This is a genomic window from Acinetobacter sp. Root1280, from assembly GCF_001425285.1.
Classification (GTDB): domain Bacteria; phylum Pseudomonadota; class Gammaproteobacteria; order Pseudomonadales; family Moraxellaceae; genus Acinetobacter; species Acinetobacter guillouiae.
The window spans coordinates 115,344-173,014 of sequence record NZ_LMED01000029.1; the positions used below are offsets into that span (position 1 = coordinate 115,344).

At 38.3% G+C, this 57,671-nt stretch carries 59 protein-coding genes and 1 pseudogene (2 of these 60 cut by a window edge); 34 read left to right on the top strand and 26 right to left on the bottom strand.

The window, feature by feature from the left end; genetic code table 11:
- The 3 genes from ASC84_RS20835 to gltA form a co-directional block, all read right to left on the bottom strand.
- Positions 1–73 carry the beginning of an aminopeptidase P family protein gene (locus ASC84_RS20835; RefSeq protein ID WP_056518116.1) on the bottom strand. It extends 1,730 nt beyond the left edge of the window, so 73 of the gene's 1,803 nt are visible here — the first part of the coding sequence; it begins with the start codon at positions 71–73; its stop codon lies beyond the left edge, outside the window.
- Positions 70–1,638: a peptide MFS transporter gene (locus tag ASC84_RS20840; RefSeq protein WP_056518118.1), complete on the bottom strand. Its 1,569-nt coding sequence runs from the start codon at positions 1,636–1,638 to the stop codon at positions 70–72. Before ASC84_RS20840 ends, ASC84_RS20835 begins: the two co-directional genes overlap by 4 nt.
- Positions 1,639–1,901: 263 nt before the next feature.
- Positions 1,902–3,176 (bottom strand): citrate synthase, encoded by a 1,275-nt coding sequence (gene gltA / locus ASC84_RS20845; protein ID WP_004717293.1) that lies wholly within the window; start codon positions 3,174–3,176, stop codon positions 1,902–1,904.
- 1,070 nt (positions 3,177–4,246) lie between these two features.
- Here gltA and sdhC point away from each other — a divergent pair.
- The 10 genes and pseudogenes from sdhC (at position 4,247) to sucD (ending at position 16,041) form a co-directional block, all read left to right on the top strand.
- Positions 4,247–4,645: a succinate dehydrogenase, cytochrome b556 subunit gene (gene sdhC, locus ASC84_RS20850; protein ID WP_126606943.1), complete on the top strand. Its 399-nt coding sequence runs from the start codon at positions 4,247–4,249 to the stop codon at positions 4,643–4,645.
- Entirely contained in the window at positions 4,645–5,010 is a 366-nt protein-coding gene (gene sdhD, locus ASC84_RS20855; RefSeq protein WP_004717289.1) for a succinate dehydrogenase, hydrophobic membrane anchor protein, read from the top strand. Before sdhC ends, sdhD begins: the two co-directional genes overlap by 1 nt.
- A 12-nt stretch (positions 5,011–5,022) precedes the next feature.
- Positions 5,023–6,921 carry an FAD-dependent oxidoreductase gene (locus tag ASC84_RS20860; RefSeq protein ID WP_004717286.1) on the top strand — a complete coding sequence of 633 codons (1,899 nt, stop codon included), beginning with the start codon at positions 5,023–5,025 and terminating at the stop codon, positions 6,919–6,921.
- Positions 6,922–6,935: 14 nt separating this feature from the next.
- The gene (locus ASC84_RS20865) at positions 6,936–7,646 is read left to right on the top strand and encodes a succinate dehydrogenase iron-sulfur subunit (protein ID WP_004717284.1); all 711 of its coding nucleotides are present in this window, start codon (positions 6,936–6,938) and stop codon (positions 7,644–7,646) included.
- Between the two features lie 370 nt (positions 7,647–8,016).
- Positions 8,017–8,119 (top strand): annotated as a pseudogene (locus tag ASC84_RS23440) (hypothetical protein); the annotation flags it as partial.
- Between the two features lie 138 nt (positions 8,120–8,257).
- The gene (locus tag ASC84_RS20870; protein WP_004717282.1) at positions 8,258–11,095 is read left to right on the top strand and encodes a 2-oxoglutarate dehydrogenase E1 component; all 2,838 of its coding nucleotides are present in this window, start codon (positions 8,258–8,260) and stop codon (positions 11,093–11,095) included.
- Positions 11,095–12,309: a 2-oxoglutarate dehydrogenase complex dihydrolipoyllysine-residue succinyltransferase gene (odhB, locus tag ASC84_RS20875; RefSeq protein ID WP_004717280.1), complete on the top strand. Its 1,215-nt coding sequence runs from the start codon at positions 11,095–11,097 to the stop codon at positions 12,307–12,309. Before ASC84_RS20870 ends, odhB begins: the two co-directional genes overlap by 1 nt.
- Positions 12,310–12,369: 60 nt before the next feature.
- Positions 12,370–13,803 carry a dihydrolipoyl dehydrogenase gene (lpdA, locus tag ASC84_RS20880; protein ID WP_004717278.1) on the top strand — a complete coding sequence of 478 codons (1,434 nt, stop codon included), beginning with the start codon at positions 12,370–12,372 and terminating at the stop codon, positions 13,801–13,803.
- Positions 13,804–13,971: 168 nt separating this feature from the next.
- Positions 13,972–15,138 carry an ADP-forming succinate--CoA ligase subunit beta gene (gene sucC / locus ASC84_RS20885; protein ID WP_004717276.1) on the top strand — a complete coding sequence of 389 codons (1,167 nt, stop codon included), beginning with the start codon at positions 13,972–13,974 and terminating at the stop codon, positions 15,136–15,138.
- A 12-nt stretch (positions 15,139–15,150) separates the two neighbouring features.
- On the top strand, positions 15,151–16,041 hold the full coding sequence (gene sucD / locus ASC84_RS20890) for a succinate--CoA ligase subunit alpha (RefSeq protein ID WP_004717274.1): 891 nt from the start codon (positions 15,151–15,153) through the stop codon (positions 16,039–16,041).
- 154 nt (positions 16,042–16,195) lie between these two features.
- Here sucD and ASC84_RS20895 read toward each other — a convergent pair whose 3' ends face one another.
- Positions 16,196–16,957 (bottom strand): 3-oxoacyl-ACP reductase, encoded by a 762-nt coding sequence (locus ASC84_RS20895; RefSeq protein WP_056518121.1) that lies wholly within the window; start codon positions 16,955–16,957, stop codon positions 16,196–16,198.
- 515 nt (positions 16,958–17,472) lie between these two features.
- Between ASC84_RS20895 and ASC84_RS20900 the strand changes: the two genes are divergently transcribed.
- Positions 17,473–17,952, top strand: coding sequence for a hypothetical protein (locus tag ASC84_RS20900; protein WP_227515186.1), 480 nt, complete (start codon positions 17,473–17,475; stop codon positions 17,950–17,952).
- 138 nt (positions 17,953–18,090) lie between these two features.
- Positions 18,091–18,300, top strand: coding sequence for a hypothetical protein (locus tag ASC84_RS20905; protein ID WP_004717269.1), 210 nt, complete (start codon positions 18,091–18,093; stop codon positions 18,298–18,300).
- Between the two features lie 213 nt (positions 18,301–18,513).
- Here the strand turns inward: ASC84_RS20905 and rsmD are convergent, their stop codons facing one another.
- Positions 18,514–19,062: a 16S rRNA (guanine(966)-N(2))-methyltransferase RsmD gene (rsmD, locus tag ASC84_RS20910; RefSeq protein ID WP_056518213.1), complete on the bottom strand. Its 549-nt coding sequence runs from the start codon at positions 19,060–19,062 to the stop codon at positions 18,514–18,516.
- Between the two features lie 4 nt (positions 19,063–19,066).
- Positions 19,067–21,136, bottom strand: coding sequence for a penicillin-binding protein 2 (gene mrdA / locus ASC84_RS20915; RefSeq protein ID WP_056518124.1), 2,070 nt, complete (start codon positions 21,134–21,136; stop codon positions 19,067–19,069).
- 347 nt (positions 21,137–21,483) lie between these two features.
- On the opposite strand from mrdA, the gene ASC84_RS20920 reads away from it, so the two are divergent.
- The 5 genes from ASC84_RS20920 (at position 21,484) to ASC84_RS20940 (ending at position 24,984) form a co-directional block, all read left to right on the top strand.
- A complete protein-coding gene (locus ASC84_RS20920) occupies positions 21,484–22,023 on the top strand; it encodes a hypothetical protein (RefSeq protein ID WP_004717263.1) in 540 nt (179 codons plus the stop codon).
- Positions 22,024–22,084: 61 nt separating this feature from the next.
- Entirely contained in the window at positions 22,085–23,401 is a 1,317-nt protein-coding gene (locus ASC84_RS20925; protein WP_004717262.1) for a hypothetical protein, read from the top strand.
- A gap of 83 nt (positions 23,402–23,484) precedes the next feature.
- Positions 23,485–24,138: an adenylate kinase gene (gene adk, locus ASC84_RS20930; protein WP_056518126.1), complete on the top strand. Its 654-nt coding sequence runs from the start codon at positions 23,485–23,487 to the stop codon at positions 24,136–24,138.
- 91 nt (positions 24,139–24,229) lie between these two features.
- Positions 24,230–24,445 carry a hypothetical protein gene (locus ASC84_RS20935; protein ID WP_004823188.1) on the top strand — a complete coding sequence of 72 codons (216 nt, stop codon included), beginning with the start codon at positions 24,230–24,232 and terminating at the stop codon, positions 24,443–24,445.
- Between the two features lie 188 nt (positions 24,446–24,633).
- Complete coding sequence (locus tag ASC84_RS20940; protein ID WP_056518216.1) at positions 24,634–24,984, top strand: SH3 domain-containing protein; 351 nt, start codon at positions 24,634–24,636, stop codon at positions 24,982–24,984.
- A gap of 118 nt (positions 24,985–25,102) precedes the next feature.
- Here the strand turns inward: ASC84_RS20940 and nth are convergent, their stop codons facing one another.
- Together nth and ASC84_RS20950 are read right to left on the bottom strand one after the other, a co-directional pair.
- Positions 25,103–25,780, bottom strand: coding sequence for an endonuclease III (gene nth, locus ASC84_RS20945; RefSeq protein ID WP_034612511.1), 678 nt, complete (start codon positions 25,778–25,780; stop codon positions 25,103–25,105).
- Positions 25,777–26,580: an RnfABCDGE type electron transport complex subunit B gene (locus ASC84_RS20950; RefSeq protein ID WP_056518128.1), complete on the bottom strand. Its 804-nt coding sequence runs from the start codon at positions 26,578–26,580 to the stop codon at positions 25,777–25,779. The genes nth and ASC84_RS20950 overlap by 4 nt, the downstream gene beginning before the upstream one ends.
- A gap of 346 nt (positions 26,581–26,926) precedes the next feature.
- Here ASC84_RS20950 and gdhA point away from each other — a divergent pair, with 346 nt between their 5' ends.
- Positions 26,927–28,270 carry an NADP-specific glutamate dehydrogenase gene (gdhA, locus tag ASC84_RS20960; RefSeq protein ID WP_004823182.1) on the top strand — a complete coding sequence of 448 codons (1,344 nt, stop codon included), beginning with the start codon at positions 26,927–26,929 and terminating at the stop codon, positions 28,268–28,270.
- A 72-nt stretch (positions 28,271–28,342) separates the two neighbouring features.
- Here the strand turns inward: gdhA and ASC84_RS20965 are convergent, their stop codons facing one another.
- The 4 genes from ASC84_RS20965 to rlmH all read right to left on the bottom strand — a co-directional run bounded on the left by ASC84_RS20965 (position 28,343) and on the right by rlmH (position 31,361).
- Entirely contained in the window at positions 28,343–28,762 is a 420-nt protein-coding gene (locus tag ASC84_RS20965) for a DUF4377 domain-containing protein (protein ID WP_056518133.1), read from the bottom strand.
- A 276-nt stretch (positions 28,763–29,038) separates the two neighbouring features.
- The gene (locus tag ASC84_RS20970; protein WP_056518135.1) at positions 29,039–29,809 is read right to left on the bottom strand and encodes an META and DUF4377 domain-containing protein; all 771 of its coding nucleotides are present in this window, start codon (positions 29,807–29,809) and stop codon (positions 29,039–29,041) included.
- Positions 29,810–29,975: 166 nt separating this feature from the next.
- Entirely contained in the window at positions 29,976–30,752 is a 777-nt protein-coding gene (locus ASC84_RS20975; protein WP_004717246.1) for a dioxygenase, read from the bottom strand.
- A 126-nt stretch (positions 30,753–30,878) separates the two neighbouring features.
- Complete coding sequence (rlmH, locus tag ASC84_RS20980; protein ID WP_004717243.1) at positions 30,879–31,361, bottom strand: 23S rRNA (pseudouridine(1915)-N(3))-methyltransferase RlmH; 483 nt, start codon at positions 31,359–31,361, stop codon at positions 30,879–30,881.
- A 139-nt stretch (positions 31,362–31,500) separates the two neighbouring features.
- Here rlmH and ASC84_RS20985 point away from each other — a divergent pair, with 139 nt between their 5' ends.
- From ASC84_RS20985 to ASC84_RS20995, 3 genes are all read left to right on the top strand, one after another.
- On the top strand, positions 31,501–32,460 hold the full coding sequence (locus ASC84_RS20985; protein WP_056518137.1) for a M28 family peptidase: 960 nt from the start codon (positions 31,501–31,503) through the stop codon (positions 32,458–32,460).
- 80 nt (positions 32,461–32,540) lie between these two features.
- Positions 32,541–33,440, top strand: coding sequence for a tyrosine recombinase XerC (locus ASC84_RS20990; RefSeq protein ID WP_162242547.1), 900 nt, complete (start codon positions 32,541–32,543; stop codon positions 33,438–33,440).
- A 229-nt stretch (positions 33,441–33,669) separates the two neighbouring features.
- On the top strand, positions 33,670–34,041 hold the full coding sequence (locus ASC84_RS20995) for a hypothetical protein (RefSeq protein ID WP_004717237.1): 372 nt from the start codon (positions 33,670–33,672) through the stop codon (positions 34,039–34,041).
- Between the two features lie 7 nt (positions 34,042–34,048).
- Here the strand turns inward: ASC84_RS20995 and ASC84_RS21000 are convergent, their stop codons facing one another.
- The 3 genes from ASC84_RS21000 to ASC84_RS21010 form a co-directional block, all read right to left on the bottom strand.
- Positions 34,049–34,594: a GNAT family N-acetyltransferase gene (locus ASC84_RS21000; RefSeq protein ID WP_056518140.1), complete on the bottom strand. Its 546-nt coding sequence runs from the start codon at positions 34,592–34,594 to the stop codon at positions 34,049–34,051.
- 153 nt (positions 34,595–34,747) lie between these two features.
- A complete protein-coding gene (locus ASC84_RS21005) occupies positions 34,748–35,302 on the bottom strand; it encodes a GNAT family N-acetyltransferase (RefSeq protein WP_056518142.1) in 555 nt (184 codons plus the stop codon).
- A 24-nt stretch (positions 35,303–35,326) separates the two neighbouring features.
- Entirely contained in the window at positions 35,327–35,821 is a 495-nt protein-coding gene (locus ASC84_RS21010) for an Lrp/AsnC family transcriptional regulator (RefSeq protein ID WP_004717233.1), read from the bottom strand.
- 116 nt (positions 35,822–35,937) lie between these two features.
- On the opposite strand from ASC84_RS21010, the gene ASC84_RS21015 reads away from it, so the two are divergent.
- The 6 genes from ASC84_RS21015 (at position 35,938) to ASC84_RS21040 (ending at position 44,622) form a co-directional block, all read left to right on the top strand.
- The gene (locus ASC84_RS21015; RefSeq protein ID WP_056518144.1) at positions 35,938–36,543 is read left to right on the top strand and encodes a LysE family translocator; all 606 of its coding nucleotides are present in this window, start codon (positions 35,938–35,940) and stop codon (positions 36,541–36,543) included.
- 483 nt (positions 36,544–37,026) lie between these two features.
- Positions 37,027–37,779, top strand: a complete 753-nt coding sequence (locus ASC84_RS21020) for an electron transfer flavoprotein subunit beta/FixA family protein (protein WP_004823176.1) — start codon at positions 37,027–37,029, stop codon at positions 37,777–37,779.
- Between the two features lie 17 nt (positions 37,780–37,796).
- On the top strand, positions 37,797–38,729 hold the full coding sequence (locus tag ASC84_RS21025; protein ID WP_056518146.1) for an FAD-binding protein: 933 nt from the start codon (positions 37,797–37,799) through the stop codon (positions 38,727–38,729).
- Between the two features lie 734 nt (positions 38,730–39,463).
- Positions 39,464–40,282, top strand: a complete 819-nt coding sequence (locus ASC84_RS21030; protein ID WP_224963999.1) for a zinc ribbon domain-containing protein — start codon at positions 39,464–39,466, stop codon at positions 40,280–40,282.
- Positions 40,283–41,088: 806 nt separating this feature from the next.
- Positions 41,089–44,112 (top strand): DNA gyrase subunit A, encoded by a 3,024-nt coding sequence (gene gyrA / locus ASC84_RS21035; protein ID WP_056518148.1) that lies wholly within the window; start codon positions 41,089–41,091, stop codon positions 44,110–44,112.
- A gap of 195 nt (positions 44,113–44,307) precedes the next feature.
- Positions 44,308–44,622 carry a hypothetical protein gene (locus ASC84_RS21040; protein ID WP_056518150.1) on the top strand — a complete coding sequence of 105 codons (315 nt, stop codon included), beginning with the start codon at positions 44,308–44,310 and terminating at the stop codon, positions 44,620–44,622.
- Between the two features lie 56 nt (positions 44,623–44,678).
- On the opposite strand, the gene ASC84_RS21045 is transcribed toward ASC84_RS21040, so the two are convergent.
- The gene (locus tag ASC84_RS21045) at positions 44,679–45,437 is read right to left on the bottom strand and encodes a nitroreductase family protein (protein WP_004717220.1); all 759 of its coding nucleotides are present in this window, start codon (positions 45,435–45,437) and stop codon (positions 44,679–44,681) included.
- A 102-nt stretch (positions 45,438–45,539) separates the two neighbouring features.
- A complete protein-coding gene (locus ASC84_RS21050) occupies positions 45,540–46,340 on the bottom strand; it encodes an enoyl-CoA hydratase (RefSeq protein WP_004717217.1) in 801 nt (266 codons plus the stop codon).
- 101 nt (positions 46,341–46,441) lie between these two features.
- Between ASC84_RS21050 and ASC84_RS21055 the strand changes: the two genes are divergently transcribed.
- Positions 46,442–47,008: a nicotinate-nicotinamide nucleotide adenylyltransferase gene (locus ASC84_RS21055; protein ID WP_034612542.1), complete on the top strand. Its 567-nt coding sequence runs from the start codon at positions 46,442–46,444 to the stop codon at positions 47,006–47,008.
- A gap of 62 nt (positions 47,009–47,070) precedes the next feature.
- Entirely contained in the window at positions 47,071–47,634 is a 564-nt protein-coding gene (locus ASC84_RS21060; RefSeq protein WP_056518152.1) for a YceI family protein, read from the top strand.
- 109 nt (positions 47,635–47,743) lie between these two features.
- Here ASC84_RS21060 and ASC84_RS21065 read toward each other — a convergent pair whose 3' ends face one another.
- Positions 47,744–48,655 (bottom strand): LysR family transcriptional regulator, encoded by a 912-nt coding sequence (locus ASC84_RS21065; protein WP_004717212.1) that lies wholly within the window; start codon positions 48,653–48,655, stop codon positions 47,744–47,746.
- A gap of 97 nt (positions 48,656–48,752) precedes the next feature.
- Between ASC84_RS21065 and gstA the strand changes: the two genes are divergently transcribed.
- The 3 genes from gstA to ASC84_RS21080 are packed head-to-tail and all read left to right on the top strand — an operon-like array spanning position 48,753 to position 50,006.
- A complete protein-coding gene (gene gstA / locus ASC84_RS21070; protein ID WP_056518153.1) occupies positions 48,753–49,358 on the top strand; it encodes a glutathione transferase GstA in 606 nt (201 codons plus the stop codon).
- 11 nt (positions 49,359–49,369) lie between these two features.
- A complete protein-coding gene (locus ASC84_RS21075) occupies positions 49,370–49,570 on the top strand; it encodes a 2-hydroxymuconate tautomerase family protein (protein ID WP_056518156.1) in 201 nt (66 codons plus the stop codon).
- 19 nt (positions 49,571–49,589) lie between these two features.
- A complete protein-coding gene (locus ASC84_RS21080) occupies positions 49,590–50,006 on the top strand; it encodes a nuclear transport factor 2 family protein (RefSeq protein WP_056518158.1) in 417 nt (138 codons plus the stop codon).
- Between the two features lie 125 nt (positions 50,007–50,131).
- On the opposite strand, the gene ASC84_RS21085 is transcribed toward ASC84_RS21080, so the two are convergent.
- Positions 50,132–51,022 carry a LysR family transcriptional regulator ArgP gene (locus ASC84_RS21085; RefSeq protein ID WP_056518160.1) on the bottom strand — a complete coding sequence of 297 codons (891 nt, stop codon included), beginning with the start codon at positions 51,020–51,022 and terminating at the stop codon, positions 50,132–50,134.
- A gap of 181 nt (positions 51,023–51,203) precedes the next feature.
- On the opposite strand from ASC84_RS21085, the gene ASC84_RS21090 reads away from it, so the two are divergent.
- The gene (locus tag ASC84_RS21090; RefSeq protein ID WP_056518161.1) at positions 51,204–51,803 is read left to right on the top strand and encodes a LysE/ArgO family amino acid transporter; all 600 of its coding nucleotides are present in this window, start codon (positions 51,204–51,206) and stop codon (positions 51,801–51,803) included.
- Between the two features lie 154 nt (positions 51,804–51,957).
- On the opposite strand, the gene ASC84_RS21095 is transcribed toward ASC84_RS21090, so the two are convergent.
- The 6 genes from ASC84_RS21095 to dapD form a co-directional block, all read right to left on the bottom strand.
- Positions 51,958–52,419 (bottom strand): peroxiredoxin, encoded by a 462-nt coding sequence (locus ASC84_RS21095; RefSeq protein WP_004823156.1) that lies wholly within the window; start codon positions 52,417–52,419, stop codon positions 51,958–51,960.
- Between the two features lie 9 nt (positions 52,420–52,428).
- A complete protein-coding gene (locus ASC84_RS21100) occupies positions 52,429–53,121 on the bottom strand; it encodes a diphthine--ammonia ligase (protein ID WP_056518164.1) in 693 nt (230 codons plus the stop codon).
- Between the two features lie 65 nt (positions 53,122–53,186).
- On the bottom strand, positions 53,187–53,597 hold the full coding sequence (locus ASC84_RS21105; protein ID WP_056518166.1) for a hypothetical protein: 411 nt from the start codon (positions 53,595–53,597) through the stop codon (positions 53,187–53,189).
- 13 nt (positions 53,598–53,610) lie between these two features.
- On the bottom strand, positions 53,611–54,282 hold the full coding sequence (queC, locus tag ASC84_RS21110) for a 7-cyano-7-deazaguanine synthase QueC (protein ID WP_004717194.1): 672 nt from the start codon (positions 54,280–54,282) through the stop codon (positions 53,611–53,613).
- A 36-nt stretch (positions 54,283–54,318) separates the two neighbouring features.
- Positions 54,319–55,029, bottom strand: coding sequence for a 7-carboxy-7-deazaguanine synthase QueE (gene queE / locus ASC84_RS21115; RefSeq protein ID WP_056518169.1), 711 nt, complete (start codon positions 55,027–55,029; stop codon positions 54,319–54,321).
- Positions 55,030–55,138: 109 nt separating this feature from the next.
- Positions 55,139–55,960, bottom strand: a complete 822-nt coding sequence (dapD, locus tag ASC84_RS21120) for a 2,3,4,5-tetrahydropyridine-2,6-dicarboxylate N-succinyltransferase (protein ID WP_034612558.1) — start codon at positions 55,958–55,960, stop codon at positions 55,139–55,141.
- Between the two features lie 304 nt (positions 55,961–56,264).
- Here dapD and carO point away from each other — a divergent pair, with 304 nt between their 5' ends.
- Positions 56,265–57,011, top strand: a complete 747-nt coding sequence (carO, locus tag ASC84_RS21125) for an ornithine uptake porin CarO (protein WP_056518170.1) — start codon at positions 56,265–56,267, stop codon at positions 57,009–57,011.
- Between the two features lie 93 nt (positions 57,012–57,104).
- Here the strand turns inward: carO and ASC84_RS21130 are convergent, their stop codons facing one another.
- A protein-coding gene (locus ASC84_RS21130; RefSeq protein WP_056518172.1) for an OmpP1/FadL family transporter crosses the window boundary here: on the bottom strand, positions 57,105–57,671 show its 3' end. Its footprint extends 651 nt past the window's final position; 567 of the gene's 1,218 nt are visible here — the last part of the coding sequence; the start codon falls outside the window, past its right edge — the gene reads right to left on this strand; its stop codon occupies positions 57,105–57,107.

Sequence of the window (57,671 nt, forward strand, 5' to 3'; positions counted from 1 at the left end):
AAGCATCCTGCTGATATTTCTTCATAATTGTACGAAGGTTTTCTAATTTGTTGGCAGGTGACAAAGCGTTCATACTTTTTCCAATTGCATATCAAGAGATTTTTGAGAGGGGGTCGATGTTTGATTGAGTAATTTACGAATCGGTTTTCTCATTAACCATAGAACGAGTGCGCCAAGAAGTAAAGCGATGACACATCGCACAAATAGCAAGGGTAATTGGTCAACTTCATGGATAGAAACATGACCACCAATTAATCCTGCCATCAAGTTTCCTAAAGCAGATGCTGTAAACCAAAGCCCCATCACTTGTCCACGAATGATGGTCGGAGCAAGTTTAGTCATGGTTGAAAGACCAACAGGGCTTAAACATAATTCACCTAGTGTTAAAAGCAGGAGGCTTGATGCGATCCACAATGCAGAAACAGTTCCACCATTTTGGGTGATCAAGTAACTGGCAATGCTCATCACGAGGAAACCACCCGCAGCGAGGAGTAAAGCAATAATGAATTTGGTGATATAGCTAGGATCACGATTTTGTTTGCCTAATTTAACCCAAAGCCATGCGATGATCGGTGCGAAAATAATAATGAAAAGCGGGTTAATCGATTGAAACCAAACTGCGGGTATTTCAAAGCCAAAGAATTGGCGATCTGTAAAGTCTTGGGCGAAAAGATTGAAAGATGTTGGCTTTTGTTCAAATGCTGACCAGAAAAGTGCAGCGGTGATGAGTAAAATAAAACAGATGATGATTTGTTTTTTCTCAGTATTATTCAAACCAGCAAAGAACAGTAGATAGCTGAAATATAAGGCAATACAAATACAGATTGTGATTGTGAAATATGTGGCGATCTGAATTGGATTGATGGTAATTATGCCAAGAGAAACTAGACCGATAATCAAGCCAACAACTGCAATAAAACCTATGATCATTTGGGGTGCTTTAGGATTGTAATGTACAGGACGAGCCCAGTTATTTTCATTGCCTTGCACATGATTAAATTGTTTTAATTGAGGCACAGTTATTAACTTAAAAATCAGTAAGGCGATTAACATTCCAACGCCACCGATTCCGAATCCCCAGTGCCAACCATGTTCTTTAACCAATAAACCAGTCAATAGTGGGGCAATCAACGAGCCTAGATTAATTCCCATATAAAAAATGGAAAATCCTGCATCACGCCGTGAATCTTGAGCCTGATATAAAGTGCCAACAATGACGGAAATACAGGTTTTAAATAAACCAGAACCGATCACAATCAAAACTAAACCAAAATAAAAAAAGAAATGTCCAAATAAAGCTGCCAATGCAATGGATAAATGTCCGAGTGCGATGATCAGTGAACCGTACCACACAGCGCGCTCCTGACCGAGATAATTGTCAGCAACCCATCCACCCAATACGGTCATTAAATACATACTGCCTGCAAATAAGCCGACAATTGCTGATGCTGTTGGGCGATCTAAACCGAGACCGCCATCAGCAACTAAAGCCGCCATATAGAGGATTAATAAAGGGCGAATACCATAATAGGAAAAACGTTCCCAAAGCTCGGTAAAAAATAAACCTTTTAATGGTTTAGGGTGACCAAAAAAAGCTTGATCTGGGTCGTGCACTTGTTTGGATAAATGTTGAGGCATCTTCAAGTCCTTTGAAAATGTATTAATAAAAAAATTTTAAACAATATATAAAATAAAGTTATTTGTTGGGTGTTTTTTAAAGTAGTGATTTGTAAGTTTTATAGTAAAAATATAAATTTCAGTTTTCTATGCTTATATTGGCATTATTATATTTTGATTTTAAATGAATTTTAAAATGAATGGATTATACCAGTTGGTATGAATATGTAATAAAAAAACCACCCCAAAGGGTGGTCTCTTGTTCGATCTGAACGCATAACGAATTAACGTTTGATATCGCGTTGAGTTTCGCCAGTATAAAGCTGACGCGGACGACCGATTTTGTACGGACCGCTGTGCATTTCTAACCAGTGGCTGATCCAACCAACTGTACGTGCAAGCGCAAAGATTACCGTAAACATTTCTGTTGGGATACCAATCGCTTTAAGGATGATACCTGAATAGAAGTCTACGTTAGGATAAAGTTTACGTTCGATGAAGTACGGATCGCTTAATGCAATACGTTCAAGTTCCATTGCAAGCGCAAGTTGTGGATCATTGATACCAAGTGCACTTAACACTTCGTCACAAGTCTCTTTCATTACTTTTGCACGTGGATCGAAGTTTTTATAAACTCGGTGACCGAAGCCCATAAGTTTAACTTCTTTAGTTTTTACTTTTTCCATGAACGGTGCAACATTTTCTACAGAGCCGATTTCATCGAGCATCTTAAGAACAGCTTCGTTTGCACCACCATGCGCAGGTCCCCAAAGTGCAGCAATACCCGCAGCGATACATGCATAAGGGTTAGCGCCTGTAGAACCAGCTAAACGTACTGTAGACGTTGATGCATTTTGTTCATGGTCAGCATGAAGCGTAAAGATACGATCCATTGCTTTAGCAAGAATAGGGTTAACTTTGTAATCACGATCTGCTGGAGTAGCAAACATCATGTACAAGAAGTTTTCAGCATAGCTTAAATCGTTACGTGGATATACGAACGGTTGACCGATTGTATATTTGTAAGTCCAAGCAGCTAAAGTAGGAATTTTAGCAACTAAACGAACTGCAGTGATTTCACGGTGGTCTACGTTTTCAACGTCAAAACCGTTGTGATAGAACGCAGATAATGCACCCACTACACCACACATAACCGCCATAGGATGAGCATCACGACGGAAACCATTGAAGAATCGGCTAACTTGATCGTGAACCATTGTGTGGTTGCGGACTTTGTTTTCGAAGTCTGTTTTTTGTTCAGCAGTTGGAAGCTCACCGCTTAACAATAAATAGCAAGTTTCTAAGTAAGAAGCTTGAGTTGCAAGTTGAGCAATCGGATAACCACGGTGTAAAAGAACGCCTTTATCACCATCAATGAAAGTGATTTTAGACTCGCAAGAAGCTGTCGCCATAAAACCAGGATCAAAAGTAAAGTGACCTGAAGCCAACACATCCTTAACGTCGATTACATCTGGGCCCAATGTGCCGCTGTAAATTGGTAATTCAATTTTTTTGCCATCAAGCTCTAGAACGGCTTTCTTGCCAGTTGCTGCAGACATTCAATAGATCTCCTGTCCTGGTGGATATTTTATCTAACTTGCTGAGTCATCTTGTAATGTACAAGTCAGACGGATCAAAAATTGCTATTTAGCTTAGTGAGTACTGAAATTTTGTCAATTATACTTATGGATGAAAAAACAATGTTTTCATCAGTAGTTAGTCTAACTTTAACCAGTAAGATTGATCATTAAATTTCAGAGTCGGTCAGTATAATAAGGTAAATTCTAAAGAAGGTGCAGAAAAATAATTGTGATTGCTAGACAGGAAATGGCATTTTTGACCAATATTTTGTGGCTTTTGTAAGTTGCGAAATGCATTGTTGCTGTTTTAAAACCATCTGAATTTCACGACTTACATAGCTTTTGCCATTATTTTTGTGTGAAAAACATCCAAATGAGTTGATGAAATATTTATTTTCATTTTAATGCTTAATTGATTAAAAAATAGTTTTTATTGAAGCTTTTAAAGGATAAAAAATAATCGAATCAGTATAAAAATAGGCATTTAGTTGCCTTAGGAATAATCAAATACCATAAAATCTTGCAGCTAAATTATGAATTATTCACAAACTAAGTCTTTCTTTCTTATTATAAAGCTTTCAGTCAAATCACTGAATTAAATGGCACCCATTTAAAATAGGAATAAAGGACTATTTAAAAATAACATGTTGGGTATCTACTAAAGCTTAACCAGCTGATGAAAAATAAAACAGCAGGGAGAAATTAACCACAGGACGATTTTGTCCGTAATGTTGTGCTTTAGTCTAAATTTATAAAAATAATATAAGTCGTAATTATGTGTAAAAGTAATATGTTTAAATGTCATAAAAAATAACGAGATAGCCTTGAAAAACAGAGGTGGGGGATCTGCTTTATTTTTCAAATGGGTGTAAATGATTCTTATTTGAGTGATTTTTAAAGAAAAAGCCAATTTCGATGGTTTGTATTTTGACAGTGCACGTTTTATAATTCAGTGTCGTTTAAAGTTCAGGCAATTAAATTTGTCTGACAATGCTAGCTTTCCTTCGAATTAATTCCAACAAACTCCGGATGGAGTTTTTACTTACAGGATGCCCGCTGTGAAAAGCAACAGACCTGTCAATTTGTCCATGGGTCAAGTTTTAGATGTAAACTTAAAATCCCCTGTGGCTATTGCATCAATTCTACACCGTCTATCAGGTGTCATCGTATTTTTACTCGTACCGGTACTTTTGTGGCTTTTAGACAAGTCTTTGTCTTCGCCTGAAGGCTTTGCTCAAGTTCAAGCAATCTTTGGTGGCTTCATTGTACGTTTTATCGTATGGGTATTTGTCGCTGGTTTATTATTCCATTTCATTATGGGTATTAAGCACTTACTTGCTGACCTAGGCTTTGCTGAAGAGTTGCAAAGTGGTCGCGTAGCAGCAACTATTGCATTAATCTTGGCTGCGATATCAGTTATCGCTTCATTTGTATGGATCGTTCTCTAATGAAAAGTGCTACAGGTTTAACGGGTTCAGGTTCTCGTGATTGGTATATCCAACGCGTAAGTGCTGTAGTTCTAGCTGTTTATACTGTTGTGGTATTAGGTTGGATTCTGTGCAATGGCGGATTTAACTATGAGCAATGGTTTGGCTTTATGATGACACTTCCGATGAAGATTTTATCTTTATTGGCAGTCTTATCTCTTGTTGCGCATGCTTGGATTGGTATGTGGCAAGTATTCACTGACTATGTGACTACTCGTCAGATGGGTCCTTCAGCTTCAGGTTTACGCATCGTGTTAACTTCAGCAGTGATTATTGCTGTTATTGCATATGCGATCTGGGCAATCCAGATTTTTTGGGCGAATTGATAGGAAAATGTCATGGGCGCTTTAACCCCTAAAGAAGATTATTCAAATATTCCAAGCCAGTTCTTCGATGCAGTCATCGTTGGTGGTGGTGGTTCAGGTATGCGTGCTTCATATCAACTTGCTCAAGCAGGTTTGAAAGTTGCAGTGCTAACTAAAGTATTCCCAACACGTTCTCACACTGTTGCGGCTCAAGGTGGTATTGGTGCATCGCTTGGTAACATGCAAGACGATAACTGGCACTATCATTTCTATGACACGGTAAAAGGTTCTGACTGGTTAGGTGACCAAGATGCAATCGAATTTATGTGTCGTGAGGCGCCTAAAGTTGTTTATGAGCTTGAACACTTAGGTATGCCATTTGACCGTAATGCTGACGGTACAATTTACCAACGTCCATTTGGTGGCCACTCTGCGAACTATGGTGAAAAACCAGTTCCACGTGCTTGTGCTGCTGCCGACCGTACAGGTCATGCACTTCTTCATACGCTTTATCAAAGTAACGTGAAAATGGGTACTCAATTCTTCGTTGAATGGATTGCATTAGACTTAATCCGTAACGAAGCAGGTGATGTACTCGGTGTAACAGCAATTGACCAAGAAACAGGCAAAATTGCTGTATTCCAAGCCAAAGCAACATTGTTTGCTACAGGTGGTGCTGGTCGTGTTTACCGTGCATCTACCAATGCTTATATCAATACTGGTGATGGTCTTGGTATGGCTGCTCGTGCGGGTATTCCATTACAAGATATGGAATTCTGGCAATTCCACCCAACGGGTGTTGCTGGTGCAGGCGTATTGTTAACAGAAGGTTGTCGTGGTGAAGGTGCAATCCTTCGTAACAAAGATGGCGAACCGTTCATGGAACGTTATGCACCAACTTTGAAAGATTTGGCTCCGCGTGACTTTGTATCACGTTCTATGGACCAAGAAATCAAAGAAGGTCGTGGTTGTGGTCCTAAAGGTGATTATATCCTACTTGATATGACTCACTTGGGCGCGGATACCATCATGAAGCGTTTACCATCTGTATTTGAGATTGGTAAGAAATTCGCAAACGTGGATATCACCAAAGAACCAATTCCAGTTGTACCAACAATCCATTATCAAATGGGTGGTATTCCGACCAATATTCATGGTCAAGTGGTTATTCCTGAAACAGCGAAAAATGCAGCAGATTTCTATGCAGGTTTTGATAAAGCTGCAAATGAATACACAACCAACGGTACAATGAATTATACAGTGCCTGTAAAAGGCTTCTATGCAATTGGTGAGTGTTCTTGCGTGTCTGTACATGGTGCAAACCGTTTAGGTACCAACTCATTACTTGACTTGGTTGTATTTGGTAAAGCTGCTGGTGAACACATCATCGATTACGTGACTAAACATCACGGTGATGAATACCAACCACTTCCAAATGATGTACTTGTGAACACGTTGAAACGTATCAATCATTTAGATGATTCTACTTCTGGTGAAAATGCACAAGAAGTTGCGGATGCGATTCGTGATATCGTTCAAGACCACGCGGGTGTATTCCGTACTCAAGCCTTGCTTGATGAGGGTGTTAAGCAGATTCTTGCGATTGAACCACGTGTACGTAACATTCATTTAAAAGACAAATCTAAAGTATTTAATACTGCACGTATTGAAGCTTTGGAAGTTGAAAACTTATACGAAGTAGCGAAAGCAACATTGATTTCTGCTGCTGCACGTAAAGAATGTCGTGGTGCACATACTGTTGTAGATTATGAATTGCCTGCTGATGATGAGCACTATTCATATGGTCGTCGTGACGATGAGTGGATGAAACATACTTTATGGTATTCAGCGGATAACCATCTTGAATACAAGCCAGTACGTTACAGCCCATTGTCTGTAGACCCAATTGAACCTAAACCACGTACATTCTAATCGGGAGAAATAAGATGAGTAGAGGTACACGTACATTCGAAATCTACCGCTATGATCCTGATAAGGATAAAGCACCGTATATGCAGACTTTTAAACTAGAGTTGACGGATAAGCATCGTATGTTGCTTGATGCGCTTTTAGCATTAAAAGTTCAAGACGAATCATTAACATTCCGTCGTTCTTGCCGTGAAGGTATTTGCGGTTCAGATGGTGTGAATATCAATGGTAAAAATGGTCTTGCGTGTTTATGGAACCTGAACGATTTACCTGAAAAAATCGTCATTCGTCCATTACCTGGTCTGCCAGTAGTGAAAGATTTAGTTGTGGATATGAATCAGTTCTACGATCAGTATGACAAAATTCATCCATTCTTAATCAATAATCAACCTGCACCACCAAAAGAGCGTTTACAATCTCCAGAAGAGCGTGAGCACTTAAATGGTTTGTATGAATGTATTCTTTGTGCATGTTGTTCAACGTCATGCCCATCATTCTGGTGGAACCCGGATAAATTCTTGGGTCCTTCAGCATTGTTGAATGCATACCGTTTCATTATTGATTCTCGTGATACTGCGACACAAGATCGTTTATCACGTCTTGATGACCCATTCTCATTATTCCGTTGTAAAGGGATTATGAACTGTGTGTCTGTATGTCCGAAAGGTTTGAATCCAACAAAAGCGATCGGTCATATCCGTAGCATGTTGCTCGATCAAGCGGGTTAATACGATGTGAAAAAAGGGCGTACATCTTGGGATGTGCGCTCTTTTTTTATTGGATTTTTAATGAGATGGTTGTTTTTTGTTCGAGTGAATGGGATCTAAGCTTTAAGCATTGAAAAAGTATCAACAGACCCGATATAAATGGATGGATAATAATAGATTATTTCTTGTATGTATTTCGCTAATTTATAGGTGGTATGTGTCAAAAAAATCAATTGAAGTGACAGATCATGTTACGATTTAACAAACCACTATATGTGAAAAACACACCATGTTTTTGGTACATTTTTTCTACATAAGTGTGATCCAGATCAGTTTATAAATAATTTTATAAGCTAAGATTAGAACCGCTTTAGAAAAAGCAAAAAAGCCTTTGTTTTTTCTAAGTCGATTTGCAAAAAATTGCTCAGCTTCGGTTGAGTATATAAGTGAGTGATGATGCCATTGAGGGCGTTATGATTCATTGTATGCATTAGTAAAAGCTAATGTTTATAACGCCCCTTGGTCATGAGTATCTGATGGGTGAATGTCAATTTACCGATTTGGCATTATCAATCATGGGAGTGCTTAAAAAGCACCCTCTAATGTTTTTGCAATAGGAAATGGGTCCACAAATGCAAGAAGTTGCTGACGCATTGCGTCTTGATACTGAACTTTCCGCTGATAGTGCAGCGTATATTGAAGAGCTTTACGAACAGTACCTTTCTTCTCCAACCTCAGTAGGTGAGGATTGGCGTCAATATTTCGATAAATTCCCTAAAGGTGACCAACCACACGGAAATATTCGTGAGCAATTCTTATTATTAGGTCGTAATTCAAGTCGTGTTCAGCCTGTTGTGCAAAGTGAAGTAAGTACTGAGCATGAACGTCGTCAAATCGGTGTTTTGCAACTGATTGCAGCATACCGTAACCGTGGTCATCAAAAAGCGAAGCTTGATCCACTAGGTTTGGCTAAACGTGAAGATGTGCCAGATTTAGATCTTGCTGCACATGGTTTAACCAAGTCTGACCTAGATACAGTTTTCAATGCTGGAAATTTGGCGATTGGTAAAACTGAAGCAACTTTAGGTGAGATGGTTAGCGCAATGGAGGCAACATACTGTGCTTCTATTGGTGCTGAATATATGCACATTGTTGACACCAAAGAAAAACGCTGGATTCAACAACGTCTTGAAGGTGCACGCGGTCAGTTCGGTTTCTCGGCAGATCAAAAGAAACACGTACTTGAACGTTTAACTGCTGCTGAAGGCTTAGAAAAATTCCTCGGTAATAAGTATGTTGGTGCGAAGCGTTTTGGTGTAGAGGGTGGTGAATCTTTCATTCCAATGGTAAACGAACTTATTCAACGTGCAGGTTCTGTAGGTTGTAAAGAAGTCGTAATTGGGATGCCACACCGTGGTCGTTTAAACTTACTTGTGAACATCATGGGTAAAAACCCAGCTGATTTGTTTGGTGAGTTTGAAGGTAAAACTTTAGCTAAAAAAGGTTCAGGTGACGTTAAGTATCACCAAGGTTTCTCATCAAATGTGATGACACCTGGTGGTGAAGTTCACTTGGCTTTGGCATTTAACCCATCGCATTTAGAAATTGTTGGTCCTGTGGTTGAAGGTTCAGTTCGTGCACGCCAAGTACGTCGTAAAGACATTGGTGGTGATGACGTATTGCCTGTAATTGTACATGGTGATGCTGCATTTGCTGGTCAAGGTGTCAACCAAGAAACCTTCCAAATGTCACAAACGCGTGGTTATACCGTAGGTGGTACGGTTCATATCGTAGTCAACAACCAAGTTGGTTTTACTACATCTGATCCACGTGATGCACGTTCTACCGAATACTGTACTGACATTGCAAAAATGATTCAGGCGCCAATTTTTCATGTAAATGGTGATGACCCAGAATCTGTATTGTTTGTTGCGCAATTGGCACATGATTTCCGTCATACATTCCGTAAAGATGTTGTGATTGACATGTTCTGTTATCGTCGTCGTGGTCATAACGAAGCAGATGAGCCAGCAGCAACACAACCAATGATGTATCAAGTGATCAATAAAAAAGCGACTACACGTACGCTTTATGCGGATCAATTGGTACAAGAAAAAGTATTAGATCGTTCTGATGCAGATGCTTTAGTTGAAAAATATCGTGAAGATCTTGAAGCAGGTAACCATGTTGCCAATGCTTTAGTGCTTGAACCAAATGATAAAATGTTTGTGGACTGGAAACCGTATCTAGGCCATGAATATACAGATGTTTGGGATACGACTTTCCCAATCGAACGCTTAAAAGAAATTGGTACAAAAATGCGCGAATTACCGGAAGGTTTCGTGATGCAGCGCCAAGTGTCTAAAGTGATCGATGAACGTTTGAAAATGCAAACTGGTGAAATGCCATTAAACTGGGGTGCAGCAGAAACTTTAGCTTATGCTTCTATCCTTGATGATGGTTTCTTGGTGCGTTTGACTGGTGAAGATGTTGGTCGTGGTACATTCTCACACCGTCATGCCAAGCTACATAACCAAGTTGATGGTTCGGTTTATATTCCACTGTGTCATATCAAAGAAAACCAGCCACGTACTGCAATTTATGACTCATTATTGTCAGAAATGGCTGTGCTTGCATTTGAATATGGTTATGCAACAACATTGCCAAAAAGCTTGGTAATCTGGGAAGCTCAGTTCGGTGACTTTGCAAACTGTGCGCAAGTGGTTATTGATCAATTCATCTCATCTGGTGAAACCAAATGGGAACGTGTGTGTGGTTTAACATTACTTCTTCCACATGGTTATGAAGGTCAAGGTCCTGAGCATTCATCTGCACGTCTTGAGCGTTTCTTACAGTTATGTGCTGAAGAAAACATGCAAGTGATTACACCAACGACACCTGCACAGATTTTCCATGCAATGCGTCGTCAGGCAATTCGCCCAATTCGTAAGCCAATGATCGTGACTTCACCGAAGTCATTGCTTCGTCATAAACTTGCAACTTCAACTTTGGAAGAGCTTGCAACTGGTACATTCCAGACTGTGATTGATGAAGTGGATCAAATCAACAAACAAGATGTAACACGTGTTGTACTTTGTGGTGGTAAAGTTTATTACGACTTACTTGAAAAACGTCGTGAAGAAAACTTGAACATTGCGGTGGTACGTGTTGAACAATTGTACCCATACCCAGAAAAACGTCTTGCTGAAGTGCTTGCGACATATCCAAACATAAAAGAACTTGTTTGGTGTCAAGAAGAACCGAAGAACCAAGGCGCATGGTTATTCATTGCTCCTCGTTTATACGAAGGTGTAATGAAGTCTGCTCTACAAGTTCAAATTAGCTATGCAGGACGTGAAGCTTCAGCTGCACCTGCATGTGGCTCACCATATTTGCATGCAAAACAACAAGCTCAGCTCGTGAATGACGCACTTGCGATCGTAGCTGAACAATCAGGAGAATCTAAATAATGGCAACCGAAATTAAAGCACCGGTGTTCCCAGAGTCAGTTGCTGACGGAACAATTGCAACTTGGCACAAACAACCAGGTGAAGCGGTATCACGTGATGAAGTCATCTGTGATATTGAAACGGATAAAGTTGTTTTAGAAGTTGTTGCTCCTGCTGATGGTACTATCTCTGCAATCATCAAAAATGAAGGTGACACAGTTCTTTCTTCTGAAGTTATTGCAACATTTGAAGAAGGTGCTGTTTCTGGCGCTACTCAAACTCAAGCAGTTCAATCTGAAGAGAAAGTAGAACAAGCTGCGGCACAAACTCAAGCGGGTAATGCACCTGTTGTTGAACGTGCTCAAGTACAAGATCAAGCACCTGCAGTGCGTAAAGCTTTAACTGAAACAGGTATTGCTGCTGCGGATGTAGATGGTACTGGTCGTGGTGGTCGTATCACCAAAGAAGATGTTGCAAATCATCAAACTAAACCAGCTGCTGCAGCTGTAACACCATTAAGCGTTGCTGTTGGTGAGCGTATCGAGAAACGTGTTCCAATGACACGTTTACGTAAGCGTGTTGCTGAACGTCTTCTTGCTGCTACACAGCAAACTGCAATGTTGACTACGTTTAACGAAGTCAACATGAAACCTGTGATGGAAATGCGTAAGCAATATAAAGATGCTTTCGAAAAACGTCATGGTGCACGTTTAGGCTTTATGTCATTCTTCGTTAAAGCTGTAACTGAAGCACTTAAACGCTATCCTGCGGTAAATGCTTCAATCGACGGTGATGATATTGTTTATCATGGTTACTATGATATCGGTGTTGCGGTTTCTTCTGATCGTGGTTTAGTGGTTCCAGTATTACGTAATACTGACCGTATGAACTATGCTGAAGTTGAATCAGGTATTGGTGCATATGCTGCAAAAGCACGTGAAGGTAAATTAGCAATTGAAGATATGACTGGTGGTACTTTCACAATTACCAACGGTGGTACTTTCGGTTCACTACTTTCAACACCTATTTTGAACCAACCACAAACTGCTATTTTAGGTATGCACAAAATCCAAGAGCGTCCTATGGCTGTAAATGGTCAAGTTGAAATTCTTCCAATGATGTACTTAGCGCTTTCTTATGACCATCGTATGATTGATGGTAAAGAAGCAGTAGGTTTCTTGGTAACTGTTAAAGAGTTACTTGAAGAGCCAGCTAAACTAATCCTTGACCTTTAATTCTTTAGAATAACAACACGAGTTTAGAGTGATCCTTTAAACTCGTTTTTGGAGATAAGCATGTCTCAGTTTGATTTAGTGGTAATCGGCGGTGGGCCAGGTGGTTATGAAGCGGCAATTCGTGCTGCTCAACTTGGTTTCAAAGTTGCGTGTATCGAAAAACGTGTACACAAAGGTAAGCCATCTTTAGGTGGTACTTGCTTAAACGTAGGTTGTATACCTTCTAAAGCACTTTTGGATTCTTCTCATCACTATGAAGACACTCTTCATGGCTTAGATGTTCACGGTATTACAGTTGAAAATGTCCAACTTGATCTTCAAAAGCTTCTTGCTCGTAAAGACAAAGTTGTAGATAACTTAACTGGCGGTGTTGCTCAATTGCTGAAAGGCAATGGTATCGAGTGGTTACAAGGTACAGGTAAATTACTTGCTGGTAAAAAAGTTGAATTCACACCATTAGAAGGTGGCGATGTTCAAGTTTTAGAACCTAAATTCGTAATTCTTGCAACTGGTTCTGTACCTGTAAATATTCCTGTAGCAAAAGTTGATGAAGACCTTATCGTTGATTCAACAGGTGCATTAGAATTCCAAGAAGTGCCTAAACGTTTAGGTGTAATTGGTGCAGGCGTAATTGGACTAGAACTTGGTTCAGTATGGCGTCGTCTTGGCTCTGAAGTTGTTGTGTTTGAAGCATTAGATGCATTCTTACCAATGGCGGATAAAGCGTTGGCAAAAGATTATCAAAAACTTTTAACAAAACAAGGTTTAGATATTCGTATTGGCGCTAAAGTTTCAGGTACTGAAGTGAATGGTCGTGAAGTGACTGTTCAATATAACCAAGCAGGCGAAGATAAAACTCAAACTTTTGATAAATTAATCGTTTGTGTTGGCCGTAAAGCCTATGCAGAAGGTTTATTGGCTGAAGATTCAGGCATTAAATTAACTGAACGTGGTTTGGTTGAAGTGAACGATTGGTGTGCAACGTCTGTTGACGGTGTATATGCAATTGGTGACTTGGTACGTGGTCCAATGCTTGCGCATAAAGCAATGGAAGAAGGTGTAATGGCAGTTGAGCGTATGCATGGTCATGCTGCTCAAGTGAATTATGACACTATTATTTCAGTGATTTATACACACCCTGAAGCTGCGTGGGTAGGTTTGACTGAAGAGCAAGCTAAAGAGAAAGGTCACGACGTTAAAACCGGTCAATTCCCATTTGCGGTAAATGGTCGTGCTTTAGCTGCCAATGAATCTGCTGGATTTGTGAAGTTTGTTGCAGATGCAAAAACTGATCGTTTATTGGGTATGCATATCATTGGTCCAGGTGCTTCTGATATTGTTCACCAAGGTATGATTGCACTTGAATTTGTATCTTCAGTTGAAGATTTACAATTGATGACTTTCGGTCACCCAACTTATTCTGAAGTCGTTCATGAAGCAGCGCTTGCTGTTGATGGGCGTGCGATTCACGCGATTCAGCGTAAACGTAAATAACACAAAAAAGAGCGGTTTCGACCGCTCTTTTTACTTTTGATGGTTGTTTTTAATTGAATAATCATCTAAAAATAAAAGAACAAACTTTAATAAATGCCGATAGTTATTGCGATGGAAGTCTAATTATTGGTGTGTCATAACAATGTGAAAAGTAGTAAAAGGTAAAACATGAATCTACATGAGTATCAAGCGAAAACGCTGTTAAAAAAATATGGTATGCCAGTTCAAGAAGGCATTTTAATCACTACGCCCGAAGAAGCATCTGCTGCCTTTGAGCAAATTAGTGGCAAATTCGCTGTGATGAAGGCCCAAGTCCATGCAGGTGGTCGTGGTAAAGCGGGTGGCGTAAAAGTTGTTAAGTCAAAAGAAGAAGCAGCTGAATATGCAAAAAGCCTGTTAGGTACTCGTTTAGTCACGTATCAGACGGATGCCAATGGTCAGCCGGTAAATAGTATCCTTGTTTGTGAAGATGTTTATCCTGTAGAACGTGAATTGTATTTAGGTGCAGTGGTTGACCGTTCTAGTCGTCGTGTGACATTCATGGCGTCTACAGAGGGTGGTGTAGAAATTGAAAAAGTTGCTGAAGAAACACCTGAAAAAATTATTAAAGTCGAAGTAGATCCACTGGTTGGTTTATTGCCATTCCAAGCGCGTGATGTTGGCTTCCAATTAGGTTTAAAAGATAAGCAAATCAGCCAATTTGTAACCATCATGACAGGCGCGTACAAAGCATTTGTTGAAAATGACTTTGCACTATTTGAAATTAACCCACTTTCAGTTCGTGAAAATGGCGAAATCTTATGTGTAGATGCTAAAGTCGGTATTGACTCAAATGCACTTTATCGTTTGCCTGAAATTGCAGCGATGCGTGATAAATCTCAAGAAAATGAGCGTGAGTTAAAAGCATCTGAATTTGACCTTAACTATGTTGCTTTAGAAGGTAATATTGGTTGTATGGTGAATGGTGCTGGTCTTGCGATGGCAACAATGGACATCATCAAACTGTATGGTGGTCAGCCAGCAAACTTCCTTGATGTTGGTGGCGGTGCGACTAAAGATCGCGTAATTGAAGCATTTAAAATTATTCTTTCAGATTCATCTGTACAAGGTGTATTGATCAATATTTTTGGTGGTATCGTACGTTGTGACATGATTGCTGAAGCGATTATTGCAGCGGTTCAAGAAGTAAATGTAACCGTACCTGTAGTTGTTCGTTTAGAAGGGAACAATGCAGAATTAGGTGCTAAATTACTTGATGAATCAGGTCTAAAATTAATTTCTGCGAATGGCTTAGCTGATGCCGCAGAAAAAGTTGTTGCTGCTGTGAAAGCGTAAGGAGTATCAATCATGAGCGTATTAGTTAATAAAGACACAAAAGTATTGGTACAAGGCTTTACAGGTAAGAATGGTACATTCCATTCTGAGCAATCAATTGCATACGGTACAAAAGTAGTTGGTGGCGTAACACCGGGTAAAGGTGGTCAAACTCATATTGGTCTACCTGTTTTCAATACAATGCGTGAAGCAGTAAAAGAGACTGGTGCAAATGCAACATCAATTTATGTACCTGCACCATTTGTACTAGATTCTATTGTTGAAGCAGTCGATTCTGGTATTGAGTTAATCGTGGTGATCACCGAAGGTGTTCCAACCTTAGACATGTTAAAAGCGAAACGTTACCTTGAAACTTATGGTAATAATGCACGTTTAATCGGTCCAAACTGTCCAGGTATTATCACACCGGGCGAATGTAAAATTGGGATTATGCCAGGGCATATTCATCAACCAGGTAAAATCGGAATCATTTCTCGTTCTGGTACATTGACTTATGAAGCAGTTGCGCAAACGACTAAGCTTGGTTTAGGTCAGTCTACTTGTATTGGTATCGGTGGTGACCCAATTCCAGGTATGAACCAAATTGACTGCTTAAAACTTTTCCAAGAAGACCCACAAACAGAAGCAATCATCATGATTGGTGAAATTGGTGGTAGTGCGGAAGAAGAAGCTGCTGAATATATTCAATCTAATGTGACTAAACCTGTTGTTGGTTATATTGCGGGTGTAACAGCACCTAAAGGTAAGCGTATGGGTCACGCAGGAGCGATTATCTCTGGCGGTAAAGGTACTGCTGAAGAGAAGTTTGCTGCATTTGAAAAAGCGGGTATGGCATATACGCGTAGCCCAGCTGAACTTGGTTCAACTATGTTTGATGTCTTAAAAAAGAAAGGCTTGGTTTAATTTAAAGTTTAAATTTTTAAGCTAAAAAATGGGAGCCAATCGGCTCCCATTTTTATTGGTTGAAGAGTATTGGTTGTAGCTTCTTGATGGTTAGCGTTTAAGCTTGTGAGCAAGATAGAAAAAAGGGAATTTATATGAGCGTGGTGATCTGTGATTAGCCTTTGACTAAACCACCATCCACAATCAAATTTTGTCCTGTTACAGCGCGTGACCACGGTGATAAAAACACCAGCACGGCATCTGCAAACTGCTCAGGTGTGGTGACTTCTTGTAAGGGCGTAGAAGCAGCGATCAAATCAAACACTTGATCAGGTGTTGCACTGCTGGCATCAGTCTTACGTAATAGACCACCTGAAAGCATATTTACATTAATGCCATATTGACCTAAATCGTGTGAAGTGGTGCGGGTAAAGGCCAAAAGTGCTGCTTTAGCTGCAGTATAATCATGATAAGGAACCACAGGATTCTGCACAAGATTGGTTCCAATATTGATGATTCGACCAAAATGATCTTTTTTCATATCTTCTAGTGCAGCTTGGGTGGTGTTTAAAGCGGCTTTTACTGCGCTGTCCAATTGCTGTTGCATACTGTGCCAGCTCAAGGTTTCAACTTTTGGACGTAGATCACCATCAAATTTAAATGCCAATAGCGCATTATTAATCACTGAGGTGATTGCATGTCCATAATGCAGTTTTGCCTTTTTAAACATCGTGTTGACTTGATTTGCATCAGTTACATCTGCTTTGTAAATAAAAACTTGTTCGGCATGTTCCTTAGCAAGTTGTTGTGCGGATTCTTCACTATTGAAATAATTCACCACAACTCTTGCGCCTTCACGAATCAAAGCATGGGTAATTGCAAGTCCTAGACCACGTGCGCCACCAGTCACTAGAATAATTTGATCTCGTATTTCCATGTTCAAATCAACTCATTTGATATCAATTTAATTTTAGCACTTTTATCGATGAGACTCTTAGATTGAGAGATGAGTTACAAAGTTTATCAATTGTACATACTCAAGATGAAAAATATAAAAACATCTAGAGAAATTTAAGCATCTTAGTGGATTGATTACATATGAATATTCAAATAATTAAACTTTTTAAATCCTATTGATAAAATGATGGCTCAGAATGATAGTTAATTGGTTTAACATATTGATCATATTATTTATAATTAAAACGAAACGCATTTGATATTGGGTGTGCTTCAGCCATTCTGATCTATATGTAGGCTACAATTAGACTGAACATTTAAGTGACGTATAAACAAACAGAGGAGACAACCATCTTGTTTTATGATTGGTATAACTCCGATAAAAATGATGAATTGATTAGGCAAAACATGCGACCTATTTACCCGCTCAATTTAATGGTCATTTTTATATTTTTTATAAATTCAAATGTTTATGCTTTTGATGATCTGGCACTTATGGCAGAAGAGGCACAAAATCAAATTGTGGAATATCAAGATGAATTATTAGGACAACCAGATCAATTGCAAGATGAGCAATTATTTAAAATTGAAAATCAAGAAAATAGCCTAAGTGATACTGAAATAAGCACTGAGCGAAATGATATTTTTTTTGAACAAGATCAATTGCAAAAAAAATTAGCAGAACAGCATGAGCATGAATTGGCAGATTATTCAATTTTAACCAATAAATTTTATGAAAATGAGCGTATTCGTGTATTTAATTATACTGCTTACAATGTACAACAATTAAAGACATCATTACTCAACCCTTCAAATGATAATCCTGCATCAAGTGAGCTTTATCTTTCTTTTGGTTATGGTATTGAATTTAAGATCAATGCTTTAAACAAAGTGGGTTATGAATACATCTCTAGTTTTCCTTATGATCGTGGGCAATTATTGCGTCTGTTTTGGATTAGAACGCTGACCTATTAACCATAAATATTTTATCGATCATTTTTTATTTCCATGAAGAAATCATGGGGGAAATACTACAACTTGAAACATAAGCTTGTTTAGCACTACACATTAACAGACTAACTTAAACAAAATGAGATGAAGAGGTGAGTCATCATGTTAAACAAAGTTATTGTGTTGGGTGTAGTTGCTATTTCATTAACCGGCTGTATTGTTGCACCATTTGATGATGGTCATCGAGGTGGTCATGGTCGTTATGATCAGCGACATGATTCGGATCATCGCTGGGATCAGCGTCGTGATGGTGATCGACATCGTTATGACCGAGATCGCAATGATCGTGACTGGAATTGGAAAGGGCGTTAATTCTTTATCTTAAATATAAAAATGGGCAATGCATGCCCATTTTTTTCTATCTTGTTGTTTGAAAATATATGAATGAAGTAACTCATATATTTTCATAAAAACTAATTTATATCTTTGTAGGGTGGCACTGCCGCATTTTACATTGAAAGTTTAAATATATTTGTGTAGGCAATAGCGTATTTTTTGTAGGGCATGCCACACGAGAACAATACCCTATATTATTTTTTTAAATAAACCTGCTTGTACTACACCAGCTTTGGTTTGTTTCTGTAATTGCCATGTTGAGGGTAAATTCAGTTGATTTAAGCCACGATCTGCTTCTACATAAATCAATGCTTGATCAGATAAGTATTGATCAGCTTTTTGAGCCAATTCATCCCATAAATTTAAACTATAGGGTGGATCTAAAAACATTAAATCAAACTGTTCATTTAAATTGGATAAGGCGTGTTGTGCTGTTTGAATTTTCAGCTGACAGTTTTCAGCTTTAAGCAACTGAATATTGTCTTTTAAAAATTTAGCTTGCGTGGCATTGGGTTCAATCATGATCACGTGCCTTGCACCACGTGAAAGTGCTTCAAATCCTAAAGCACCTGAACCAGCACAAAGATCTAAGACTTTGGCATTTTGAATATCCCACATCAGCCAGTTAAACAATGTTTCACGCACTCGATCAGGGGTAGGACGTAAACCATCGATATCAGCAAAAGGAAGAACTCGACGTTTCCATTCTCCACCAATAATACGTAATTGGTTTTTCATTTTATTATTCACTGATATCAGCCTCAGGTACAGGTGGGGGAGTGGGTTGCGTCGAAGTCGTACTATGACCTTGAGTTGGTATACGGTTTTGGGTAGCCGTATTGGTCTGTGTATTTGGCTTCGGTTTAGGCAAGGCATTTGGATCTGCTGCAAGAGAAACATCACCACTTGGCAGTTCACCCGGTTTGATGCCAGCTGTCATTAAGCCACCACTGACTTGATGGTTAAGCGGTACAATTGGATTCTTTTTGCGAGTCAGCAACCAGTAATCAAACACAGGACGAGCAATCTTGGCAGCAGAACCACCATGCTTACCATTTTCCCAAATCACCGCAATGGCAATTTCAGGGTTTTCAGCAGGTGCAAAACCAACAAATAAACCGTGGTCTAATTGTCTTGATGTCAGTGCGGCTTCGTTATAGCGCTTGCCTTGGGCAATACTCTTCACCTGTGCTGTACCTGTTTTACCTGCGATTTGGTACATTGGTGTACGGATACCACGACCTGTACCTGTTTGAATAACATCAACCATTGCATCACGCATTTTAATCCAGTCTTCATCTGTACCACTGAAGTTGATTTTTCCTGTCGGGGCATTGAGTACTTCATGCTTTTTCGCCCCTTTGGATTCACGTAATACGTGTGGTGTGACATGTGCACCATGGTTGGCGGTAATTGCTGTTGCCATCGCCAGTTGTAATGGAGTCGCGGTAAACGCACCTTGACCAATACTGACAGAAATGGTTTCACCCTTGAGCCATTTGCTTTTTCGGGTACGCATTTTCCATTCAGGACTTGGATATAAACCTGTACTTTCGCTTGGTAAATCTACCCCCGTCTTTTCACCGAAACCAAATTGGCGCATCCATTCATTCATGCGGTCTATACCCATCTGGTAAGACAAGATATAGAAGTAAGTATCACAAGAAACCACAATGGACTTATGTAAGTTGACTGAGCCATGTCCAGTCTTTTTCCAGTCACGGAATTTATGTGAATCGCCAGGTAAATGGAAATAGCCAGGATCGGAAATGGTAGTTCCCCAATCTACCGTTTTAAAGTGAATACCACCTAAGCCTTCCATCGGTTTAATGGTAGAGCCAGGAGGATAGGTTCCTTGGACAGCACGGTTATAGAGCGGTTGATCTAGGTTGTCACGCAAGGCTGTATAATCTGCGTGTCCAATACCTGTTACAAATAAGTTCGGGTTAAAACTTGGGCTTGAAACCAGTGCTAATATTTCACCAGTTCGTGGATCAATTGCGACGATTGCACCACGACGATCTTTAAGCTGTTCTGCTGCAATGGTTTGCAGGCCATAATCGAGTGAAAGATATAAGTCATTGCCTCGGGTAGACTCTTTACGGCCTAAATGACGTAAGACATTACCATGTGCATCGGCTTCAATCGATTCATAACCAGGAACACCATGCAGTAAATCTTCATAGGATTTCTCTACACCAATTTTCCCAATCAGGTTGGTTCCTGCATAACTATCTTTATCAATTGCTTTGAGCTCTTTATCGTTAATACGACCCACATAGCCAATAACATGGGCAAATAGCTCACCATGTGGATAATAGCGGGTCATTTGTGTTTCGATATCAACACCCGGAAATTGAAACTTGATTTCACTAAAGCGTGCAATATCTTGTTCTGTTAGGTTTAGCTTTAAGGTGACTCGTTCTGTTTTTTTAGAGGCTTTAATCCGGCTATTAAAACGGTCAATATCTTCTTGATTCAGATTTAAAATTGGAATTAAACGTTTAACCGTATCATCTATATCTTCAACATCGGCTTTGCTGAGGGTTGCAGTAAAAACAGGGTAGTTATCTGCCAGTAAAATTCCATTACGATCATAAATATAGCCACGTGCTGGTGCGATAGGCTGGAGCCGAATACGGTTTTTATCTGATGCTTCACTAAATTCTTGGTGATGGAAAATTTGCAGATAAGCATAACGTGCAACCAGAAGGCACATAAAAAATGAAACAATACCAATCGCAAAAAAGACACGACTACGAAAGATGCGTTTTTCTTGTTGGACATTTTTTAGAGGAAACTGCTGCTTCATACGTCGTCGGCTTTAGTACTTAAAGATGGGTGAATTTAGGGGTCAAACATTTTACCCTAGATTGAGTCTTAAAAATTAAAAAACACAAATAACTCATCAAAATATATTTTAACTCAATCTCTGCAACAAAGTTGTTATGCCGAATGCAGGTCCGTTGACATTTCACCTGAAAAATACGCATCGTTGTAAACATTGAGGAATTGTCAATAGACTCTATCTAGATTTGACCTTAGCGACATTAAATTTATAGCGTTTTGTATATGAGTGCCAAAATAATTCTGTTAAAGTCGAGCCTTAAGGATAAATAGATTCGACCTAAGTTAAGATTAGGGATAATGGAGAAAATAATGAAAAAAATCTTTCCCTTATTAATGTTAGTAGCTGTCGGAAATTTCGCGCATGCTGATGTTAAAGATTATTTGCCAGATATGAAGGGAATTTTACCAGAGGCAAAGTTTAAGCCTGAAGATGCTTCTAAATGGAATATTGGTGCGGGTGTAACGCAACAGATGGTCCATGCGAATGGTGAATGGGTAAATCCTTATGGAATTGCGTATACTAAATTAGGTGTTTTTTATAATGGCGACCATGAATTTGCTGGTCAAGTCGGCTATAGAATTCCTGTAGTATTAAATGGTAAAGATAAAAATGGATTCTATGTTGGGGTCTATGGTGGAACACTTAAAAGTAAAAAAGTGGACGGAAGTGATGAAGTCCAATATGGTGGTGGTGCCGATTTATCTTATGTTTTATTGAATAAAGAGCGTATAAGTACATTTAGTGTGGGGATGGGTGCAGGTAGTGAACTTCATAATAAAAATGGAGATATGGTCCTGGAAACTCGTCCACAAATACAATTTGCTTATACCTTAAGTGTCGGGTTCTAAAGTTTTTATGATTTTATCCATATCCTTCGACCGCAAATAGAAATAAATACGAGAGTCATGCATGTTGGAATACGTTAATGGTTTGTGGCACGCTTTTACAGCTCGACCTGATCATCTTGCCATTTTAAGTATCATCCCAGTGACGGCCTTTGTAACGTGGGCACACGTTTGGATGGCACTGAAAATGGTATTTTATCCAATCACGTTCTGGGGGTTCCATATTGGTCCCTTACCCGTGGGTTGGCAAGGGATTGTGCCACGCAAAGCTGGGCGAATTTCAGGCATCATCACAGACAATACATTATCCAAACTGGGTTCTTTGCGTGAATTTTTAGATGCAATGGATCCTGAAGATATGGCTCGAATTATCGGTGAACAAGTCGGTTTTGAGCTTGAGCACTTGATTGATGAGGTGATGTTAGATCGCAATGCTGTTTTGTGGGAAAACTTACCTTATTCGATTAAACGACGAATTTATGGTCAAGCGCATAAACAATTGCCGGGTGTCTTAAGAGAACTCGTGACCGAGCTGACCATGAACGTCGAGTCACTGGTCAACATGCGGGATATGGTCGTTACTCAAATGGAAGGCGATCGCCGTTTGATGGTCCGTATGTTTTTAAAAGTTGGGCAAAAAGAAATTAACTTTATTTGGCATATTAGTGCTGTAATCGGGAGTTTCTTTGGTATTTTCCAAATGTTTGTTTATGTCTTTGTACCACAACATTGGACGGTACCTTTCTTTGCAGCCGTTTGGGGCTTTTTAACCAACTGGATTGCAATCTGGATGGTTTTCAATCCAGTAGAGCCACATTACGTACGCTATCCACAATTTTTTGAACGTACAAAAGATCGAAAATTTCCATGGATTAAACCTGTTATTCCAAGAATTGGCACTTATAATGTTCAAGGTGCGTTTATGAAACGCCAAGAAGAAGTGTCAGATGTTTTTGCAAGTGTCGTGACTGAAGATTTGATTACGTTAAAATCAATCATGACTGAAATGATGTATGGTCCTAAGAAAGAAAAAACCCGTCGTATTGTAAAGCGTCATATTAACGAAATTATGGAAACTCCATTGGTTCGGACCTCTTTACAATTGTCTTTAGGACTAAAAGAGTATGCAAAACTCAAGACAGACTTGATTGATCGGTCAATTGAAATTACGATGGTGCCTGTTTGCGACCCTGCGTTTAATGCGAGCCGTGCACAGAAAATTTTTCAGATGTTTAAAGAGCGGATTAGAGAGTTAACCCCAAAAGAGTTTCAAAACCTGTTACGTCCTGCATTTCAGGAAGACGAATGGATATTGATTGTACTTGGTGGTGTGACTGGATTTTTTGCTGGTCTAATACATTTATTTGTGGCTTTCTTATAAATTTGATGCCATTACGATGATAAGTTTTAATTTGTCATGGCAAACGGTATCATACATATTGTTTTAAATGAGGATGTTTTTTTATGCGCATTATATTACTCGGACCACCTGGAGCAGGTAAAGGTACACAAGCTCAGTTGATCTGTAAGCGCTACAATGTCCCACAAATTTCAACCGGTGATATGCTCCGTGCTGCAATTCGTGAAGGTACTGAATTAGGTCTTAAAGCTAAAAGTGTAATGGAATCAGGTGGTTTAGTATCTGATGAGCTTATTATCGGTTTAGTGAAAGAACGTATTGCACAACCTGATTGTGTAAATGGTTGTATTTTCGATGGTTTCCCACGTACGATTCCTCAAGCTGAGGCTTTAGAGAGCGAAGGGATTAGCATTGACCATGTGATCGAAATTGAAGTACCAGACGAAGAAATCGTAAAACGTCTTTCTGGTCGTCGTCAGCACCCAGCATCTGGTCGTGTTTATCACACGATTTATAACCCACCGAAAGTGGAAGGTAAAGATGATGAAACTGGCGAAGATCTTGTGCAACGTCCAGATGACGAAGAAGCAACGATTCGTAAGCGTTTAGGCTCTTATCATAATGAAACTGAACAGCTTGTTGGTTTCTATCAAGGACGTGCAGCTTCTGGGGAGAATGCACCGACTTATAATAAATTGAACGGTTTACGTCCAATAGAAGATGTCCAAAAAGATTTATTTGCGATTTTAGATAAATAAGACCGCATTCAAAGCATTTTTTTAAGCTTTGACAATAACAGAGACCTGATTCATATTAGGTCTCTTTTTTTTTGCAAGAGTGGCGTAGAGAGTGAAGTTTGTATTAATTGCCTTGGTCATTTTGAGTATATTGCTTCTTTTGGGCTTATTGTATATGAGCTTTAAATTGCTACGCAAAGCACAAAAAGAAGAGCTTCAGCAACGCCGTGAAATGAGAAAATCAGGCAATTACCAAGTGCATCCACAGGTGGCTGAAGAGTGGAAACGACTTGAAAAGTTAAAGAAAGATTTGGAAAATAAAAAGTAAAATAATCAGGGAGATTAATGCTGAGGATAAATTAATCCTTATCTATCATCGAGCTTCATTATTCCAAATTGATGAATTTAATTGATGAATTTGTATGATTGAGATGTGTAAGCAATTAATTCTAAGTGTTTTGTTTATCCATCTACATGTTAAATTCACAGCATTCATATTATAAGAAGACTGTCCAAATGAAATTGATTGCCATAGCAGCACATCGTAGCGAATATTTAGAGCCTATTCATTTTTCAAAGGGGACTTTGCTCAACATAGGCGAAAAGTATCAAGGCTCGGAGAATTGGGACAATTGGTATTTCTGCACAGTCGACAGTGGATTAGAGGGGTGGGTTCCTACTCAAATCATTGAATGGATCAATAAGCATCAAGGCCATGCAATAGCAGATTACACAGCGAAAGAACTCAATGTAGATCATGGCGATCTATTGGTTGGAGAAGAACAACTAAATGGCTGGATTTGGTGTAGCAGATTATCTGATGAGCAGTCTGGTTGGGTGCCCTTAGAGGTGTTAAGTCAGATTTGATTGAGGGCTATTTTAAGATTCTATCTATTTCTTCAGTAAATAACTTCCTCAGAAAAATGACAAAGCATAATCTTGATTAAATGATGACTATGTTTTATCAAAATCTCTCATTTATTCGCTACTTTGTTTTGACTTCGCGTGCAGCACCAAACTCATATTTATCAGGCCAATTACAAACATCTGACACAATACATTCATTGCATTTGGGTTTACGTGCAATACAGCAATAGCGGCCATGTAAAATTAACCAATGATGCGAGTCAATAATAAATTCTTTTGGAATCACTTTAATTAAACGATGTTCGACCTCAAGGACGTTTTTCCCTACAGCCAGTCCAGTACGATTGCCAAGACGGAAGATATGCGTATCTACAGCCATTGTAGGCTGACCAAAGGCGGTATTCAGCACAACATTAGCAGTCTTACGACCTACGCCGGGTAAGGCTTCTAAATCAGCACGATTGTCTGGAACTTGGCTATTGTGTTTCTCAATCAGAATTTTACAGGCCTTAATCACATTTTCAGCTTTGGCATTATATAAACCGATGGTTTTAATATATTGCTTTAAACCGTCTACACCCAATGCATAAATCTGTTCAGGAGTATTGGCGACAGGGAATAACTTATCAGTGGCTTTGTTGACACTTACATCTGTGGCTTGAGCCGATAAGGTAACAGCGACAAGCAACTCAAATGGGTTTGAGTAATTGAGTTCTGTTTTAGGATTTGGGCGTTGCTCACGTAATCGTTCAAAGAAAATCTGAATCTGCTTTTTGGTCATATTCTTTACAGTCATGATGCATCCTCTTGCAAAACAGATAACTGTTGAATCAATTCATTTAATTGATGTTGCTTATTTTCATCTGCTCGAACACTCAATTGTTTCTCTAGTTTTTTAATTTGAGTCCGCAGCTTAGCCAATTCAATGGTGGTTTTCGCATCTGTAACAATTGGATTTTTTATTGTGGGCTGATTGATTTCAATTGTAGGTAAAGCCTGACTCTGTTGTGTTATCTGCGCAAAGAGTTCAGTGTCGATTTCTGCACGAACCACAGGACCTTTACGATGCATGCGTTGTTTTTCTTCACGTTGAATATGTGCATAGTAACGACCACGTAAGTCATTTTGTTCTAAAAGACGTTGTTGTTCATTTGGAATAGGCTGAATGTCTTCAACTAAATCAATGCAATCTACTGGACAGGGAGCAATGCATAGTTCACAGCCAGTGCATAGATCTGTAAGTACGGTATGCATCAGTTTACCAGAACCAATAATGGCATCTACAGGGCAAGCACTGATGCATTTGGTACAACCAATACATTCATCTTCACGAATAATGGCTTTCATGCGTTGTGGACGGCCATCGCTTTGAGTTGGCCAGACACTTGGTTCAGCAACGAGCTTATTGCGATTGAGTATATCAGCAAGCGCATCTGCAACAGGCTGCCCACCTGGCACACATTTATTGGCTTCTTCGCCTTTTTCTACAATAGATTTTGCATAAGGTAGACACCCATCACGGTGACCACAGAGTCCACATTGTGTTTGTGGCAAAATGGCATCTATTTGCTGAATGAAGGAAAGCGATGAATTCATGTGAATAAAACTTTAAAGAAAAATGAACAAATGCTTTGTAAAAGCGAAGAATATTTTGCAATTTTAGCATGTTTTGTAGTGAAAATCTTTGCTCTAATTTGGCGCTAAAAATGCGCTAATTTAGATCAAAATATCGAATATGTTTTTGGTTAAAAACGCCAACAAATTGACATTTTATTTGGGGTTGATTAGAAATTATCATATTGAATTTAAATATTATTTGAAAAAACATTTGAAAAAAGGTTGTGGATTATATACAAAAGGGATTAAATACTTTGCGCCAAAATTTATCATTTTATTAAAAGGGTTGACCTTTTTTGTATCATTTTCTGCTGAGGAATGAGCGTTGAAATATAATAGCCTGAATGACTTTTTAAATTACGTTAAAGCACGTGATCCAAATCAACCAGAGTTTTTACAAGCTGTGGAAGAAGTTATGACCAGTTTGTGGCCATTTATTGAGAAAAACCCAGAGTATGCTGAGCATGGTTTGCTTGAACGTCTTGTTGAGCCAGAACGAGCGATTCAATTCCGTGTTTCATGGGTAGATGATAAGGGGCAAACTCAAGTTAACCGTGCTTTTCGTGTTCAATATAATTCTGCTATTGGCCCATTTAAAGGCGGCATGCGGTTTCACCCATCTGTAAATCTTTCTATTTTAAAATTTTTAGGTTTTGAGCAGACGTTTAAAAATGCCTTGACCACACTGCCTATGGGTGGTGGTAAAGGTGGTTCTGATTTCGATCCTAAAGGCAAATCAGACGGCGAGATCATGCGTTTTTGCCAAGCATTAATCATCGAACTTTACCGTCACCTTGGTTCTAATACTGATATTCCAGCAGGGGATATTGGTGTGGGTGGCCGTGAAGTGGGTTACATGGCGGGTATGATGAAAAAGCTCAGTAATGACACTTCATGTGTATTTACGGGTAAAGGTTCATCATTCGGTGGTTCTTTGGCTCGCCCAGAAGCAACAGGTTTTGGTACAGTTTATTTTGCTGAAGAAATGCTAAAAACTCGCGGTGAAAGCTTTAAAGATAAAATTGTGGTGATTTCAGGTTCGGGCAATGTTGCGCAGTTTGCTGCAGAAAAAGCCATGTACTTAGGTGCGAAAGTAGTTTCATTGTCTGACTCAAACGGTACGGTACATGTAAAAAATGGATTTACCAATGAGCTTCTTGCTGAAGTGATGGAACTTAAAAACGTAAAACGTGGACGTATTTCTGAGTTTGCATCAAAACACGGTTTTGAATATTTAGAAGGTCAACGCCCTTGGTCAATTCAGTGTGATATTGCATTGCCATGTGCAACTCAAAATGAATTAAATGAAGAAGATGCAGATGTACTGCTTGCCAATGGTGTAATCTGTGTTGCAGAAGGTGCCAATATGCCTTCAACACTAGAAGCTGTTGAAAAATTTGTAGAAGCAAAAATTCTTTATGCACCAGGTAAAGCGTCAAATGCAGGTGGTGTTGCCACTTCTGGTCTTGAAATGTCACAAAATTCGATTCGTTTAGGGTGGACATTTGAAGAAGTGGATGAGCGTCTACATGCAATTATGAAAGAAATTCATCGTAACTGTGTGAAGTATGGTACTCAAGCTGATGGCACAGTGAACTATGTAAATGGTGCAAATATTGCTGGTTTCGTCAAAGTTGCCGATGCAATGTTAGCGCAAGGCGTGTTCTAATCTCAGTTTGATTTTGAACTTAAAACCGATGCTTTTGCATCGGTTTTTTTAGCAATTAAAAACAGCGACAAGCTATTTGCTCGGAAGTGTTTCAACAATTGAGTCGAGTTCATATTGGTATTGAGACTGATCAGCTGCAGGATTGGCAATTTCTGTGCGTTTGACCTTAATAATTTGAGTAGACTTTGAATTATGGGTAAAGCCATCAATAGAGTCATAAAAATAACTCGCTTCTTTCTCGCTATAATTTTTTTGACCAGTTTCGTTCAATGTTAATTCACGGACTAAAAGACAAGTTTGTGGTGCGACACCAGTACAAGGTCGAGTTTCAGGACTGACCTCTAAAAAAATAATTTGTGGTTGAGCTGCTGTATTTGAAACTTGGGTTTCTATAGGCGTTGGTGTTGTAGGAACTTTTTGAGTTGTAGATTCTTGGCTACATGCCATGACGAGCAACGGTAAGATTAATGCAACGCTTAATTTGTGATTCATGATTTTACCTTTATCGATCTTGCTGTATTAAAAATGAGCTTTGCTGCAATCACTATGGATTGCTTAAGTTTGTATTATTGAGTGTTTATATTCACTGTTTTTTTTAATTATTATGCAGTGTTGAATGTTCTGCATCGATTAAAATTGAGGCGCAAACCTTAAAATAGAAATATTTTGATTATTTGGCTGGAAAAGCATAAAACTGATTTAAATCTAGATGTTTATAAATAGTTAAACTAAGAAAAGCTGAAGTTGAACTTCAGCTTTTCTATACAATTATTTTACAGTTTCACGTTCGATAATCATGTCTTGTACATAAGCGTATTTAGACTGATCAGCAGCTGGGTTTTTAATCTCATAACGTTTTACACGAACCACTTGGCGCTCAGCAGGGCTATGAGTAAAGCCTTCGATTTGGTCATAGAAATATGTCCAATCTTTATCTACTTGGGTTTTTACACCATTGTCAGCATATTTGATTTCGCGTACTTGTAAGCACTGCATTTTTCTTACACCAGCAGAACATTCTTTAGTTTCTGGGCTGATTTCTAAGAAAATTGTTTCACCTTGGCTTTGGTATTTAGTTTCAGGTGTCATTTTACCTATAAATACAACTTTACCACCTGTCGCGTTTACCAAAGTAAGCGTTGGGCTTTCAGTGTTTGTTGTGTCGAGTACAAATGCTGTTTTATTTGATTGGAACAATGCCGCAGCAAAACTTTCTTGTTTCATTAATTCAGGAGAACACATCATATTGGTTGATGCGATATTGCCAGTAACCAATAAGCCGTTTTCAACTTTTGCACTGGTCATTAGTCTGTTACAGCCAGTCGCAACACTTAGACGTTGGTCTGCAAAATTAAGTACGATGGGTTGTTTGGTATCTGCTGGTTGATAAGACCATTGATAAGCATTTAATGTTTGCTCTGCATTACCTTGTTGTTGTAATACTTTCACAGCGGTATCACCCAATTTTTGAATATCGCCAGATTGGCAAGCCGCTAGGGCTAAAGGAAGTACAGCTAATGCTAAATATTTGAATTTCATATTCTATTCACGTTTTAAAAAACTATGCATAGGATAAACCATGAAACACTAAAAGATATGGATACAATTTATTAATTCGGTTTCAATATGTATCCATATAACTAAAAGTTAAACAATAATTAACAAATTGTTATCATTTGTGCTGAATGATGATCAATTGAATCATTTAGTCAAAACGATAAATATCCATACCTAGCGCGCCCATCGAAAAACTACTGTGCACAATACTAAAGCGATGGCCAGTACCCATTGCAAAGAAAAGAGGCGCAAAGTGCTCAAGTGTTGGGTGATTTTTCTGTAGATAAGGAATGCTATCCCATTCCAATACAGCATCATAATTACTATGGTTGAGTTTGCTCACCACATAATTCCTAAATGTAGATGCCCATTCAGGAACGTTCTCATCTTTGCCGTTCCATGACAATTCTCTTAAATTGTGAGTGATACTGCCTGAACCAATCAATAAAATTTGTTTTTCACGGAGTGGGGCAAGTGCTTGACCAATTTGGTAGATTTGATCAGCATGCATATTCATCGGTAAAGAAATTTCAATGACTGGAATATCCGCCTCAGGATACATATGTAATAAAGGCATCCATACGCCATGATCACGTGGTCGAGTACTATTTGCATGTGCAGGGAGGTGAGCTTCAGCCAAGAGATGTAGAATTTCTTCCGCCAATTCAGGATTTCCTGGTGCGGGATAGCGAATCTCATACAGCGCTTGAGGAAAACCACGAAAGTCATGCCATGTTTCAGGGCGTACACCTGTATTGACTTCTAAAGCCTCACTTTCCCAGTGGGCAGACATCACCACGATGGCTTGTGGTTTTGGCAAATTTAGACCAAGACGATGTAGTGCAGGACCGACTTGTTCAGGATCTAGCGCAAGCATGGGAGAGCCATGTGAAATGAATAAACCTGGGAGTGTTTGTAAGTTCATATCTTTGTGCCTAAATGATCATTAAATACAGCGTGAATTGCCCATTCTAGCTAAAATGCATGCTCTCAATAAGCCTTTTATTTCAACAGACTGTTTCATCAATGCAACTTTTGCCCAATTACATGACTAGCCTGCACGATGATACGGATGATTATGGTTAATACTCATCGCACGATAAAGTTGTTCAATCAGCATAACCCGAACCAATGGATGGGGCAGAGTTAGTTTTGACAGTGACCAGTGCCAAGCAGCAGCTTTTCGCACGGCTTCAGAATGTCCATCTGGTCCGCCAATGGCCAGTGCAACATCATAACCCTCAAGCATCCAACCTTTCATGGTTTCAGCCAGCTTTTCAGTACTAAATTCACGTCCACCTACTTCAAGTGCAATCAATACTTCATTGTGTTTCAGTTGGCTGAGAATACTATCACCCTCAATTTGGCGATATTTTAAAATATCTGCTTCGGAATCATTTTTGCCACGCTTTGCCATCGGGAGTTCAATAATTTGCGTCTGTACAAAAGGTTGGATTCTTTTGAAGTAATCTTCAAAACCAGTTAATACCCAAGCAGGCATTTTTTGACCAATGGTCAGAATACGGATTTTCATATTAACAATTTCTAACGTGGTAATTGCATCATTATAGCGTGATATTGGTTATTCTCAGGTGTACAACAAGAACTGAATGTCTAATTGCTGTTTTTTTAAATTATAGCTATACCAACACGCTTTTAAATTGGATTTATACATGCAAATAGCTTATCCAAATTTTTTAAATTTAAACTATCTTTTCATTATATTGCTCAGCTGTGGGCTTTCAACATGGAGTGTCGCAACAGAACAACGCTATGATCAGCAAGCTGAACCTGATCGTTTAAACAGTTATTTACAACAAGTGATTCACCCCCAAGCGTTTCGAAATTATCAAAATATTCAAGAGCTCGATCGAGTTGCGGCATTCATTAAACAACAACTTGAACAGTTTGCGATTCCTTGTGAATACCAGCCTTATCAAGTCAAAGGCAAAACCTATCGAAATGTAATCTGTCACTTACAAATGGGTCATGCCAAAAAAGTGATTGTTGGTGCACATTATGATGTTTATGGGAATTTCAAAGGTGCTGATGATAATGCTTCTGGTGTGGTGGGGCTAATAGAGATTGCGCGAATTTTAGCAGCCAATAAGGCCAGTCTTAAACAGAATGTTGATTTTGTCTTTTATACATTGGAAGAACCTCCGTATTTCCGTACTGAACATATGGGGAGTTATATCCATGCACAATCCATTTTAAAACAAAAAGATCAAATTCAAGCGGTGTATATTTTGGAAATGATTGGATATTTTGACCATAAAAATGTTCAGGATTATCCATCGGGATTAGCTTTATTTTATCCCAAACATGGAAATTTTATTGGCGCAGTGAGTAATTTCACTTCACGTGGTTTGGGCGAAAAATATTGTGATGCCATGAAAGCGTTAAAACGCCTTGATTGTCAAAGATTGATAGCGCCATCATTTGTACAAGGCGTGGATTTCTCAGATCATTTGAATTATTGGCGCTTCGATATCCCTGCTATTATGATCACAGATACGGCTTTTTTTAGAAATAAGCATTATCATACCCAAGAGGATACTGTTGAAAAACTCAATTTAAATAAGATGGCAGAAGTCATCAATGGTGTGGTGTATACAGTTTTACAAGACTGATATTTTTCAATCAGGTTATATCATTTGCTATTTTGATCAAAGGAGAGCTTATGCAATACGGTGCAATGCAATTGCTCTCGATGTGGATTAAGGATCGGAAAATACAGAATCAATCGGTACATACCTTAGATGCTTATTTCCGAGATGTATCCAACTTTATTGATTTTTGCTATGACAAGCAGATTGAGTTAAAACAAGTCGAAGCTGCTGATTTAAGAGAGTATGTAGCTTATCGTGTCGAAAAAGATCAGCTTTCGACCAGTAGTTTACAACGGCATTTAACTTCAATTCGTCAGTTTATGAAGTGGGCCAAACAAGGTGGTTATTTAGAAATCAATGCAGCGGATGATTTTCAGATAAAGCGGCAAGCTCGACCATTACCAGGGATGATTGATATTGAAACGGTCAATCAAATTATGGATCAGCCCGAACCTGAAAAGCCAATAGAAAAGCAGTTGTGGTTACGAGATAAGGCTATTCTGGAATTGCTCTATTCGAGTGGCTTGCGCTTGGCAGAAGTGCAAAGTTTAACCATACGAGATATTGATTTTACCCGTCATTTATTGCGTATCACGGGTAAGGGGAATAAAACTCGAATTGTACCTTTCGGCTCTAAAGCGAGAGAGAGTCTGATTGAATGGTTAAAAATCTATCGAATCTGGCAGGGGGAGTTTAGCCCTGAATCTTTGGTATTTATTACTCAACGTGGCACAAGTATTAGCCCACGTCAGATTGAAAATCGAGTCAAATACCAAGCACTACGTGCAGGGGTAAATGTTGATTTACACCCACATTTATTGCGTCACTGTTTTGCCAGTCATATGTTATCTAATAGTGGAGATCTGCGTGCAGTGCAAGAAATGCTAGGACATAGCAATTTAACCACAACACAGATTTATACCCACGTCGATTTTGATCATCTGGCACAAGTCTATGATCAAGCGCATCCAAGAGCTGCTGCATCAAAAATAAAAAATTAATTTTGAATATAAGGCTTTATTAAGCGTTGACCTTTGTATTTTGTAGCGAATAGACCTGGTGAAAAGCACAGTTGGTTTTTTAATAAAATGCATAGTGCTTAAACACATTTAGCACAGAAAAAAGTCGAATAGATAATTGTTTTTAAAAATGCTCTCATGTATATCTAGGTTTGGTATTTATTCAATACATTTCTATTGATTCAATTTTGCAGAAAAATTAGGTCTTTCAATGATCCCTGAACTTGAACAAAAATATAAGCAACTGACTGACGCTCAAAAAGAAATTTTTAAGGGCTATGGCTTACGTCAAATTAAACATTTTGTAGAATTCAGCCTCCCCAAAATTGAGGCAACCTTACCGCAAGAAGGAAAAGTATTGGGTATCAATGCTGAGGGTAAAGTTCAAGCTGTAAATACCGCAACTAATCAGACCTATTTATGGATATCAGACCAACAATGGCAAGCTGCACAAACAGTGTCTAATCATATTGATTTAAAAGAAGACTTTATTGAGATTTGGCAAGTGCTGGAGCTCAAAAATCAAGATTTGATTGATTTAAGCCATATTCATCGTGATTTTTTAGCAAGCATGGCGAAATAATGCAAAACTAAAATTGAAAATCTTGTTTTTGAATTCGATAGAGCTTCTCTTCATGTAGTGGATGGTGCTCATCAAAATCAGGATGCAGAAAGTCATGAGAAAAGCTCATTCCAATTTTTTTCATGACATTTTGCGAAGCAAGATTATGTTTAGATGTAAATGCAACAATCTCTTGAAAATTCAGTTCTTCAAATGCAAATCTTAAACAAGCTTGAGCTGCCTCAGTTGCATATCCTTTATTCCAAAATTTTGGATCAAGCCGCCAGCCAATTTCTATACATGGAGAAAATTCAAATTTTGAGGGTTGTTGATGTAGTCCAACACAACCAATAAACTCTTGGGTTTCAATCAATTCAACTGCCCAAAGTCCCCAGCCTTTGATTTCGATTAAATATTTAATCTGATTTGCCAGTTCGTCACTTTGTTCACGATTTAAAATTTTGGGGAAAAATTGCATTACTTCAGGGTTTGCTGTGATTTTTGCAAAAGCATCGTAATCAGAAGCTTGCCATTGTCGAAGTAAAAGACGATCTGTACATAATTCATAAATCATTTTTATTGAACATCCTGATCAAAGTACTGCTTAGATAGAAAAGGGCGATAATTTTTAACGTATTTCCTCAGTCTTATTTAGCTCGATATGCAGATCTTTGTTTTACGATATAAAATTTTGCATCGCCCAAGATAACCTGCATATTGACCAGCGTTACAGCTTTGGATTTTGTATACAGTAAAGTACATGTTCAGCCAAAGCATGGTTTTTTTCTAAAGCGGGATGCATAAAGTTCTCGACATAATCCATACCAAGTCGTTGCATTACTTTTTCCGAAGCTTGATTCAGTACAGATGTGAAAGAAACAACCTGTTCTAAAGCTAATTTTTCAAATGCAAATGCTAAACATTGCTGAGCGGCTTCCGTCGCATAGCCCTGATGCCAATATTGTTGTGCAAATCGCCAACCAATTTCAACACAAGGAGAGAAAGTAAATTTTTCCGCTTGATTGGCTAGACCCACAAACCCGATAAATTGCTGATTTTCTTTTAACTCAACCGCCCAAAATCCCCAACCACATTCGGTAATTGAGTCTTGAAATCGATGTGCCAAAAGGTCACTTTCATTTTTTGACAAGGTCGCTGGAAAATACCGCATAACGTCTGGATCAGCATTTAAATCTGCAAAAATTTCAAAATCAGGAGCTTGCCATTGTCTAAGGATAAGTCTAGGTGTTTCTAATTGAACAGGAGGATTAAATGTTTTCATATTCACCTAATACGTATTTTTGAATTACAAATCTTCGAGAGGTAGCTGAAAGCTTTGTTTAATGATTTGACTTGGGACATCCGTTTTTACACTGGTAATACCATTCTTTTTGGTCAAATGTGTCGACTGAAATTTACGATAGCTTTCTAAATCAGGTACTACCACTTTTAACATCGCATCACATTCACCCAGAATAATATAACACTCCATGACTTGAGGCAGTTCTTTCATTGCTTCAATAAAGGTATCAATGGTTTCAGCATCTTGGCCTAACAACCAGATTCTTGAGAATAACATCAATTGAAAGCCAATTTTTTGTGGATCCACCACTGTTGTATAGTTTTGGATAACTTTGGCTTCTTCTAAGAGTCGAACTCGTCTTAGACATGATGAGGGCGAGAGCCCAATCTCACGAGCAAGATCATTATTTTGGATTCGACCATTGGCTTGTAAAGCACGAATGATATTTTTATCAATACGGTCTAGCTTAATTAGAATAGTCTTAGATGAAATTTTCATAAATTAGAATTTAATTTGAAAAATAATCATCATTATAGAATATTTGAAATCCTATTTTAAGCATTTTAAAAGATACTGTTTTCTTCTCGCAGTCAAACTTCAGAAAGGGAAAAGAGATGTCTGTATTTGTACTTTTTGCCTTAACGGTACTTCCGTTAATTTTCACACCAGGACCAGATATGTTATTTATCCTGTCACAAGTGATAGGTAAAGATGCGAAAGCAGGCATGATGGCGACAATCGGTATTTGTTCTGGCTATCTGGTTCATTCGATTCTGGTTGCGCTTGGAATTGCTGCAATTATTGTTTCATTCCCAGTATTGTTTGAGACGATTCGATATTTGGGGATCGCCTATTTATTGTATTTGGCATTTCATTTGATTAAATCAGTATTTAGCCAAAAGACATTACGTATTGAGCAGAAAGCAGTTTCAAATCCTATTCGCAAAGGCTTTGTTACGGCATTGTTGAATCCAAAAGGCATGTTGATCTATTTTGCGATTTTGCCACAATTTATCGATAAATCAGGCAACACTGTGTTTCAAGGCTTAGCCTTGTCAGCAATTTTTATTGCTTTGATATTCTTGGTGTATTGTGGTTTGAGCCTTTTGATTGCTCAATTGACCAAAGAGCAGCACATCAATGAACGTAAGCAAAAATGGATTGATGGTGGTTCAGGGACTTTGTTGACCATTGCAGCCGCATGGTTATTGGCAAATTAATCCAAGCAGAAACAAACGGGTGATTCTGAAAAGAAGCCCGTTTTTGTATATTTAGTATTTTGTTACAAGTTTAATGCCAAAAAGTTCACAAATTTAATCAATAAACATACTTAGAAAAATTGCTGAATCTGTCTAAAATGACAGAGTGTAGCAGTATCGATGAACGGGTGGTGTCATCCCTTTGATTGATTGATAATTTATCTTAATTCTTTTGATTATTTATACAGAATCTATACAAATAATGTTATTTATCAATATATAAATATTGTCGAAATAGTAGCCTTACGTGTCTAAGTTAAAATATTTAGAAAAAATGTGAACTGTACGTTCAAGCTTTTTTATGACTTTTTACAGCAGTTTTGCGAATTGTGACTTGACCGAAATGCCAATCACATTGCAAGATAGGACACCTAAATAATTTTAAATGAAGCGTTATTATAACTCTTCTTAACATTTACTTTTGCTAAAACAGCCGAGGATTACATGAAGGCTCTTGTTGCTGTAAAACGTGTGGTTGATGCCAACGTTAAAGTTCGCGTTAAACCGGACAATAGTGGGGTAGACCTTACTAACGTTAAAATGTCAATTAACCCATTCGATGAAATCGCAGTTGAAGAAGCGGTTCGCTTAAAAGAAAAAGGAACAGTTTCAGAAATCGTTGTTGTTTCTATTGGACCAAAAGAAGCGCAAGAACAAATTCGTTCTGCTATGGCGCTTGGTGCAGACCGCGGTATTTTAGTTGAGGCTGATGACAGTCAACTTGGCGCTTTAGAAGTTGCTAAAATCCTAAAAGCTGTTGTTGAACAAGAACAACCACAACTTGTGCTTTTAGGTAAGCAAGCAATTGATGATGACTCTAACCAAGTTGGTCAAATGTTGGGTGCTTTACTTGGCGCTGGTCAAGGTACATTTGCTTCTGTAGTAACTGTAAATGGCGATAAAGTTCAAGTAACTCGTGAAGTTGATGGTGGTTTACAAACTGTTGAGTTAAATACTCCAGCGATCATCACCACTGACTTACGTTTGAATGAGCCACGTTATGCTGCGCTTCCAAACATTATGAAAGCACGTAAAAAGCCACTTGATACGAAAACTCCTGCAGATTTCGGTGTTACAGCAACTTCTAAACTTAAAACAGTTAAAGTTGAACCACCTGCAGAGCGTAAAGCTGGTGTACAAGTGAAGTCTGTAGACGAGCTTGTTGAAAAACTTAAAAATGAAGCGAAAGTGATCTAATACAGAAGGATAAAATCATGAGTATTTTAGTTATCGCTGAGCACGACAATAAGACACTTAACGGTGCAACTTTAAACGTTGTTGCTGCGGCTCAAAAAATCGGTGGTGATATCACTGTATTGGTTGCAGGTTCTGGTGCTCAAGCAGTTGCAGATGCTGCTGCGAAAGTTGCTGGTGTAAGCAAAGTTTTGCTTGCTGATGATGCAGCTTATGCAAACCAATTGGCTGAAAACGTAGCGAAACTTGTTGCTGAATTAGGTAAAGGTTATTCACATATCCTTGCTGCTTCAACAACTACAGGTAAGAATATCTTGCCACGCGCTGCTGCACTTTTAGACTCAAGCATGATTACTGACATCATTGCTGTTGAAGGTCCTAAAACTTTCAAACGTCCAATTTATGCAGGTAATGCAATTGCTACAGTTCAATCTGACGAAGCAATTGTTCTTGCAACTGTACGTGGTACAGCTTTTGATCCTGTTGCTGCTGAAGGCGGTTCTGCTGCAATTGAATCTGCGGCTTCTACAGGTGATGCAGGTATTTCTAAGTTCATTTCTGAAGAAATTGTGAAATCAGAACGTCCTGAATTAACTGCTGCGCGTATCGTTGTATCGGGTGGTCGTGGTGTTGGTTCTGGTGAGAACTATCATAAAGTACTTGATCCACTTGCTGACAAGCTTAGTGCTGCTCAAGGTGCTTCACGTGCTGCGGTTGATGCTGGCTTCGTTCCTAACGATATGCAAGTTGGTCAAACTGGTAAAATCGTTGCGCCTGATCTCTACATCGCTGTAGGTATTTCTGGTGCGATCCAGCATTTGGCAGGGATGAAAGATTCTAAAGTGATTGTTGCAATCAACAAAGATGAAGAAGCACCAATCAATGCTGTAGCTGACTACTGGTTAGTTGGTGATTTGAATACTGTTGTTCCTGAATTAGTTTCTAAACTTTAATTCTCGAATTAAGTTTTAAAAAACGCGCTTAGGATTTCCTAAGTGCGTTTTTTTATTTTAGAAATTTATTGAATACGTAGATGGATGGTGTGCACGGATAAATAAAGTCGTGATGGTGGGTTATTCTCTATTCGAATAAAGAAACTCTGAGTAGCTTCTCTCATCAGCCCTTTTTATAGTGTAAATCAATTTAAAAGCTCCTTTATCGTCATTTTTTCCCATAAGTATAAGGAACCTTGCAAAACTAATATGATTCACGCTATATGATCTTTTCTTGATTTATAAAAGTGGTTTTAAACATAAGCTGTCATAAAATAAAAACAGTGATCAAAAATGCTATTTTCATTTTTTCTGATCTTAATTTTTATGTTTAAGATGCTGTATCTTGAGTGATTATTTTATCAATAAGTAATTGATGTAGGGAGATTAATGCTTTGGCTAAAAGAACAAGAGAGAATCAGTGGATAAATACCTTGAAGTCCAATTTTAAACCCGATAAGATCAAAGCATAAACACAATTAAATTTTCAATCGTATACTGGCGACATACAGAAAATTCCAGTGTAAATCAGCTGTTACAGATACAACATCGCATTTAATCCTGTAGTGGCTTTTGACCATTTTTTTAATTCTATACTTATTGGCGCGTTAGACTGGTTGATTCTGTCGTTTTAGACGCTGCGCTTTTCCATTACTGCTCAATTCCATATCATCTCACCTAGAATAGCTATAAATATGAAGTGTCCCAAATGTTACGCTGAGAATATCAATGAAGCCATGAAATGTGGTGTTTGTGGTGCTCGTTTAAAACATGTTAAACAGACCAACGATTTGACAGGCAATAGCAATGTTGAATTTTCTGTACGCCGTGAAAATAAGCAAGGACAGTCAAATCCCACGCATAATATAAAACCTCGTCAGACTCCGCCGAACAATGAAACAGAAAGCAATCAGCATACATCTGTAGGTGATAAGGCGAGTGCGTTACTTGAATCATGGCAGCAGAAAGTCGCAAATACACAAAGAGAGTCTCAAAATCAGCCTAAAAAGAAAAATTTTAAAATTGTCTGGATACTTTTAGCCGTATTTATGTTTGGTCCCGCAGTGCTTGGGGTTATTTCAAGTGTGGTTATCCCTATTGTGATGTCTGTAATTGGGTCATCCAATCAAGATGACGCTGCGACAACAGATGAAGCACGACCAGTAAGTGAAGAGGTGGTGTCTAACGAATACCAAGCACGTTATTTTGATATGCAAGCTTATCAAGCGCGTTTAGTACAGTATTATGAAGCCAAGCATCGTTTTGCGACGAGCCTAAAAGATATTGAAAAGTTTGAACAGACCCAGTTTAGTGATTTTATTTTTGATCAAATTGAAATTACACAGCAAGGGATTTTAGTGGGTAAATTCACTGATGCGCCTGCAAGCCGAATATATATGGTTCCACAGCTTGAAAATAATCAAATTCGTGATTGGCAGTGTTATCGCGTAGCAATCAGTGATGATTTGCTGCAACACTGTGAATTGCTTCAGTCAGATCCATATAAATTATAGAAATTTACAACATTCTATATTTGGATGTGTTTAGATTTTTCTGATCAGTGGGGTTGGACTCCGTATTGCTTTGCTCATATTTTTTGCCATATCGGATTTTATATGGCAATTTTCAAGTTTGAGTTGTTTTAATCGATCCGAAATAAAACTGTTTGATGTGATTTATTTTTTACTGATAAACAAAGTGTCTGTTGACAATTCGTCTACGTTTGCGATTACGAGTGGTTATTAGATGATACAAGGTACGAAATATGAAATTTAGTCATTCTAAATGATGAGAAACATCGTTTCACAAGGAAACGACGTAGCGGTAAAAACCACTCTAGTCCCGAAGGGTTGTGGCTAAAATTATCTCAGCCTGTGTTATGAAACTCGAAAATAGTCTCGCTATTCTCATCGTTTCACGCCTTGCCTGCTCAATTTTAGCCTACAACGCAAGCCATTTATGAAATGTCAACAGACCCTAAAAAACAGTGAATGAAGCACGCCATTGAGTATGATTGGATAGATAAAAACAGGTCAGGTTTTGAGATAAAAATACCCATTCATTTATAAATTTAGCGATGCTTGATTGACCGCCTAATCAGGTGGTTTTTTATTGTCAATAAATCGTTAAAATTGTTTAAAAATACTACAAAAAATCATGATTATAGTGTGGTCGGATAGGCACAAAATCGCTTGGTTTTATGCTATACTGTGCGACTGAATTTTAGATTTTGGCTCAACGCTTTTTGAGCTAAATTTTGACTAGCTAGATTATATAAATGAGCAGTTGCTGCTTGCACTGTTTGTAATAAGGAGTATGCATGAGCGTATCGGAAATTAGACCGATTGCCATTGAGGATGAACTAAAAAGCTCATATCTCGATTATGCCATGAGTGTTATTGTATCTCGTGCATTACCAGACGTGAGAGATGGTTTAAAACCTGTTCATCGTCGTGTGCTGTTCGCTATGCACGAGTTAGGCAACGACTATAACAAAGCCTATAAAAAATCTGCGCGTGTTGTTGGTGACGTAATCGGTAAATATCACCCACATGGTGATTCAGCTGTTTATGAAACAATTGTTCGTATGGCTCAAGATTTTAGCCTACGTTATCAATTGGTTGATGGTCAGGGTAACTTTGGTTCTGTCGATGGTGACAGCGCAGCAGCAATGCGTTATACCGAAGTCCGTATGCGTAAGCTCACCCATGAAATGTTGGCTGACTTAGAAAAAGATACAGTCGAGTGGGAAGATAACTACGATGGCTCTGAGCGTATTCCTCAGGTTATGCCAACACGTATTCCTAACTTATTGATCAATGGTGTGACAGGTATTGCTGTCGGTATGGCGACCAACATGGCGCCACACAACATGACAGAAGTAGTTAATGCATGTTTGGCTTATGCAAATAATCCGAACATCTCAATTGAAGGATTGATGGAATATATTTCTGGTCCAGATTTCCCTACAGGCGGCATTATCTATGGTAAATCAGGAATTGTAGATGCTTACCGTACAGGTAAAGGTCGTTTACATATTCGTGGTAAATACCATTTTGAAGAAGACCAAAAAACTGGTCGTACGACGATTGTTTTCACTGAAATTCCTTATCAGGTCAATAAAGCAAGAACCATTGAACGTATTGCTGAATTGGTAAAAGAGAAAAAACTTGAAGGTATTTCAGAACTTCGAGACGAATCTGATAAAGACGGGATGCGTATTGCAATTGACTTAAAGCGTGGCGAAAACGCTGAAGTTATTGTCAATAACTTATTTTTAAATACTCAACTTGAAAATTCATTCAGTATCAACATGGTTTGCCTAGACAATGGCCAACCTAAACTGATGAATTTAAAAGACATCATTGCGGCATTTATTCGTCACCGTCAAGAAGTGGTGACACGCCGTACCATGTTTGAATTACGTAAAGCGCGTGAGCGTGGTCATATCTTAGAAGGTTTGACTGTTGCTTTAGCCAATATTGATGAAATCATCGAAACCATTAAGACTTCTGCGAACCCAGCTGAAGCACGCGAGCGTTTACTTGCTGGCGAATGGGCGGGTGGAAATGTTGTTGCATTGCTAGAAAAAGCAGGCGCGATTTCAGTTCGTCCGGATGAGATCGAAGGTGAAGATCCAAGTCGTCCATTTGGTTTGGATGGTCAGCTTTATCGTTTATCTCCAGCTCAGGTTGGTGCAATTTTAGAATTACGTTTACATCGTTTAACCGGTCTTGAACAAGATAAGTTACAAGCTGAATATTCTGAAATTTTAGCTCAAATTGCTGAACTTACAGCAATTTTAAATGACTTCAATCTTTTGATGAATGTGATTCGTGAAGAACTTGCATTGGTTCTTCAACAGTATGGCGATGCACGTAAAACGGATATTGTTGAATCACGTATTGATTTTTCTCGTGAAGATTTAATCCCAGAAGAGCAAGTTGTTTTAACTGTTTCAAAAACAGGTTATGCAAAAACTCAACCATTGTCTGATTATGCTGCACAGCGCCGTGGTGGACGTGGTAAATCTGCAACTTCGATGAAAGAAGATGATTATATTCAACATTTAATCGTGACATCGAACCATGCAACTGTATTGTGCTTTACCAATGTAGGTAAAGTTTATCGCTTAAGAGTATTTGAAGTACCTCAAGCGTCACGTGGTGCAAAAGGCCGCCCAATGGTGAACTTATTACCACTGGATGCAGAAGAGACTATTACAGCGATTCTTCCTGTAATTGATGCTCCGAAGAAATTTACCGAGCGTTTAACTGAGTTTAGAACTTTTGTCCGTGCCAACGTTGCTCAACTGCGTGAAAACACAATTATCGACTCACATTATGAAGCACTAAAAGCTGCGTTTGCAGAGCTTGGTGAAAATCCAGATGACTTATCAGATGCTTTACGTAAGCAACTCAAAGAAATTGGTATTGAGCTTTCTGCTTCTGATCTTGATGATGAATTAATTGCTGAATTTGCTGAACGTGTAGAAAGTGTGCGTAAAAACTTCTATGTATTTATGGCAACAGCATCAGGTACAGTAAAACGTGTTGAATTAGAGCAGTTTGGTAATGTTCGTTCAAATGGTTTACGTGCGATTGAGTTGAAAGAAGAAGATACTTTAATTGGTGTTGCAATTACTGATGGTGAACAGCAAATCATGTTGTTCTCAAATGAAGGTAAAGCAATCCGTTTCTCTGAAACTGATGCTCGTGTGATGGGTCGTACTGCGAAAGGTGTTCGTGGTATGCGTGTGGCATTGGCTGCGGCACAAACAGAAGAAGATGTTGAAGTTGATGTAGATTCAGATGATGAAGATACTTCAGATTCAAATACCAATGTGGTTAGCCGAATCGTTTCGTTAGTTGTTGTACCAGAAACTGGCGAAGTATTATGTGCTTCTGCAAATGGTTATGGTAAACGTACACCAGTAGATGACTTCCCAACCAAAAAACGTGGTGGTAAAGGTGTTATTGCCATTAAAACATCTGAACGTAATGGTGAGTTAGTGGGTGCTGTTGCCATCGATGAATCTAAAGAATTGATGTTGATTTCTGATGGTGGAACGCTGGTTCGTACCCGTGCTTCTGAAGTAGCGAGAACAGGTCGTAATGCCCAAGGTGTCCGTTTGATCCGCCTAGGTAATGAAGAAGTCTTGGTCGGTGTGGTTGCAGTTGAAGCTGTCGAAGCCGATGATGAGATTATCGATCAGTTAGATGCGATCGAAGGCGAGACTGCTTTAGAGTCAGAGAGTTTAATTGATTCTGAAAAATTAGTTGATGATGAAACTGTTATGGATGAAGGTGAAACTGAGTCTGATAATACTGAATCTGACGAGTAATTTTTAGGGAAATAAGAAGAGCGCTTAGGCGCTCTTTTTTTTGTATTCTGATCAAGCTTATAAAATCTACAGTTCTGATTAAATCTTATCAATTGAGCTAACTATACACAGTTTTTTTCTAACGAAAACCAAATAAAAAAATAAATAAAAGTAAATGCGAACAAAGCTATAATCGAGTTTTTGAACATAAAATAAATGCTTAAATTGATCTACTACGTTCCAGAATCACACCTTGAAGCAACCAAACTTGCAATTTTTAAAGCAGGAGCGGGTGGTATTGGCGATTATGAACATTGTGCTTGGCAAGTGTTAGGAACAGGACAATTTAAACCGTTAAGTGGTGCAAAGCCTTTTATAGGCGAGTTAGATCATTTGGAGCAACTGCCTGAATGGCGAGTGGAAACCATCGTTCCTGAAGATAAGGCAAAACAAGTGGCAATCGCTTTAAAAGCAAGTCATCCTTATGAAGAACCTGCTTTTGAGTTTATTCAAATGGTTGATATTGAATAATAGTTTAAAAATCTCAACCCTCTTTTGAATAGAGAGGGGGTATTGATTAGCTAAAATTAAACTTTTTGAATAAACAAATCACGATCAAAACGGTATTGTGGGAAGAATACGCCATCTTCAGCACGTTCACCGGCACTAATCACCATGACTGGAAATTCTTTATCACCTAGATTGAGGATCTTGCGAACCAAAGGTTCATCAAAACCTTCCATCATGCAACTGTCAAAACCGTAAGCACGTAAAGCCAATACCAAGTTTTCACAAGCCAAGGCTGTCGTTTTACTGGCCCAAAGCTTTGCATCAGCTGGGTTAAACGCAGTCACAGGGAGTTGTTTATCTAAAGTGCGTGCAACTTTAAAAGCCACTTTTTTAAAGTTACCTAAAGCATTGAGATAACCTGTTTTATAGTTATATGCGATAAATTTATAATATTGTTTTACCGCTCTTGGCGCTTCAGGCATGGGGAAATGGGTTAAATTGTTTTTTGCCATTTCATCAATACGGTCAATACGTGCCACACATACAATCAGTTCTGCTGCTGTTTTTGCTGATAATTGGCTTAAACAAGCTTTGACTAATTGTTTCTTTTTCGCTTGAGACTGAACCACATAGAACGTCCAAGGCTGTAGATTTGATGAGTTTGGTGCCAATAAAGCTAAATCTAAACAAGCATCTAAAACATCGGCAGGAATTTGCTTTTCAGTGTATTTACGTACTGAGCGACGACTTTCTATGACTTTACGGAAATTTTCAATATCGATATCTTGTGGTGCGGGTTCATAATAGCGCTTCTTGGTCGTTGTATCTTGTGACATGATCTTTACCCATAATTAAATGAACTGTTTTATTGGATTCAAAATGACCAAAGCCACTGAATAATACTCATGCAGTGGCTTTGATCAGATTCACTCACTCAATTAATTAAATTGAGAGAAATTTGGCTTACGCTTTTGCATAAATGCAGCAACGGCTTCAGCCATTTCAGGTGATTTAACGCGTTGCATAAAGATCACCGCTTCATCATCCACGCATTGAATAATCTCTTCAAGATTATGTTTCATTAACGCTTTGGTTTGCTTGATCGAAGCCAATGGAAGTGCTGCAAGGGTTTGTGCTTGATGTAAAGCGTGACCATATACATCATCTTCAATACTATTGATTAAGCCAGCATTGAGTGCTTTTTCACTGTTAAATTTTTGCGCAGTTAGCAGCAATTCAGCCGCTTTATGATATCCCGCTTGTTGAATCAACAGTTTGCTTGAAGCACCCTCTGGAGAAAGTCCTAAGCTGACAAATGGAATTTGGAACAGGGCTGTATTGTCTGCATAAACGAGGTCAGCATGTAAAAGTACTGTTACTCCGATCCCAATCGCTACACCGCGGACTGCACAGATCAATGGTTTAGATAAACGTGCAGCAGATTTTAATAATACAAATGGAGGGCCATCACCTTCTTTACCTTCAAGTGGTTGTTGAATGAAAGCCATAAAGTCTTTCATATCATTACCCGCACTAAAGTCAGCATCTGCACCACGTAAGATCACCACACGAACATCACGATCTTGATCAGCTTCATCTAAGGCTTTTGCAATCCATAGATACAATTCACCATACAGTGCATTTTTTGCTTCTGGTCGATTAATTGCTAAAGTCAGTACACCATTCTCTAAATTTGCGTTTAAATGTTGATGTGGCTGTTGAATACAACTAAGTGTCATCGTACTATCCTTGCTTTAAAATTTAATTGGATTTTATGCCCTCATTATGTCGCATATTTGAAATTCTGTTGCAACTGATGAGTTCATAAAAAATTACTTTTATGACTTATAAATTTGATTATCTTGTTTATATTGGACGTTTTCAGCCCTTTCATCTCGCGCATATGCAAACCATTAAAATTGCATTACAACAAAGCCAATATGTAATTTTGGCCTTGGGTTCTGCGCAAAATGAACGGAATACTAAAAATCCTTTTCTGGCATCAGAACGGGAACAAATGATTTTGTCTAATTTTTCTGAAGCGGATCAAAAACGAATCAAATTTGTACATGTTATTGATGTTTATAATGATACTAAATGGGTAGAGCTGGTTAAGTCCTTGGTCAATGCTACTGTTTTAGAGACCGATAAGATTGGTTTAATTGGTCACTTTAAAGATGATTCATCTTATTACTTAAAACTATTTCCAGAATGGCAAATGGTTGAACTGGATAGTTTAGTCGGCTCTATTTCTGCGACCCCGTTACGTGAAGCGTATTATCGTGGTGAAATTTATCAGGTCGAATTTCCTTTGGGCACAGCGGAGTTTTTAGAGAAATTTCAAAAAACGGAAATTTACCAACAATTAAAGTACAAATACCAAACGCAAGACAAATCAAATCTTTAATGTTTTTTGTGTGCATTGCAATACACTGAATAGAAATATATAGAATATGAATGGAGTATTGCATGCAGTTTAAATCAGTCATTATAAATGGGGCGTTATTGGGTAGCTTTGTTATTTCGATTTCAAGTTATGCCGCGTCTTGGACATTGACACCCAATAGTGATGTTGGATTTCATATCGACTCATTGGGTATGAACATTGTCAAAGGGCAGTTTAAACGTGTTCAATCTTCTCTTAACTTTGATTCGAGCACTCCGCAAAAGGCATCTACTGAATTTGTGATGGATGTAAATAGCCTAAGCATTAATAAATCTTCCTTGAAAAACATGATTATGGGTGAAGACTTATTTTACGCTGCTAAATATCCTTCCGCTTCTTTTAAAAGTACGGCATTTAAACCGCTTGCTAATAATAAATATCTAATTTCAGGTAATTTAACCTTGCGTAATGTCACTAAGCCTGTAACTTTTAATGCGACAATTAAACCCAATGTAAATAATTCAAAATTGCTGGATTTTAGTTCTACTACAGTCATAAAGCGTAGTGATTTCGGAATGAAAAAAGCTGTGGGTGGCGTTGGAGAAAAAGTGAATATCCAAGTGTCTGGGCAGTGGAAAGCACAATAGAAAATATCAGACCTAGAAAAGATCAAAGATAGAAAAGATCAAAGATAGAAAAGACCAGGGTGCGGTATTTTTTTTAATCTCATCGTTATTTCGAGCCAGTTTTTTGAGTCTAATATTTTAGATGTTCAATTAAAAAATCAATGAATAAGCGGATGTGTCGTTGTTCATATTTATTCTTAGGATAAAGCAGGGAAAATTGCCGTTGAGTGCCTGAATATTGTTGTAGGACTTCTACCAGCTTTCCTTGTTTTAAATCATTTTCAATAATAAAACGACAGGTTTGCAATAGGCCACCACCATGTTGAGCTAAGGTAATGGTCGCTAAAATATCTTCACTGCAATTCAAGTGTCCTTGCGTTTGAATCTCTACAACTTCATTTTCAATGAGCATAGACCAAGGCACTTCTTTTCCTGTGCTAGGTAAGATAAATTGAATACATTGATGATGCTGTAAATCGGCAATCTCAGTAGGTGTGCCATGTTTCTTTAAGTATTCAGGAGAGGCGACAATCAGCAAGTCGGCTTTTTCTAAACAACGAGCAATTAAATTGGATTCAGGCACGTTACGGCCCCGAATTGCAAGATCAAAACCTTCCGTAATGAAATCTACATTTTTATTGGTGAGCTGTATATCCAAGTTAATTTCAGGGTAAAGCTGCTGAAATTTAGGTAAGAGAGGTAGAACTCTAAAGTGACCAAAAGGTGTCGGTAAACTCATCCTGATTGTTCCAGAAGGTTGAGCTGATTTATTTTTTAATCTTAATTCAACCTCAGCAATTTGTTTGATTGCCTGCTGACATTCTAAGAAATATTCCTCACCCGCTTGGGTTAAACGAACATTGCGTGTTGTTCGATTAAACAGTTGAATTCCTAAGCGACCTTCTAAACGAGCAATTGATCGACTTACCGCTGCGGGTGTTAAACCAGCTTGATAGGCAGCCTTGGAAAAACTTCGCTGTTCTGCAACGAGACAAAATATTTCAACACTACTCAACATTGTTCGTTTTAATGTTGTGTTCATTATATACACCATGTAATAACTGAATTGATATTATGAGTATTTATTGTTCATGATGTTAAGAATAGCATGAAGTTAAAGCAACTTAAGGAATAAGTAGATGCAACTTTTTTACACAGCGGGTGCATGTTCACTTGCGCCTCATATCGTATTACAAGAAATTAACCAAGATTTTAATTTAGTGAGTGTTTCTTTTAAAAATCATCAGACGGAACAAGGTCAGGATTTTTTGAAAATTAACCCGAAAGGCCAAGTGCCATTTTTAATCAGTGATGATGGTTTACATTTGAGTGAGGGTGCGATCATTAGCCAGTATTTGGCTGAGGCTGCTAAACGTAGTGATTTATTACCTACATTTGGCGATTTAAAGCGCTATAAAGTATTGGAGTGGATGAACTACATTAGTTCGGAATTACATAAATCGTATGCACCATTTTTTCAAAAAGGGTTTGATGATACGAGTAAAAATATTTTCAAAGAGAAATTATTAAAACAATACACATGGGTAGATGAGCAAATTCATGATTCGGAAAATCTGTTGGGGCAAGCATTTACCATTGCAGAGATTTACTTATTTGTTGTGACTCGTTGGGCAACATTTATCAATTTGGACTTAAGTCATTTGAAATCTTTACAAGCTTTTATGGAGCAAATGCAACAACATCCATCTGTACAAAAAGCAATGCAAGCTGAAGGTCTTCTTTAGGAGAAACATCCATGCCATATATTCTAATTCAAGTGACAGATGAAGGGGTGACTCAAGCGCAAAAGAAGCAATTGATTCAAGGTGCAACTGAGTTGTTGGTGAATGTGTTGAATAAGGATCCTGCACAAACATTTGTAGTGATTGATGAAGTGCATACCGACAATTGGGGGGTGGCAGGGCAAACTGTAACAGAGATACGCCAAAAATCATAAAGACAATGGAGAGTGTATTATGGCTAAAACATTAGAGGATATACAGCAACTTATTCAATTGTATTTTGACGGTTTATACAACTGTGATATTGCTAAATTGCAGCGAATTTTTCACGCTAAAGCATGTTATGTTTCTGCAGTTGAAGAGCCACTGGTTATTTTAACGATGTCTGAATATTTTGCTATTGTTGAAAAGCGCATTTCTCCTTCATCTTTAAAGCAAGTAAGAAAAGATAAAATTTGTTCCATTCAAATACTGAGTGAAACTACCGCAGTTGTAAGCTTGGAATGTGTCATTGAACCAAAGTATTTTTATGATGTTTTAACATTGGTTTTTAGTGAAAATCGCTGGTGGATTATTTCTAAAGTTTTTCATTATAAATTATTAGGGTCTGATGACAATTCGTCTAAGTTTGCGACTACGTGTGTTTTTTAGGCGATACTAGGCGCGAAATACGAAATTTAGTCATTCTAAATGAGTAGTTCGTAACGACGTAGCGGCAAAAAACACGCTAGTCCCGAAGGGTTGTGGCTAAAATTATCTCAGCGCTTCTAGAAAGATTAATCCAAAATAGATTGAGTATTACTAATTAAATCCAATGTGAGTTTTTCCAGTTGTTTAGATTGTTGTTTCCAATGATGCCAATATAGATGTAAATCAGTTCTTGCTTTAGGCATGATTTCAAGTAATTGTCCTGTTGCTAATTCTTTTTGAATTTGCATTTTAGGCACCATGCCATAACCTAAATCGAGCAAAATTGCATCCACAAAAGATGTTGCAGAAGGAATAAAGTGGCATGGATAACTGTTTGGCATCAAGCCAAAACCGTGTTGTAAAACTTCAGCATGTACATGGTCTTTATCATTAAAAATAACAGCAGGGATATGCCGTAACGTTTCACGTTGAATGCCATGCTGAAAGTAAGTGTGGATAAAATTCGGTGTAGCAACCATCCTATAAGTCATTTTACCTAAATGAATCGCCTCACAGCCTTTCATTGGTTTCGATTCGGTCGAGATACAGGCATTGACCAATCCCGCTTCAAGAAGGTGATGGGTTTGGGTTTGATCATCAATTTTTAAGTCTATAACAATTTTTTCTGTGAGTAAGGTGTGTTGAATTGTGGGTAATAGCCACGTCACCAATGAATCGGCATTTGCCGCGATATTTAATTTAAAAAATTGTGATTGCGAGCTTTGCCCTTGAAGATTTTGAATTAAATTTTGTTCCATCAAGCGATGATGTTGCAGGAAAAGTAACACTTCCTGACCTGCTAGAGTGACTTTACATGGTCTTTCTCGAATAATCAGCACTTGCCCAAGTTGTTTTTCCAAAGTTTGCAAACGTAGTGTTACCGCTGATGCTGTGATATTCAAACGAATAGCAGCTTGCTCAAAGCTACCAGTTTCGGCAACCGCTAGAAATGCTTCACTATGCTTACTTTGTAACATGCTGATCCTCTAAAAAAATGGGTGTTTTTTATATAAAGATATAAGTTCTTTTAAAAATGTCACATCATGATTAACTAAGAAAAACTTAGCTAAGATGATATTTATTTATAAATACTCATTTAAAGAGATAAGTTTGGATAATAGCACAGTCCATTCAAAACTTTAAAAGTGTAGTTTTAAAATGTTGCAAAGTTATATGCAGGGGTTGGCTGTTGGGTTTAGCTTGATTATTGCAATTGGCGCTCAAAATGCTTTTGTACTCAAACAAGGTTTAAAAAAGCAACATGTATTTTGGGTCTGTGTTGTTTGTGCCGCATCTGACTCGATTTTAATTTTATTGGGTGTACTGGGATTTTCAAAAGTCATTCAAACGCATCCAGAGTTTGTCGATTGGGCAAAATATTTTGGAGCGACATTTTTATTGATCTATGGGGCGCAACATTTTCTACAAGCTTTTAGAACATCGACAGGTTTAAAACCAAGTGAAAAAAATGAATCCAAGCTGATGAAAATGCTTCTGATTTGTTTAGCTTTAACTTGGCTTAATCCACATGTTTATTTGGATACAGTGGTTTTAATTGGTTCTATATCGACAAAGTTTGAAACTACCGCACTTTATTTTGCGATTGGTGCAGTAACAGCATCGTGGTTATTCTTCTTTAGCTTAGGTTTTGGTGCACGCTTTTTACTCCCGGTTTTTCAAAATCAACGCTCATGGCAAATATTAGATTTTATTATTGCATTGGTTATGTGGGGAATTGCAATCTCTTTGCTGCTTTGATTGGCATTGTTGGATTAAGTCAGAGTAATGATCTTTTTATGAGGAAAGAGGAAACAATCTATATCGGGCTTGAGGATGTTCTCAATAAGAACATTTAAAGTCCCTGACACGTTTTAAGTCACGTTAACTTTAAAGCGAGTAGGGACTTTTGCAGTTAAGCTTTTTGTAGTGCTTTTAAGTCTTCTAAAACTTGTTCAGCATGTCCAGCCGCTTTAACTTTACGATACTCTTTAACCAGTTTGCCTTGATGGTAAATAAATGTTGAGCGCTCAATCCCCATCACTTGTTTACCATACATATTTTTTTCTTTAATTACATCAAAGTGTTTACATAATACTTCTTCTTTGTCACTGATCAGATTAATGGTCAATGCTTGCTTTTCAGTAAAGTTTTGATGTGCTTTTACAGAGTCACGAGATACACCAATGATGGTGGTATTTAAAGCGTCAAATTGATCTTTTATACAAGAGAAACCAACCGCTTGAGTGGTACAGCCAGGTGTAGAATCTTTTGGATAAAAATATAAAACTAACCAATCTGTAGAGAGCTCAGTGAGGTTGATTTCACCCGTAGTCGTAGGGAATTTCTGATTTGGAAGTTGTATTTGTTCAGTCATTGTTTGTCCTTAAATGCTGTTGTGTTTAAGTTCAAGTGCTAAAAAGGCATAATTTTCATGATACAGAATATCACCTTTATGCAGTAAAAGTGGCTTTTTAAAAATTGGACCATCGATCAGTGTGGTATGAAATTCACCAGCTTCACCACATGGATCGATCCCACGTGCGATTAATTCATTCACAAAATCAGCTGTTAAAATTCTACCCAAATCTTCAACCCGCATACCGAGGTTTAAATTAATCGTCACAATGATGCTGACAAAACCCAGTTGAATAAATTCACCCACAATGTCGAGCCGTGGTTTTTGCCATAATGGCATGCATAACTGTAATTGGCTTTGCTCACAGACAGATTGGTTCCATTGCGCATGTCCAATCAGATCAATATCACCTGTAACAAGTGCTTCTGCACCCAACTGTTTGGCTTGATTGAGAAGATTTACAAATTGATGTTCATAGTCATTCCACGTGGCTGATGCTTTAAGTATAGGTAAACCAATCAGCTCGGCTTGAGAATCAATGATATCAAGCGGCATGGCATGAGAACGAGATCTTTGTCCATGTTCTTCTAACATGACAATGAGAGCTACGGCTTGCCCATTTTGCAAAGCGAGATATAAAGCTAGGCTACTATCTTTCCCGCCACTATATGAAGCAACAAATTTTTGTTGCTGTATCACAGTATTCCATTGGTCCTGCATATGGTTTTGTATCATCCAATTATAAAAAGAGCCTGCATAAGCAGGCTCTTTGCAACAAGAAGAAATTATTTCTTCGCTTGTGCAGCTTTCATTGCTTCTTCAGTTAAGGCTTTTAATTTACCTGTTAACTGAGGACCAAAACATGTTTGAAGGTCTTGGTTATTTTTTTGAACGAAAGCAAGTGTTGCTGGGCTTTTCTTTTGGTTAATGGCACTTTGGATTTGCCATTTTTGATCGTTGGTTAACTTACCATCAGATTCAACAGCACAGCTACAGTATTTGCTTACTTCAGCAGAAGTTAATTTACCACCTTTAGCTGTTTCTGTTTTACACACGCCAATAAGTGCAGATTTAACATTTGCGCTTTTATAGGCTTGTTGAACTGCATTTGATTCAGCAGCAAAAGCCGTAGATCCCATTAAAGCCGAAGCTGAAAATAAAGCAGAAAGAATAAGACTTGATTTTAAATTTTTCATAAACAGTACCTTGTTATTGCGGTATATAACGTGTTGGGTCTGCAATACCTGCATCCTTAAAACCTTCTTTACGAAGTCGGCAGCTATCACATTTGCCACAAGCACGTCCTTGGTCATCTGCTTGATAGCATGAAACCGTTTGACTATAGTCTACGCCATGTTCGATGCCTAAGCGTATTATATTCGCTTTGGATAAATGTAACAGAGGTGTTTCAAACTTAAGCGGTTTTCCTTCTACACCGACTTTCGTTGCAAGACGAGCCATGTTAGCAAAGGCCTCGATAAACTCTGGGCGGCAGTCAGGATATCCTGAATAATCAACAGCATTGATGCCAATCACGATCGCTTGAGCATCAAAAACTTCTGCTGCTGCAAGTGCATAAGACAAGAAAATGGTGTTACGTGCTGGAACATAAGTTACAGGAATACCATCTGTTTCATGATCAGGGACATCAATGTTAAGGTCTGTAAGCGCTGAACCACCTAAATTACCTAAATCGATATTAATCACACGATGTTCTACACCTGCACGTTGCGTTAAAGCGCGGGCTGCATCGAGTTCAGTGGTAGAGCGTTGACCATACATAAAACTTAGGGCAATACAGTCATAGTTTGCTTGAGCCCAAGCCAAACACGTCGTTGAGTCTAAGCCACCAGATAATAAGACTACGGCACGAGGGCGCATATCCAACTCTCCAAATATTAATAATTGACGATAAATTTAACGACCAGTTTCATCGTTCCAAAGCAATTTATGTAATTGCAACTGGAAGCGAACAGGGAGATGGTCTTCTAAAATCCATTGTGCTAAATCACGAGCAAGCTGAGGCAAACGTGCCGCACCTTTTTCCACTGCAAAAGCAGGAGAAAACCATACTGTGCTGACTTTTTGCTCTAATGCGTATTGTTCAACTTGCTGTTTAGACCACTCATAGTCTTCACGATTACAAATCACAAATTTGATTTGATCATGTTGAGTTAAATGATCAAAGTTGCTGAGTAAATTTCGTGCAACTTCACCCGAAGTTGGGGTTTTTAAATCTAAAACTTTTGAAACACGTGGGTCGACTTTAGAGACATCTAAAGCACCGCTGGTTTCTAAAGAAACTTCACAACCTAAATCTGCCAAACGTTGCATTAAGGGTAAGGCATTGGGTTGGGCGAGCGGTTCGCCACCTGTGACACAGATATAAGGAGTTTTATAATCTAATGTTGTTTGAATTATTTGGTCAAGCGATTGGCGTTCGCCACCTTCAAAAGAATAGGTGGTATCGCAGTAGGTACAGCGTAATGGACAACCCGTTAAACGAATAAAAACAGTCGGTAAACCCGCAGTGTTGGCTTCACCTTGCAATGAATAAAAAATCTCCGTGATACGCAGCCCCGCAGACGGATCAGAAACAGGAATAGTCGAAGAACGAAGAGAATTCATGAAATTTACCACAGATTACAAAATGAAAAATCTCTACGATCACGATTGACCGTAGAGATGAGAAGCGATTGCTACGCTAGATAACTAAAATTCCACGAGGGAATATAAATTAGTCTTCGCGAAGCAATTCGTTCAAGCTTGTTTTAGCACGCGTTTTAGCATCAACTTTCTTGACAATAATTGCAGCATATAAGCTATATGTACCACATTTAGATGGTAGGCTGCCTGAAACAACGACAGATCCAGCTGGTACACGACCATAATGGATTTCACCTGTTTCACGGTCAAAAATCTTAGTCGATTGACCAATGAATACGCCCATTGAAATAACTGAGCCTTCTTCAACAATCACGCCTTCAACGATTTCAGAACGTGCACCAATAAAGCAGTTATCTTCAATGATTGTTGGGTTTGCTTGAAGTGGTTCAAGAACACCACCAATACCTACACCACCTGAAAGGTGAACATTTTTACCGATTTGAGCGCATGAACCTACAGTCGCCCATGTATCAACCATTGTGCCTTCATCTACATAAGCACCAATGTTTACATAAGAAGGCATCAATACGACATTTTTCGCTTGGAAAGAACCTTTACGCGCAACAGCAGGTGGTACAACACGTACACCAGCAGCTTTAAATTGTTCTTCAGTCCAACCGGTAAATTTAGTTTCTACTTTGTCATAGAAACGAAGATCACATGATTCAATTGGCTTGTTATCGTTTAATTTAAAAGACAATAAAACAGCTTTTTTCAACCATTGGTGAACAATCCATTCACCGTCAATTTTTTCAGCTACACGAAGTGTACCGTTATCTAAGCCAGCAATGGCTTCTTCAACAGCTTGACGTACTTCAGCAGGACAATCTACTGCTGTAAAGTTGGCACGGTTTTCAAACGCTTGTTCAATGATCGTTGAAAGCTGAGACATGATCTTCCTTCCCAAAAAATTTTAAAAGATTCTACACCAAATTCGACTCAGATTAGATATAAAATCTAGTTTCAATCGAAAAAACTAATCTTATAATTTAAAATAAAACAACCAAATAAGTGAATTGTTAAGTTTTTATTTAATTTATTTCTTTTAAAAACAACAATTAATATCCAATTGTATCAAAAAATAACAAAAAGTAATCAATTTCTCTATTAATTGTGAAGAACGAATCACATATGATCGTTTTGAGTCCAACACATTAATGATTAAAGAACAAACTCTATTTTTTGAGGAGACATAAATGAAAGTGTTAAAATTATTGGCTGTTACAGCTGCATTATCTGCTTCTGGTTTAGCAATGGCTGATGGGTCTGTTGTTGACCAAGGTTATGCATTTGAAGCAAACCAATTAATCCCTACAGGCGCTCGTCTTGAAGTCGGTACAACTGGTTACGGTGGTGCTTTACTTTGGACTGCTAACCCTTATGTTGGTTTAGCATTGGGTTATAACGGTGGTGATATTTCTTGGTCTGATGATTTAAAAATCAATGGATCTAAGTATGACTTAGACATGGACAACAAATTAGCGTATTTAAATGCTGAGATTCGTCCTTGGGGTGCAAGCCAAAATGTTTGGGCACAAGGTCTATATGTTGCTACTGGTGTAGCTTATATCGACAATGATTATGATGTGAATCGTAATATTGGTCGTAATGCATCATTTAAAGTTGATGGATCACGCTTTAACGCTGGTTTAAATGATAATGTATCAATTAAAGGTAACCAGAAATATGATAATGATATCGCCCCTTATGTAGGTTTTGGTTTTGCTCCAAAAATCAACAAGAATTTCGGTGTATTTGGTGAAGTAGGTGCTTACTATACAGGTAATCCAACAGTACAACTTGTTTCTAGTAACCCTGGGTTAATTGGTGATGATGGTCGTACGTTAGGTCAAGCAACTAGAGCAGAAGCGGATAAAATCAGTAACGATGACAAATATAAATGGTTACCAGTTGGTAAAGTGGGTGTAAGCTACCACTGGTAATTTATTGATTATCATGTAATAAAAAACGAGCTTCGGCTCGTTTTTTATTTTGAACTTGGTATTTTTGATAGCTGAATTGAATTTTTAGATGAATCAAAAGCGATAGCCAACTCGAATTCCATGTGCAAAAGCATCATTATGGCCCACTTCAGATAAAGTTGAATTTTGGATAATTGAAGTATTGGCATCTAAGTCGCTAACTTTTGCTTTATTGAATTTAAAATATTTAACACCATAAGAAATAAAGCTCTGCGGATTGATGTTATATAAAGCACCCAAGCCTAAAGCATAAAAGCCATCAGAAGGATTTAAGCTTCCAGCGGGATTAGCATTGCCTGAGTCCCATGAAATATCTGTAGTGGCAACCCATTGTTGTGAAAATATATGCGCAAATCCAAGCTTTGCAGACCATTGATCCTTGTTGTAATCAATCAAATTAAAAGGTTTGATGAGTTCAGGGTATTGTTCAGCAGCAATCTTAACCACTGCACCAAATTGTCTAGGTTGAATTTCAAAATCTTTCCAATTGACCCACCTCAAATTGCCATAAAGAATATTCGATGGCGTTAAACCTGTTTGAAGATCCAGATTGACGGATTGAGGTGTGGTGATTTGTGTTTTAGCGAAAGGAATAATACTTAAAGTTTGCTCTGCCACATC

Coding starts and splice junctions, on each gene's coding strand:
- ASC84_RS20840 (WP_056518118.1), bottom strand. CDS start 1,638: ATGCCTCAACATTTATCCAAACAAGTGCACGACCCAGATCAAGCTTTT.
- gltA (WP_004717293.1), bottom strand. CDS start 3,176: ATGTCTGCAGCAACTGGCAAGAAAGCCGTTCTAGAGCTTGATGGCAAA.
- sdhC (WP_126606943.1), top strand. CDS start 4,247: ATGCCCGCTGTGAAAAGCAACAGACCTGTCAATTTGTCCATGGGTCAA.
- sdhD (WP_004717289.1), top strand. CDS start 4,645: ATGAAAAGTGCTACAGGTTTAACGGGTTCAGGTTCTCGTGATTGGTAT.
- ASC84_RS20860 (WP_004717286.1), top strand. CDS start 5,023: ATGGGCGCTTTAACCCCTAAAGAAGATTATTCAAATATTCCAAGCCAG.
- ASC84_RS20865 (WP_004717284.1), top strand. CDS start 6,936: ATGAGTAGAGGTACACGTACATTCGAAATCTACCGCTATGATCCTGAT.
- ASC84_RS20870 (WP_004717282.1), top strand. CDS start 8,258: ATGCAAGAAGTTGCTGACGCATTGCGTCTTGATACTGAACTTTCCGCT.
- odhB (WP_004717280.1), top strand. CDS start 11,095: ATGGCAACCGAAATTAAAGCACCGGTGTTCCCAGAGTCAGTTGCTGAC.
- lpdA (WP_004717278.1), top strand. CDS start 12,370: ATGTCTCAGTTTGATTTAGTGGTAATCGGCGGTGGGCCAGGTGGTTAT.
- sucC (WP_004717276.1), top strand. CDS start 13,972: ATGAATCTACATGAGTATCAAGCGAAAACGCTGTTAAAAAAATATGGT.
- sucD (WP_004717274.1), top strand. CDS start 15,151: ATGAGCGTATTAGTTAATAAAGACACAAAAGTATTGGTACAAGGCTTT.
- ASC84_RS20895 (WP_056518121.1), bottom strand. CDS start 16,957: ATGGAAATACGAGATCAAATTATTCTAGTGACTGGTGGCGCACGTGGT.
- ASC84_RS20900 (WP_227515186.1), top strand. CDS start 17,473: ATGGCAGAAGAGGCACAAAATCAAATTGTGGAATATCAAGATGAATTA.
- ASC84_RS20905 (WP_004717269.1), top strand. CDS start 18,091: ATGTTAAACAAAGTTATTGTGTTGGGTGTAGTTGCTATTTCATTAACC.
- rsmD (WP_056518213.1), bottom strand. CDS start 19,062: ATGAAAAACCAATTACGTATTATTGGTGGAGAATGGAAACGTCGAGTT.
- mrdA (WP_056518124.1), bottom strand. CDS start 21,136: ATGAAGCAGCAGTTTCCTCTAAAAAATGTCCAACAAGAAAAACGCATC.
- ASC84_RS20920 (WP_004717263.1), top strand. CDS start 21,484: ATGAAAAAAATCTTTCCCTTATTAATGTTAGTAGCTGTCGGAAATTTC.
- ASC84_RS20925 (WP_004717262.1), top strand. CDS start 22,085: ATGTTGGAATACGTTAATGGTTTGTGGCACGCTTTTACAGCTCGACCT.
- adk (WP_056518126.1), top strand. CDS start 23,485: ATGCGCATTATATTACTCGGACCACCTGGAGCAGGTAAAGGTACACAA.
- ASC84_RS20940 (WP_056518216.1), top strand. CDS start 24,634: ATGAAATTGATTGCCATAGCAGCACATCGTAGCGAATATTTAGAGCCT.
- nth (WP_034612511.1), bottom strand. CDS start 25,780: ATGACTGTAAAGAATATGACCAAAAAGCAGATTCAGATTTTCTTTGAA.
- ASC84_RS20950 (WP_056518128.1), bottom strand. CDS start 26,580: ATGAATTCATCGCTTTCCTTCATTCAGCAAATAGATGCCATTTTGCCA.
- ASC84_RS20965 (WP_056518133.1), bottom strand. CDS start 28,762: ATGAATCACAAATTAAGCGTTGCATTAATCTTACCGTTGCTCGTCATG.
- ASC84_RS20970 (WP_056518135.1), bottom strand. CDS start 29,809: ATGAAATTCAAATATTTAGCATTAGCTGTACTTCCTTTAGCCCTAGCG.
- ASC84_RS20975 (WP_004717246.1), bottom strand. CDS start 30,752: ATGAACTTACAAACACTCCCAGGTTTATTCATTTCACATGGCTCTCCC.
- rlmH (WP_004717243.1), bottom strand. CDS start 31,361: ATGAAAATCCGTATTCTGACCATTGGTCAAAAAATGCCTGCTTGGGTA.
- ASC84_RS20985 (WP_056518137.1), top strand. CDS start 31,501: ATGCAAATAGCTTATCCAAATTTTTTAAATTTAAACTATCTTTTCATT.
- ASC84_RS20990 (WP_162242547.1), top strand. CDS start 32,541: ATGTGGATTAAGGATCGGAAAATACAGAATCAATCGGTACATACCTTA.
- ASC84_RS20995 (WP_004717237.1), top strand. CDS start 33,670: ATGATCCCTGAACTTGAACAAAAATATAAGCAACTGACTGACGCTCAA.
- ASC84_RS21000 (WP_056518140.1), bottom strand. CDS start 34,594: ATGATTTATGAATTATGTACAGATCGTCTTTTACTTCGACAATGGCAA.
- ASC84_RS21005 (WP_056518142.1), bottom strand. CDS start 35,302: ATGAAAACATTTAATCCTCCTGTTCAATTAGAAACACCTAGACTTATC.
- ASC84_RS21010 (WP_004717233.1), bottom strand. CDS start 35,821: ATGAAAATTTCATCTAAGACTATTCTAATTAAGCTAGACCGTATTGAT.
- ASC84_RS21015 (WP_056518144.1), top strand. CDS start 35,938: ATGTCTGTATTTGTACTTTTTGCCTTAACGGTACTTCCGTTAATTTTC.
- ASC84_RS21020 (WP_004823176.1), top strand. CDS start 37,027: ATGAAGGCTCTTGTTGCTGTAAAACGTGTGGTTGATGCCAACGTTAAA.
- ASC84_RS21025 (WP_056518146.1), top strand. CDS start 37,797: ATGAGTATTTTAGTTATCGCTGAGCACGACAATAAGACACTTAACGGT.
- ASC84_RS21030 (WP_224963999.1), top strand. CDS start 39,464: ATGAAGTGTCCCAAATGTTACGCTGAGAATATCAATGAAGCCATGAAA.
- gyrA (WP_056518148.1), top strand. CDS start 41,089: ATGAGCGTATCGGAAATTAGACCGATTGCCATTGAGGATGAACTAAAA.
- ASC84_RS21040 (WP_056518150.1), top strand. CDS start 44,308: ATGCTTAAATTGATCTACTACGTTCCAGAATCACACCTTGAAGCAACC.
- ASC84_RS21045 (WP_004717220.1), bottom strand. CDS start 45,437: ATGTCACAAGATACAACGACCAAGAAGCGCTATTATGAACCCGCACCA.
- ASC84_RS21050 (WP_004717217.1), bottom strand. CDS start 46,340: ATGACACTTAGTTGTATTCAACAGCCACATCAACATTTAAACGCAAAT.
- ASC84_RS21055 (WP_034612542.1), top strand. CDS start 46,442: ATGACTTATAAATTTGATTATCTTGTTTATATTGGACGTTTTCAGCCC.
- ASC84_RS21060 (WP_056518152.1), top strand. CDS start 47,071: ATGCAGTTTAAATCAGTCATTATAAATGGGGCGTTATTGGGTAGCTTT.
- ASC84_RS21065 (WP_004717212.1), bottom strand. CDS start 48,655: ATGAACACAACATTAAAACGAACAATGTTGAGTAGTGTTGAAATATTT.
- gstA (WP_056518153.1), top strand. CDS start 48,753: ATGCAACTTTTTTACACAGCGGGTGCATGTTCACTTGCGCCTCATATC.
- ASC84_RS21075 (WP_056518156.1), top strand. CDS start 49,370: ATGCCATATATTCTAATTCAAGTGACAGATGAAGGGGTGACTCAAGCG.
- ASC84_RS21080 (WP_056518158.1), top strand. CDS start 49,590: ATGGCTAAAACATTAGAGGATATACAGCAACTTATTCAATTGTATTTT.
- ASC84_RS21085 (WP_056518160.1), bottom strand. CDS start 51,022: ATGTTACAAAGTAAGCATAGTGAAGCATTTCTAGCGGTTGCCGAAACT.
- ASC84_RS21090 (WP_056518161.1), top strand. CDS start 51,204: ATGTTGCAAAGTTATATGCAGGGGTTGGCTGTTGGGTTTAGCTTGATT.
- ASC84_RS21095 (WP_004823156.1), bottom strand. CDS start 52,419: ATGACTGAACAAATACAACTTCCAAATCAGAAATTCCCTACGACTACG.
- ASC84_RS21100 (WP_056518164.1), bottom strand. CDS start 53,121: ATGCAGGACCAATGGAATACTGTGATACAGCAACAAAAATTTGTTGCT.
- ASC84_RS21105 (WP_056518166.1), bottom strand. CDS start 53,597: ATGAAAAATTTAAAATCAAGTCTTATTCTTTCTGCTTTATTTTCAGCT.
- queC (WP_004717194.1), bottom strand. CDS start 54,282: ATGCGCCCTCGTGCCGTAGTCTTATTATCTGGTGGCTTAGACTCAACG.
- queE (WP_056518169.1), bottom strand. CDS start 55,029: ATGAATTCTCTTCGTTCTTCGACTATTCCTGTTTCTGATCCGTCTGCG.
- dapD (WP_034612558.1), bottom strand. CDS start 55,960: ATGTCTCAGCTTTCAACGATCATTGAACAAGCGTTTGAAAACCGTGCC.
- carO (WP_056518170.1), top strand. CDS start 56,265: ATGAAAGTGTTAAAATTATTGGCTGTTACAGCTGCATTATCTGCTTCT.